53 protein-coding genes, 1 riboswitch and 2 other annotated features (2 of these 56 cut by a window edge) are annotated in these 57,671 nt (G+C 43.2%); of the genes, 45 read left to right on the top strand and 8 right to left on the bottom strand.

Annotation, left to right across the window (positions count from 1 at the left end):
- The 8 genes from AC58PQ_RS21590 to argS form a co-directional block, all read left to right on the top strand.
- Window positions 1-754 carry the 3' portion of an IS4 family transposase gene (locus tag AC58PQ_RS21590; RefSeq protein WP_497245153.1) on the top strand. Its footprint begins 569 nt before the window's first position, so 754 of the gene's 1,323 nt are visible here — the last part of the coding sequence; its start codon lies beyond the left edge, outside the window; it ends in the stop codon at window positions 752-754.
- 323 nt (window positions 755-1,077) lie between these two features.
- Window positions 1,078-1,392: a hypothetical protein gene (locus tag AC58PQ_RS21595; RefSeq protein ID WP_497245155.1), complete on the top strand. Its 315-nt coding sequence runs from the start codon at window positions 1,078-1,080 to the stop codon at window positions 1,390-1,392.
- 15 nt (window positions 1,393-1,407) lie between these two features.
- Window positions 1,408-1,728 carry a sugar phosphate isomerase/epimerase family protein gene (locus tag AC58PQ_RS21600; protein WP_497245269.1) on the top strand — a complete coding sequence of 107 codons (321 nt, stop codon included), beginning with the start codon at window positions 1,408-1,410 and terminating at the stop codon, window positions 1,726-1,728.
- A 113-nt stretch (window positions 1,729-1,841) separates the two neighbouring features.
- The gene (locus AC58PQ_RS21605) at window positions 1,842-2,783 is read left to right on the top strand and encodes a methylenetetrahydrofolate reductase (protein WP_497245157.1); all 942 of its coding nucleotides are present in this window, start codon (window positions 1,842-1,844) and stop codon (window positions 2,781-2,783) included.
- 79 nt (window positions 2,784-2,862) lie between these two features.
- On the top strand, window positions 2,863-6,261 hold the full coding sequence (locus AC58PQ_RS21610) for a DUF4132 domain-containing protein (protein ID WP_497245159.1): 3,399 nt from the start codon (window positions 2,863-2,865) through the stop codon (window positions 6,259-6,261).
- A 52-nt stretch (window positions 6,262-6,313) separates the two neighbouring features.
- The gene (locus AC58PQ_RS21615; protein ID WP_497245161.1) at window positions 6,314-6,865 is read left to right on the top strand and encodes a GNAT family N-acetyltransferase; all 552 of its coding nucleotides are present in this window, start codon (window positions 6,314-6,316) and stop codon (window positions 6,863-6,865) included.
- A 203-nt stretch (window positions 6,866-7,068) separates the two neighbouring features.
- Window positions 7,069-7,521 carry a VOC family protein gene (locus AC58PQ_RS21620; RefSeq protein WP_497245163.1) on the top strand — a complete coding sequence of 151 codons (453 nt, stop codon included), beginning with the start codon at window positions 7,069-7,071 and terminating at the stop codon, window positions 7,519-7,521.
- Window positions 7,522-7,755: 234 nt separating this feature from the next.
- Window positions 7,756-7,975: a binding site (T-box leader), on the top strand.
- 53 nt (window positions 7,976-8,028) lie between these two features.
- The gene (gene argS / locus AC58PQ_RS21625) at window positions 8,029-9,741 is read left to right on the top strand and encodes an arginine--tRNA ligase (protein ID WP_497245165.1); all 1,713 of its coding nucleotides are present in this window, start codon (window positions 8,029-8,031) and stop codon (window positions 9,739-9,741) included.
- Between the two features lie 71 nt (window positions 9,742-9,812).
- Here argS and AC58PQ_RS21630 read toward each other — a convergent pair whose 3' ends face one another.
- Window positions 9,813-10,115 carry a hypothetical protein gene (locus AC58PQ_RS21630; protein WP_497245167.1) on the bottom strand — a complete coding sequence of 101 codons (303 nt, stop codon included), beginning with the start codon at window positions 10,113-10,115 and terminating at the stop codon, window positions 9,813-9,815.
- A 96-nt stretch (window positions 10,116-10,211) separates the two neighbouring features.
- Window positions 10,212-10,388, bottom strand: coding sequence for a hypothetical protein (locus tag AC58PQ_RS21635; RefSeq protein ID WP_497245169.1), 177 nt, complete (start codon window positions 10,386-10,388; stop codon window positions 10,212-10,214).
- A 321-nt stretch (window positions 10,389-10,709) separates the two neighbouring features.
- On the opposite strand from AC58PQ_RS21635, the gene AC58PQ_RS21640 reads away from it, so the two are divergent.
- The 6 genes from AC58PQ_RS21640 to AC58PQ_RS21665 all read left to right on the top strand — a co-directional run bounded on the left by AC58PQ_RS21640 (window position 10,710) and on the right by AC58PQ_RS21665 (window position 16,188).
- Entirely contained in the window at window positions 10,710-11,759 is a 1,050-nt protein-coding gene (locus AC58PQ_RS21640) for a multicopper oxidase domain-containing protein (RefSeq protein ID WP_497245171.1), read from the top strand.
- 20 nt (window positions 11,760-11,779) lie between these two features.
- Complete coding sequence (locus tag AC58PQ_RS21645) at window positions 11,780-12,988, top strand: ZIP family metal transporter (RefSeq protein ID WP_497245173.1); 1,209 nt, start codon at window positions 11,780-11,782, stop codon at window positions 12,986-12,988.
- A 32-nt stretch (window positions 12,989-13,020) separates the two neighbouring features.
- A complete protein-coding gene (locus tag AC58PQ_RS21650; RefSeq protein WP_497245175.1) occupies window positions 13,021-13,206 on the top strand; it encodes a twin-arginine translocase TatA/TatE family subunit in 186 nt (61 codons plus the stop codon).
- 421 nt (window positions 13,207-13,627) lie between these two features.
- Window positions 13,628-14,230, top strand: a complete 603-nt coding sequence (locus tag AC58PQ_RS21655) for a class I SAM-dependent methyltransferase (RefSeq protein ID WP_497245177.1) — start codon at window positions 13,628-13,630, stop codon at window positions 14,228-14,230.
- A gap of 176 nt (window positions 14,231-14,406) precedes the next feature.
- Complete coding sequence (locus AC58PQ_RS21660; protein WP_497245179.1) at window positions 14,407-15,423, top strand: Gfo/Idh/MocA family protein; 1,017 nt, start codon at window positions 14,407-14,409, stop codon at window positions 15,421-15,423.
- 30 nt (window positions 15,424-15,453) lie between these two features.
- Window positions 15,454-16,188: an MBL fold metallo-hydrolase gene (locus tag AC58PQ_RS21665; protein WP_497245181.1), complete on the top strand. Its 735-nt coding sequence runs from the start codon at window positions 15,454-15,456 to the stop codon at window positions 16,186-16,188.
- A gap of 7 nt (window positions 16,189-16,195) precedes the next feature.
- Here AC58PQ_RS21665 and AC58PQ_RS21670 read toward each other — a convergent pair whose 3' ends face one another.
- Window positions 16,196-16,414, bottom strand: coding sequence for a hypothetical protein (locus tag AC58PQ_RS21670; protein ID WP_497245183.1), 219 nt, complete (start codon window positions 16,412-16,414; stop codon window positions 16,196-16,198).
- A 237-nt stretch (window positions 16,415-16,651) separates the two neighbouring features.
- On the opposite strand from AC58PQ_RS21670, the gene AC58PQ_RS21675 reads away from it, so the two are divergent.
- The 3 genes from AC58PQ_RS21675 (at window position 16,652) to AC58PQ_RS21685 (ending at window position 21,273) form a co-directional block, all read left to right on the top strand.
- Window positions 16,652-17,950 carry an NCS2 family permease gene (locus AC58PQ_RS21675; protein WP_497245185.1) on the top strand — a complete coding sequence of 433 codons (1,299 nt, stop codon included), beginning with the start codon at window positions 16,652-16,654 and terminating at the stop codon, window positions 17,948-17,950.
- 168 nt (window positions 17,951-18,118) lie between these two features.
- On the top strand, window positions 18,119-19,102 hold the full coding sequence (locus tag AC58PQ_RS21680; protein WP_497245187.1) for a YutH/CotS family kinase-like spore coat protein: 984 nt from the start codon (window positions 18,119-18,121) through the stop codon (window positions 19,100-19,102).
- A 278-nt stretch (window positions 19,103-19,380) separates the two neighbouring features.
- Window positions 19,381-21,273: a rhamnogalacturonan lyase gene (locus AC58PQ_RS21685; RefSeq protein WP_497245189.1), complete on the top strand. Its 1,893-nt coding sequence runs from the start codon at window positions 19,381-19,383 to the stop codon at window positions 21,271-21,273.
- 51 nt (window positions 21,274-21,324) lie between these two features.
- Here AC58PQ_RS21685 and AC58PQ_RS21690 read toward each other — a convergent pair whose 3' ends face one another.
- Entirely contained in the window at window positions 21,325-22,170 is an 846-nt protein-coding gene (locus AC58PQ_RS21690; protein ID WP_497245191.1) for a helix-turn-helix domain-containing protein, read from the bottom strand.
- Window positions 22,171-22,301: 131 nt separating this feature from the next.
- Between AC58PQ_RS21690 and AC58PQ_RS21695 the strand changes: the two genes are divergently transcribed.
- Window positions 22,302-23,798 carry a hypothetical protein gene (locus AC58PQ_RS21695; RefSeq protein ID WP_497245193.1) on the top strand — a complete coding sequence of 499 codons (1,497 nt, stop codon included), beginning with the start codon at window positions 22,302-22,304 and terminating at the stop codon, window positions 23,796-23,798.
- Between the two features lie 40 nt (window positions 23,799-23,838).
- Entirely contained in the window at window positions 23,839-24,720 is an 882-nt protein-coding gene (locus AC58PQ_RS21700; RefSeq protein ID WP_497245195.1) for a hypothetical protein, read from the top strand.
- Window positions 24,721-24,850: 130 nt separating this feature from the next.
- Here the strand turns inward: AC58PQ_RS21700 and AC58PQ_RS21705 are convergent, their stop codons facing one another.
- Window positions 24,851-25,312, bottom strand: a complete 462-nt coding sequence (locus AC58PQ_RS21705) for a GNAT family N-acetyltransferase (RefSeq protein ID WP_497245197.1) — start codon at window positions 25,310-25,312, stop codon at window positions 24,851-24,853.
- A gap of 620 nt (window positions 25,313-25,932) precedes the next feature.
- Between AC58PQ_RS21705 and nirB (AC58PQ_RS21710) the strand changes: the two genes are divergently transcribed.
- The 5 genes from nirB (AC58PQ_RS21710) (at window position 25,933) to nasC (ending at window position 34,495) form a co-directional block, all read left to right on the top strand.
- On the top strand, window positions 25,933-28,365 hold the full coding sequence (gene nirB / locus AC58PQ_RS21710; RefSeq protein WP_497245199.1) for a nitrite reductase large subunit NirB: 2,433 nt from the start codon (window positions 25,933-25,935) through the stop codon (window positions 28,363-28,365).
- A 14-nt stretch (window positions 28,366-28,379) separates the two neighbouring features.
- Window positions 28,380-28,712: a nitrite reductase small subunit NirD gene (gene nirD, locus AC58PQ_RS21715; RefSeq protein WP_497245201.1), complete on the top strand. Its 333-nt coding sequence runs from the start codon at window positions 28,380-28,382 to the stop codon at window positions 28,710-28,712.
- A gap of 19 nt (window positions 28,713-28,731) precedes the next feature.
- The gene (locus tag AC58PQ_RS21720; RefSeq protein WP_497245203.1) at window positions 28,732-29,907 is read left to right on the top strand and encodes an MFS transporter; all 1,176 of its coding nucleotides are present in this window, start codon (window positions 28,732-28,734) and stop codon (window positions 29,905-29,907) included.
- Window positions 29,908-29,973: 66 nt separating this feature from the next.
- Window positions 29,974-32,355 (top strand): nitrite reductase large subunit NirB, encoded by a 2,382-nt coding sequence (gene nirB, locus AC58PQ_RS21725; protein ID WP_497245205.1) that lies wholly within the window; start codon window positions 29,974-29,976, stop codon window positions 32,353-32,355.
- 4 nt (window positions 32,356-32,359) lie between these two features.
- The gene (nasC, locus tag AC58PQ_RS21730) at window positions 32,360-34,495 is read left to right on the top strand and encodes an assimilatory nitrate reductase catalytic subunit NasC (protein ID WP_497245207.1); all 2,136 of its coding nucleotides are present in this window, start codon (window positions 32,360-32,362) and stop codon (window positions 34,493-34,495) included.
- Window positions 34,496-34,545: 50 nt separating this feature from the next.
- Here nasC and AC58PQ_RS21735 read toward each other — a convergent pair whose 3' ends face one another.
- The gene (locus AC58PQ_RS21735) at window positions 34,546-35,580 is read right to left on the bottom strand and encodes a YheC/YheD family endospore coat-associated protein (RefSeq protein WP_497245209.1); all 1,035 of its coding nucleotides are present in this window, start codon (window positions 35,578-35,580) and stop codon (window positions 34,546-34,548) included.
- A 209-nt stretch (window positions 35,581-35,789) separates the two neighbouring features.
- On the opposite strand from AC58PQ_RS21735, the gene AC58PQ_RS21740 reads away from it, so the two are divergent.
- The 7 genes from AC58PQ_RS21740 (at window position 35,790) to AC58PQ_RS21770 (ending at window position 41,871) form a co-directional block, all read left to right on the top strand.
- Window positions 35,790-37,286: an exosporium protein gene (locus tag AC58PQ_RS21740; RefSeq protein WP_497245211.1), complete on the top strand. Its 1,497-nt coding sequence runs from the start codon at window positions 35,790-35,792 to the stop codon at window positions 37,284-37,286.
- A 225-nt stretch (window positions 37,287-37,511) separates the two neighbouring features.
- On the top strand, window positions 37,512-38,207 hold the full coding sequence (locus tag AC58PQ_RS21745) for a response regulator transcription factor (RefSeq protein ID WP_497245213.1): 696 nt from the start codon (window positions 37,512-37,514) through the stop codon (window positions 38,205-38,207).
- Entirely contained in the window at window positions 38,200-39,288 is a 1,089-nt protein-coding gene (locus tag AC58PQ_RS21750; RefSeq protein ID WP_497245215.1) for a sensor histidine kinase, read from the top strand. The genes AC58PQ_RS21745 and AC58PQ_RS21750 overlap by 8 nt, the downstream gene beginning before the upstream one ends.
- Before the next feature lie 94 nt (window positions 39,289-39,382).
- A complete protein-coding gene (locus tag AC58PQ_RS21755; protein WP_497245217.1) occupies window positions 39,383-40,249 on the top strand; it encodes a M15 family metallopeptidase in 867 nt (288 codons plus the stop codon).
- A 37-nt stretch (window positions 40,250-40,286) separates the two neighbouring features.
- Window positions 40,287-40,832, top strand: coding sequence for a VanZ family protein (locus tag AC58PQ_RS21760; protein WP_497245219.1), 546 nt, complete (start codon window positions 40,287-40,289; stop codon window positions 40,830-40,832).
- A 9-nt stretch (window positions 40,833-40,841) separates the two neighbouring features.
- Entirely contained in the window at window positions 40,842-41,195 is a 354-nt protein-coding gene (locus AC58PQ_RS21765) for a hypothetical protein (RefSeq protein ID WP_497245221.1), read from the top strand.
- A gap of 145 nt (window positions 41,196-41,340) precedes the next feature.
- Entirely contained in the window at window positions 41,341-41,871 is a 531-nt protein-coding gene (locus AC58PQ_RS21770) for a hypothetical protein (RefSeq protein WP_497245223.1), read from the top strand.
- 5 nt (window positions 41,872-41,876) lie between these two features.
- Here the strand turns inward: AC58PQ_RS21770 and AC58PQ_RS21775 are convergent, their stop codons facing one another.
- Complete coding sequence (locus AC58PQ_RS21775; protein WP_497245225.1) at window positions 41,877-43,040, bottom strand: stalk domain-containing protein; 1,164 nt, start codon at window positions 43,038-43,040, stop codon at window positions 41,877-41,879.
- Between the two features lie 121 nt (window positions 43,041-43,161).
- Here AC58PQ_RS21775 and AC58PQ_RS21780 point away from each other — a divergent pair, with 121 nt between their 5' ends.
- The 5 genes from AC58PQ_RS21780 (at window position 43,162) to asd (ending at window position 48,368) form a co-directional block, all read left to right on the top strand.
- Window positions 43,162-43,470: a hypothetical protein gene (locus tag AC58PQ_RS21780; RefSeq protein ID WP_497245227.1), complete on the top strand. Its 309-nt coding sequence runs from the start codon at window positions 43,162-43,164 to the stop codon at window positions 43,468-43,470.
- Between the two features lie 109 nt (window positions 43,471-43,579).
- Window positions 43,580-44,860, top strand: a complete 1,281-nt coding sequence (locus AC58PQ_RS21785) for an L-cysteine desulfidase family protein (RefSeq protein ID WP_497245229.1) — start codon at window positions 43,580-43,582, stop codon at window positions 44,858-44,860.
- A gap of 145 nt (window positions 44,861-45,005) precedes the next feature.
- The gene (locus AC58PQ_RS21790; protein ID WP_497245231.1) at window positions 45,006-46,100 is read left to right on the top strand and encodes a hypothetical protein; all 1,095 of its coding nucleotides are present in this window, start codon (window positions 45,006-45,008) and stop codon (window positions 46,098-46,100) included.
- A 27-nt stretch (window positions 46,101-46,127) separates the two neighbouring features.
- Window positions 46,128-46,790: a zinc dependent phospholipase C family protein gene (locus AC58PQ_RS21795; protein WP_497245233.1), complete on the top strand. Its 663-nt coding sequence runs from the start codon at window positions 46,128-46,130 to the stop codon at window positions 46,788-46,790.
- 74 nt (window positions 46,791-46,864) lie between these two features.
- Window positions 46,865-47,126 (top strand) — a binding site (T-box leader).
- A 156-nt stretch (window positions 47,127-47,282) separates the two neighbouring features.
- Window positions 47,283-48,368, top strand: coding sequence for an aspartate-semialdehyde dehydrogenase (asd, locus tag AC58PQ_RS21800; RefSeq protein ID WP_497245235.1), 1,086 nt, complete (start codon window positions 47,283-47,285; stop codon window positions 48,366-48,368).
- Window positions 48,369-48,408: 40 nt separating this feature from the next.
- Here asd and AC58PQ_RS21805 read toward each other — a convergent pair whose 3' ends face one another.
- Window positions 48,409-48,837, bottom strand: a complete 429-nt coding sequence (locus tag AC58PQ_RS21805) for a DUF1801 domain-containing protein (RefSeq protein WP_497245237.1) — start codon at window positions 48,835-48,837, stop codon at window positions 48,409-48,411.
- Between the two features lie 162 nt (window positions 48,838-48,999).
- Between AC58PQ_RS21805 and AC58PQ_RS21810 the strand changes: the two genes are divergently transcribed.
- The 9 genes from AC58PQ_RS21810 to AC58PQ_RS21850 form a co-directional block, all read left to right on the top strand.
- Window positions 49,000-49,908 (top strand): DUF3221 domain-containing protein, encoded by a 909-nt coding sequence (locus tag AC58PQ_RS21810; RefSeq protein WP_497245239.1) that lies wholly within the window; start codon window positions 49,000-49,002, stop codon window positions 49,906-49,908.
- Window positions 49,909-50,103: 195 nt separating this feature from the next.
- Window positions 50,104-50,182, top strand: a riboswitch (ZMP/ZTP riboswitch).
- A gap of 46 nt (window positions 50,183-50,228) precedes the next feature.
- A complete protein-coding gene (locus tag AC58PQ_RS21815) occupies window positions 50,229-50,951 on the top strand; it encodes a GNAT family N-acetyltransferase (protein WP_497245241.1) in 723 nt (240 codons plus the stop codon).
- Window positions 50,952-51,109: 158 nt separating this feature from the next.
- On the top strand, window positions 51,110-51,772 hold the full coding sequence (locus AC58PQ_RS21820) for a hypothetical protein (RefSeq protein WP_497245243.1): 663 nt from the start codon (window positions 51,110-51,112) through the stop codon (window positions 51,770-51,772).
- A gap of 15 nt (window positions 51,773-51,787) precedes the next feature.
- On the top strand, window positions 51,788-52,879 hold the full coding sequence (locus AC58PQ_RS21825) for a toxic anion resistance protein (protein ID WP_497245245.1): 1,092 nt from the start codon (window positions 51,788-51,790) through the stop codon (window positions 52,877-52,879).
- 137 nt (window positions 52,880-53,016) lie between these two features.
- Window positions 53,017-53,841 carry a DUF6492 family protein gene (locus AC58PQ_RS21830; RefSeq protein WP_497245247.1) on the top strand — a complete coding sequence of 275 codons (825 nt, stop codon included), beginning with the start codon at window positions 53,017-53,019 and terminating at the stop codon, window positions 53,839-53,841.
- Window positions 53,838-54,953: a glycosyltransferase family 4 protein gene (locus AC58PQ_RS21835; protein WP_497245249.1), complete on the top strand. Its 1,116-nt coding sequence runs from the start codon at window positions 53,838-53,840 to the stop codon at window positions 54,951-54,953. The genes AC58PQ_RS21830 and AC58PQ_RS21835 overlap by 4 nt, the downstream gene beginning before the upstream one ends.
- A 39-nt stretch (window positions 54,954-54,992) precedes the next feature.
- The gene (locus tag AC58PQ_RS21840) at window positions 54,993-56,336 is read left to right on the top strand and encodes a sugar phosphate nucleotidyltransferase (RefSeq protein ID WP_497245251.1); all 1,344 of its coding nucleotides are present in this window, start codon (window positions 54,993-54,995) and stop codon (window positions 56,334-56,336) included.
- A 156-nt stretch (window positions 56,337-56,492) separates the two neighbouring features.
- Complete coding sequence (locus tag AC58PQ_RS21845; RefSeq protein ID WP_497245253.1) at window positions 56,493-56,957, top strand: hypothetical protein; 465 nt, start codon at window positions 56,493-56,495, stop codon at window positions 56,955-56,957.
- A 369-nt stretch (window positions 56,958-57,326) separates the two neighbouring features.
- Window positions 57,327-57,671: the 5' end (the start) of an HD-GYP domain-containing protein gene (locus AC58PQ_RS21850; RefSeq protein ID WP_497245255.1), read on the top strand. Its footprint extends 759 nt past the window's final position; only the first 345 of its 1,104 coding nucleotides appear in the window; it begins with the start codon at window positions 57,327-57,329; its stop codon lies off the right edge, out of view.

Consider the following 57,671-nt stretch of genomic DNA (forward strand, 5'->3'; position numbering starts at 1 on the left):
TGCCGATCGAGGTTATGAAAGTTACAATAATTTCGCGCACATTGAACGCAAAGGATGGAACTATGTCATACGGGTAAAGGATTTGGATTCGAGTGGTATTCTTTCGGGCTTGTGTTTGCCCTCTGGCGGAGAATTTGATCGAAACATTCATCTGACACTCACCAAAAAACAAACAAAAGAGATCAAGGCTCATCCTGAGATTTACAAGTACGTCCCTTCCTCTTCTACCTTTGATTTTTTAGATTTGCATGAGAACTTTTTTCACCCGATTTCCTTTCGGGTTGTTCGTCTCACCCTGCCGAGTGGAGCTTATGAAACCGTTATTACGAATCTTTCTGCTGATGATTTCCCACCCGAGGAGCTCAAGTCCATTTATAACATGCGCTGGGGCATTGAAACCTCTTTCAGAGCGTTGAAATACACCGTCGGGTTAACGAGTTTTCACGCAAAGAAACAAGAGTCCATCACCCAAGAGATTTTCGCAAGATTGATCATGTACAATTTTGTTGAAATGATGACCTCTCACGTCGTCATTTCCCAAATGGATAAACGGCACCACTATCAAGTTAATTTCACGGTTGCCGTTCATGTTTGTAGACATCTCCTACGCTCAAGGGGCGATGAACCCCCACCCGATGTTGAAGCACTGATTCGCAAAAACATTTTGCCAATTCGACCCATCCGCCCAGGACAGCAGAATACGCGCAAAATCCGATATAAATCAGCTGTTAGCTTCGTCTACAGAGTAGCATAATTCGGCTCATTTGAACATTTTTTAAGCGGATATTCCATCCGCTTTGTTTGCTGTGCGCGTTTGTTCTTGCTTGCCAAAAAAAACAAACGGCACAGGGCTTATCCCATGCCGTTTCAGATTACAATTCTATTCTCATCCTAGTTTTTGAGTGTAAACTAAATGACATTGGCCTATTGGCAGCTCTTCTTTTCGTGGAAGTGGATAAATTCTCGATATAAATCGATGGGATATTTTGTTATAAAGAGGCTGAAAGACTTCAACGACTGGGCTTCGACTATATAGAATGCGCGCTTGTATCATTAAATTTAGAGGATGAGGCGGATTTGGGCGCCAAGCTTCCCTTGTACATGAACTGTCCGCTCCCCGTGCAGGCGTTCAGTATATTTTTTCCGGGAGACTTGAAAGTGGTTGGTACAGAAGCCGATGAGGAACGACACAGACGTTATGTCCACAAAGCTGCAAACGCTTTAAATAAGATCCGAGCCCGAGCGGCTGTTCTAGGCAGTGGGAAAGCACGCCATATTCCGGATGGTTGGAAACGAAATCGCGCAGAGCAGCAACTTCTCCAGCTACTAGCCCTGATCGGTGAAGAGTTTCAAGGTACTGGTGTTTCGTTGGCCATAGAGCCATTGAATTAAAAGGAATCCAACATCATTAACACCGTTTCGGAGGCTGTCCAGTTTGCCAAACAGGTCAATCATCCTACGATTCGTGTTTTGGCAGATTTCTATCATATGAAAGAAGAGCAGGAACAGCTATCTACATTTAGCGAAAATAAAGATTGGCTTCAACATATCCATCTTGCCGATACCGGATGGTTGTCGCCGGGGAGAGGACAGTATCCCTATGATCAATTTGTATCTGCATTGAAAGCGTCAGACTATAAAGGTATGATTTCTGCGGAGTGTACCGTTCATGATCCGGAGAAGCAGTTTGCGGTAAGTTTAACTTTTATGAGAAAAAAATTCCAATAGTAACGGTATCGATTTGAAAAGGAATTAGCTAATTGGGGTCGAAATATTAAATACCGAGTAGTTTACTGTGAATTATATTTTTCGGGAATTAGGAAGATAAGGTTGTGAAGCTGATGTTAAAAGACAAAATACTTAGAAGAGAACCAGGTATCATCACCTACGGTATGACACCGCCTAAGGAAACACAATCGCTTGACAAAATGATTGAGATTTCACAAAAACAATGTGAGCGGCTTCAGAAGCTTCAAATAGATGGCTTAATTCTCTATGATGTGCAGGAGGAAAGTGATCGCATAGATCAAGATCGGCCTTTTCCTTATTTGCAAACGGTTGATCCAACTACATACAGTGAGGAGTATTTAACCACGTTAAATATCCCGAAAATTATTTATCGCTGTGTTGGTAAATATACAGAGGAGCAATTGTCTGAATGGATTCAATCTGATCTTGATAAAGATCGCTTTTCCGTGTTTGTCGGTGCGTCGTCCAGTAAGCAAGAAGTAAGTATGGGGCTTCCAGAAGCTTATGAGTTAAGTAAAAAGCTAAATGATAATCTTACTTTAGGTGCAGTCGTCATCCCAGAAAGACACATGAAAAAAGATGATGAGCATCTTAGAATGATTAGCAAAATAGCGAGTGGAAGTCGTTTTTTCATTTCTCAAGCAACTTATAATGTTGAAGCGTCGAAGAATTTCTTATCGGATTATTATTATCATTGTAAAGAAAATAAATTAGACATGGTGCCGATATTAATGAATATTGCACCTTGTGGATCTACCAAGACCCTAGAATTTATGAAATGGCTAGGGATCAGCATACCGAAATGGTTGGAAAACGATTTGAAATTCTCGCATGATGTTTTAGACAAATCCGTAGCGGTATCGCAACAAATTTTCGAAGAAATTTTCGAATTCGGCCTAGAAAAAGGGATTCCTATCGGGTGCAGTGTGGAGAGTGTCTCCACGCGAAAAGTTGAAATCGAAGCTTCGATTCAATTGGTGCATGAGATTAAAGCCATGATGGAGAAGAAAATGCGGTCAACTTTTGTTTTTTAATTGTTGTCTATACGAAGGAGCAAATCTGCCTCAGCAGTTGCTCCTTCGCTTTATTTTAGCTGATAAAAGGGGAGTCACTTTGACTATATACATGTATCTAAACGAAACGACAGATGTTTGGCAAACCGCAGGATTCTCTGATAGCGAAATACAAAGCTGTTTAGCCTACTTAGAAGGGAACCTCTTAGAAGCTGATCTAAAGGAAAGATTACCCCTTGTAGACTTCAAATCGCTGCAGCGGGAGCAGCGCCGAAAATCATGGGCTTTGTTTGCCATGTTTAGGAAGAAGAATGTGGACCCGGTTATGATTGGGAGGTATCTATCGATTCTCATACACGCAGGAAGGGACAGCTTTCTGGAATCTAGTATCGATTTTAATATGGAGGATGCCTTATGGCGAAGGGGATGTTTACGGCTTGTAAGCAACTATGATGTACCCTACACATTGGTTTGGGTATGGATGTTAGCCAAGTGCAAATTTTTCGATTACCGTGGAAATCCGGAGTCGTACGCCTTGGAATTTGTAGAACTCTTGGCGCAACGAAAGCCAGATCTGCTGCACGAGATTTACCCAGACCTAGATAGTGCTTTACAGCCATATATCGCTGCTTTATTAATCAAGCATAATGGTGAAGATCGAGAGGCGCTTGAATGGTTTGAAGAGCAATTTCAGCATGTTGTTACAAATGAGAATATGGTCAAAGACAAAAGGGACGTGCAGAGAAACTGCGTCTATTTGGCTGTCACTGCAAAGAAGTTCAGCCGCGTAGCATCTGAATTTCTGACAAAGCTTATAAGTGAAGACCCGATGGACTTCGTTTTTAATTGCAGAATGGCTTTTTATCATGATCGTGAAAAAGAATTACGCAAGATCCCATCCCTATTGGAAGAGTATGGAGCACCGCGGGAGCACTATGTAATCAATCTGGCTGGGCCGGGACTTGGAAGCCGAGACGGGTCTTACGATGATGTATTAAGAGATGAATTCGCTATTCGACCAGAGAGCTTCAGGAAAGCAATTGCAATGTCACGGGGGTTGAAAACCCTGCATTTATGCCGCATTGTATGGGAGAAGGAAGAGGGGAAGCCATACTTGGCAGCGGTTCTTCAGGAATTCGCGAGCTATATGGAGAGCTTAATGCCTAACGATCCTCAATTGCATGCCTACTTCCGTGGAGAGATCCCATTTACAGACGTTAAACAATACTTGCTCCATCTAAATGAGACTTCAACAGGGTCAAATTATCGTAGATTGTTAGATATGAAGGATCTACGTACCCATTCAGAGATGTTTGACAGGGGACTATGTTTCTTGGCCTATGCCGACAAGGAAACCTTATGGATCATGGGCAGTTGGCTGTCCGACAAAGGATTCACGGTTAGTGAGCTTGCCGAACGAATCTCCAACGCAGGAGGTGATATTCGCGTATTGCTTTCGATGATTGTTACCAAATCATATGCGAAGTACCAGACGGATGATGAGGTTTTCAATCAGACTGGTTACCAGTTTTTGAAAACATATATGCAGACTCAAGGGGAAGAGTTGATAGCCCTCCTGCAGGCTTCTGAGGATAATAAATATACGAAGAAGTTTATTCTCGAAGAGCTTTTCCATACCAATCAGGAGCAGTACATGTCGCTTGTTTCCACTTATCTGAAGGATGATAACAAAGTGGTAAGGGATAGTTGTATCGCGTTGCTTCGAGGACATCCAGAAGCATTGCCCTATGTGAAGCCGTATCTTACCCATAAAAAGCCGGCTATGAGAGAGTCAACCGTGCAGCTCTTATGCTACTGGAATGATGAATCTTCTCACAAAGATCTAGGGCAATTGCTGGACTCAGAGAAAAATGAAAAAATCAAATTGCTTATTCTAAATACGTTAAAAGAAAAACCAGAGATCACGCATCAAGTACCGATAAGCAAAGATGATATCTCATCGTATTGTAAAGCCAAACTAATGAATGCCAAGCTTCAATCACTAGCTTGGATTTCATTCGGCGATTTACCGCTTCTAAGACTAAAGGCTAATCAACAAATCACGGAGCCTGCAATTAGCCAATATCTGTTGTACACTTATGCCATTCAGAATGAAATTGCTATGAATTGGGAAGCACAATCCGTTGCCGAGCATCTCGAAACAGAAGGTTTGGCTGATGTCGCTTGGTTTCTTATGCAGAATTGGTTAGATTCGGGTGCGGATGTTCAAAAGAAATGGATAATGGCCTTTGCCTCGATGTTCGGCGATGAGCGAATTACTAATCAACTTCACTCCTGTATCCAGAAGTGGCCTTTAGAATCAAGATTAGCTCTTGCTACGGATGCTGTAAGGGCATTGGTGCTTTCGAAGAAAAACGCTGGTTTGCTTGTTGTAGATCAATTGGCAAGAAAGAGCAAGTTTAAACAATTAAAGAAAACAGCCCAGGATGTATTGGCTAAAGCATCTAAGGACCTTGGTTTGTTCCCGGAGGAACTTGCCGATCGAATCATCTCTACTCTTGGCTTCAATTCATCCGGTCTCAGATTACTCCAATATGGAGAGCGAGAGCTGATACTCAAACTTACGAAAACATTGGACATCCGAATTGAGGACGCAGGAGGTAAATCTTACAAATCTTTGCCTACGCCAGGTAAACAGGAGGATATTGCACTAATCAAATCGGCAACCGATGAATTTAAACAGTTGAAAAAGGAACTGAAGCTAATCAAGGATTCCGTCGCGATACGTCTTGAACAAGCCTTGTCTACGCAGCGGTATTGGACCAAGCAAGCTTGGGAAGAGTTATTTATCCATAATTCGATCTTACATATCTTCGCTCGTGGTTTAATTTGGGGGACATTCACGCAAGAGAAAGAGCTGCTGGAAGTCTTCCGTTATCAAGAGGATGGAATTTATTCCCGTGCGGATGAGGGTGTATTTAGTTTAGAAGAAAACAGTTCTATTCGACTTATACACCCCCTTGAGTTGTCTCACGCTAACATTGAATTATGGCGAGAGCAGTTGAGGAATCAAGATATCGATCAACCCATCCAACAGCTGGATCGTAAGGTTTTTCTTCCAGAGACCAATGATATCACTCGTGTTGACCGCTTCGGTGGCATACAAGTAAATGGATTTTCTTTACTAGGGAAGTTAACAAAGGCTGGTTGGCAGCGCGGTTCCATCGTGGACGGGGGAGGGTACTATGAATTTTATAAAAAAAATGAGCAAGATGGGGTTGGGGTGAGCTTAATCTTTAGCGGAACATCGGTTGGTTTTGAGGATGAAACCGTCACGATCTATGACCTTACCTTCTACCAAGCTGGTAAAGTGAAGAGAGGCAGTTACATTTATAGTAACATCCAGGAAGAAGATCTCGTTGTGCCAACAGATTTACATAGTCACTATTTTAGCGAAATTCTGTATGAAGTGGATCAAGCGCTGTCGGCTCGAGTGGGGTTTGAGGAAGATTGGAAATTGCAGAAAAGTGCCTGGTAATCTACGCTTTTTGCTGAAAATGCGGTGAATTTTGCTCTCGGAGAGTATGATGATGATGGTTTATGAAATAACGACTTTGTGGGATGAAGCCCAGTGGCTTAAAGCAGAGCAAGTATACAACGAAGCTTTTCCTGAGCATGGAAGAAAAAATCGCGCACTCATCCGCAGCATGTTCGAAAGAGGCGTATGCATGCTGCACACATGGAGCCAAGGTGAAGATGTGGTTGCGATGGCTATTACTGCATTGAATAAGCAGGCACGAGTTCTTATCATCGACTATATTGCGGTTCGCCAAGCTCATCGTGGCCATGGTGTGGGATTGGCATGTATGTGTGACATCCGAATTTGGGCAGAAAACGAATTAGGATGCCAGGGCATCGTCATTGAGGTAGAGGCTGAACCTACCGCGGATAATGCGGAGCGAATTCGATTCTGGGAAAAAGCAGGATTTCTTTTGACCGATTACGTGCATACCTACATTTGGGTCCCCGAAACCTATCGGGCTATGTATTTTAGCATTGGTACGATCGAACAACAAGACGGGAAACGACTATTTGAATATATTACCAAGTATCATAAGAATGCGTACCGCGTTAAAGGGTGAAAAAAGGAATGTTACCAAATCCAAATACTGAGGGTGAGTCATAAATGATTGGCTATGTTAAACTTTGTAGTTGATATTTGAAATATAAGCATAAAGAGGGAATAGTAGGAGTTTAGAAAAGCGTTTGGAAGGAAGCGGTAATTCTTGATAGAATATTTGAAGATGATCCGGTAATAAATTTGTACACATAAGGAGATAAAACTATGGCAAAAAACAAATTACTAAGAATGGACAATGTTGGCATCGTTGTAGAATCCCTTGATGACGCAATCTCTTTCTTCGAGGAGATTGGCTTGAAGCTCGAAGGGCGAGCTACTGTCGAAGGTGAATGGGCTGGTCGTGTAACTGGGCTGGGTTCACAGTGTGTAGAGATTGCTATGATGGTTACCCCAGATGGCCACAGCCGACTTGAACTTTCGCGATTTCTCACCCCACCTACTATATCAGATCACCGAGCTGCTCCTGTAAATGCCCTCGGTTATCTACGCGTCATGTTCACCGTTGAAGACATTGACGAAATGGTATCCAGACTCACTAAGCATGGTGCTCAGCTCGTTGGCGAAGTGGTTCAGTACGGGGACTCCTATCGGCTCTGCTACATTCGTGGAAATGAAGGACTTCTAATCGGTTTGGCGGAACAACTCGGTAATAAATAAGTGACGTTTAAGATGATGCCCGAACAGATGAAGGCGTCAAACATTTCTATGTTAATGATCCATTATGTGGAGCTAAAAGAATTAGTGTTTTATGTTGAGAGTAAATTACACGATACCTGTTTACCGCTAATTGAGAAAGATGCATGGACGGTTTGGTTTGCTATCAAGAATGACTAAGAGGATAAACCTTGACATTCCCCTAAATCCCTTGTAAGATAATCAAAAATTCATATCAAAATATTGATGAATGGGACAGTAATTCCTAACAGACAGTCACAGCGAGCCGGGTCAGTGTAAGCCGGTACGGATGTTGCGAATGAAACGGACCCAGGAAATGGTTTGCCGAAATCGAGTAGGTAAATCCGGTCTGTCGACCGTTACGAAACAGAGGGGTTAAGCCATTGGTTTAACACTTAGAGTGGTACCGCGGGAATCTTCAGCTCTCGTCTCTTTCATAGAGACGGGGGCTTTTTATATTTTCTAGATAAAGGATTGGAGAGGAATACCATGTTAAATTATAAACTTTATTTTGCTGAAAAAATCTCATTGTTACTCACTGGTTTCGACGTACAGGAAATTGCTGCATGGATGGAATATCCTGTTGATCCGGAAAAAGGAGATCTATCTTTACCCTGTTTTCGTCTGAGCAAAGCACTTAGCAAACCGCCGCAAGTCATTGCGAATGAATTGAAAGCAGCGCTTCAAGATATCGAAATTGACGACATGCAAGCCGTATCTGGTTACCTGAACATTTTTATCAAGAAGGCTAAGTTAGCGGAATTCCTGATTACGCATATTAGTCAAGCTGGAGAACAATATGGATCCCGTAATCTGGGGCAGGGCAGGACGGTGGTTATCGACTTTTCTTCACCGAACATTGCGAAACCCTTTCATGTTGGCCATCTAAGATCCACGGTTATCGGGAATGCGTTATATCACATTCATTCTTTCCTAGGCTACAGCTGTGTGGGGATTAATCATTTAGGAGATTGGGGGACGCAATTCGGGAAACTGATTGTTGCCTTCCAACTATGGGGAAGTAAGGATGCTGTAACCAATGGGGCTATCGATGAGCTACTCCATCTCTATGTGAAATTCCATGAGGAAGCTGAGAAGGATCCTTCTTTAGAGGATCAAGCTCGTTCTTGGTTTACGAAAATGGAGCAGGGAGATCTAGAAGCACTTACCTTGTGGCAGTGGTTCGTTGAAATCAGTATCAGAGAATTTCAAAAGATTTATAAGCTGTTAGGCGTACAATTCGATGAGTATAAAGGTGAAAGCTTTTACAATGACAAGATGGCGCCCGTCATCCAGTCGTTGAAAGAAAAGCAGCTATTGGAAGCAGACGAAGGTGCCTGGTTAGTTCGTTTGGACACATTCGGCATGGCGCCAGCCTTAATGCTGAAGAAGGACGGCAGCTCCTTGTATCATACGCGTGATCTAACAGCAGCCATTTATAGAGCAAATAAGTTTGATTTCGATAAGTTGATTTATGTGACCGATTATGCTCAGAATCTGCATTTCCAGCAATGGTTTAAGGTTGTTGAATTAATGGGCTACGAATGGGCTTCTAAGCTTGAACATGTGGCATTTGGTCGCGTGAGCATTGAAGGAGGAAGTCTGTCGACGCGTAAAGGCAACGTGATTAAACTTGAAAATGTGCTGGAGCAAGCGATCCAGAAAATAAAGGATGTCATCGATGCAAGAAACCCAGGATTGGCAAATAAAGAACAAGTTGCTGAGCAAGTTGGGATTGGGGCTGTCATTTTTAACGATTTGAGTGCAAACCGAATCAAAGATATCCATTTTTCGTGGGAAGAAGCTCTTAATTTCGATGGTGAAACGGGGCCATACGTGCAGTACACTTATGCGAGAACATGCAGTGTGTTGAAAAAAGCTCAACTAACACACGGTAATCGTATTCAACCACCTGAGTTAGACGGTACACTTTTACAAGATAAAGAGGCTATAGCGGTTGTTAAAATGCTCTATTTATTTCCTGATCGCGTAGAACAGGCAATGGTGAAGCTGGAGCCTTCGATTGTATCACGCTTTCTAATTGATCTCGCTCAAGCGTTCAACCGTTTTTATCACGCATGCTACATCCTTGTGGAGGAGATACATTTACGTGAAGCACGTCTGGCTTTGGTAAGAAGTGTACAAATAACTTTGCAAAACGGCTTGAAGCTTATCGGATTACAAACTCCTTATGAAATTTAATGTGGTTAATTATTGAAACAAACACCGCACCTGCGAGACAGGGCGGTGTATGTTTATGGATTGGAATCCGATTACTCTTGCTTCGGCTCTTTGGCTAGATTCTGCTTCAACGATGCTTTCTTCATGGTTAATTCTTTAGCGTAATCCTTCTGCAAACGATCAATGGTCTTTATTTCTTCATTTAGCTTATTCACTCGTGACATTTTGCTGCTCAAATCACTGTGTGACTGGCTTAATTTCATATCTCGCCCAATCTGATTAATTTTCGCTTGTGCTCTTTCTTTCTTTTTCTTCTCGTTCACACTTTTGCTTTCAAGATCAGCAATTTCTTTCTTCAACTGACTAACAATTGATTTAGTAAAGCTAATGGCCATGCCTACACCCCGTATTCATTTCATGTAGCTGAGACATCATTCTACTATAAAATGCGGCGTTAAGCGAGAATAGCCCTTGTGATTTCTTAACTTACTTCACGATTTCCAGCCTTTAGCTGTCATGGTTTGCTTTTTGCGATTAAAAAGCTTTTTGAAGAAGCTCACTTGCTTTTTACGTCTGAGAGTCAGTCGAACACCTTCGATAAGCAGCAAAGACCTTAATGAATCGCGACGATTAAGCGTGTGTAATCTTTTAATAAACTGCTCGTCCATGTCGATCATCCTCCCAAGTGTTTGCACAAATGTATAAGAAACTCATCAACAACCTATCTTCATTATATATGTCCATGTCGAAAATATTTGTCAAAACGTAGTTACGAATCGCGCTAGTTTTGTCGAAAATACAAGGTATTTTACGTTGAGTAAGATTTTTTTAACAAATAGGTTTACTTTCGCCCACTTTCAGCATATAGTTAAAACACGGTGTTTCCTTTGGTAAACTTTTTGTCCCATCGGAAACTTAATTTTCAACCTAAAAGTTTCCCTAGGTAAAAATTATTGTAAACAAGCAATTTATTATAGGAGGTCAAAGCGATGTTTCAAAAATCAGATAAAAAGCTATCAAGACGTAATCTGTTGAAGTTAGGAACGACAGGGGCCTTTGCTGTTATTGGCAGTGCATTATTGAATCCTTCGACGTTATTCGGTAAATCTTCACTGGCGAGCTCACATGATAAGCATGACATTCATAATGCCATGAAAGAACAGTTACATGAAGGGATGAAGCATGGCTATGTCCCGAGCACGGAAGTGACGGAAGGGTTTAAAGCCGCGCAAAAAGCCCTAACCACATTTGATTATGGCAAGGTCAGCAAGCTTGCTGACGGTCGAACGCTAAGGGAATATGAGATTACTTCTTATGAAGCTAACGTGGAGATCGCAAAGGGAATTAAATTCCCCGGGTGGACGTTCAATGGTACGATTCCAGGTCCCACAATCCGTTGCACAGAAGGGGACGTCCTTCGCGTGAAATTTCACAATGCTTCAACCCATCCGCATTCCATTCATTTCCATGGTATGCATCCTACGAATATGGATGGTCTAGAATCCGTTCTTCCTGGCGGCACGTTCACGTATGAATTTGAAGCTAAACCGGCTGGCATGCATGTCTATCACTGCCATGTGGCCCCGCTTGCAAGGCATATCCATAAAGGTCTCTATGGCAATTTCATCATTGACCCGAAGAAGCCAAGAGCAGCAGCCAAAGAATTCAATATGGTTATGAATGGCTATGACTTGGACCTCGATGGGGAAAACGAAATTTACACGGTGAATGGCTATGCTTTTGCCTACCAGCAAGAACCCATTAAAGTGAAAGTCGGAGAGCTTGTGCGTATATATTTAAGCAATCTGACGGAATTTGATTTCATTAATTCGTTTCATCTGCATGCCAACTTCTTTAATTATTACGCAACGGGGGCGGACCCTGAAGCTCGTCCTGCGTATACCGATACGATTATGCAGTGTCAGGGCGAACGTGGCATTCTAGAAATTGTTTTTCCATCACCAGGGCGTTATATGTTTCATGCGCATCAAAGCGAATTCGCCGAACTGGGCTGGATGGGATTCTTCATTGCTGAATAAGAAAGGAGGCGACGTAAGTTATGAGTATCAATGATCAAACCAACAAGAAATCATCTTCATCCAAAATGAAAGCTATTCTTTGGGGCCTACTTCCATTAATTTTATTACTTGCCATCATTACGACGATAGCCAAAGTAGGTACAGGAATCGAGAATGAGCCCGCTGCTCCGATTGAAGTCCTGAATGTAGAGAAAATCACGTTAAATGACGAAGGCATTCATGTTAAAGTGTTAAACTCAGGGCCAGAGGATGTAACCATTGCACAAGTCGTAGTCGATGGCGCCTTTTGGAATGCTTCATTTACACCTAGTGATACGTTAAAAAGATTTGAACGAGGCATGGTAGATATCCCTTATCCATGGGTACAAGGTGACCCGCATGAAGTGAAATTCATCACTTCCAATGGGTTGATTTTCGTAGGTGAAGTGGCTGCCGCAGCAGCAACACCTGAACCTAATGGGAAGCTATTTTGGCAATATGCGTTAATTGGCTTCTATGTTGGGGTTATTCCTGTAGGGCTAGGCCTATTGTGGTATCCATTCCTTCGTAGATTCTCGGTTAGAGGCATGCATGCCATTCTTGCCTTGACCGTAGGGTTGTTGTTCTTCCTTGTCATTGATACCTTCGGAGAAGGTTTTGAAATGGGTGCTGAAGCGCCTGGCGTTTTTCAAGGAACGGGGTTAGTGTGGTTCGGTGCATTGCTTAGCTGTCTCTTCCTGATCGCTGTAGATCAGTCGAATGAGCGCAAACTCAGCGGTGAGTCATTTGTGGGGAAACGTGTAGCTAACAAAATCGCAACCGGTATTGGACTTCATAATTTTGGAGAAGGTCTTGCGATTGGGTCTGCATTTGCAGTTGGAGAGGCAGCGCTGGGTACCTTCCTTATCATTGGTTTCACCCTTCACAACATCACAGAAGGCGTAGGGATTGCAGCACCTTTACTGAAAGATCGCCCAACCTGGAAGACATTTGTTAAGTTAGCTTTGATCGCCGGTGGTCCTGCTATTATTGGTACGTGGGCGGGTGGATTCATATTTAACGATGCGTTAGCTGCGCTATTCTTCGGTATTGGCGCGGGTGCGATTCTACAGGTCATTTATGTGATTTCGAAAATGATCCTCAGAGAATCGGAGAAGAAAGGTCTATCTCCAGTATCTTGGTTAAACTTCGGTGGACTTACAGCAGGGATACTAATCATGTATCTGACTGCTCTCATGGTTAAATTTTAAGAATCCGATAAATGAAAGGGTAGGTGATTCACATGCTATCAGGTATTGGTTTACCAGGTCTTATTGTGATCGTAGGTGTTGCGTTACTGTTATTTGGGCCAACCAAACTGCCTCAACTAGGTCGTGCTTTCGGGACTACGATCAAGGAGTTTAGACAAGGAACGAAGGGATTGTTAGAAGAAGAGGATACGAAAGATAAACAGAAGGATAGTAATTGAACTAGAAAAAGTCATGTTGGTATGGTAAGGAGCTAAGTTGCGAGTTCGCACTTAGCTCCTTTGTTTTGCACATACATTCAGTTTTTGAACTAGATAGGGCTAATGGAAATGATCAAAGATGCTAAAGTGCACTCAATTACTGGGAAAACGACTACATACAGATGAATTAGTGCGAAAGTGCAACCTTTAGGCCCTAAAAGGTTCAAAATGAGCAGAGTCAGCAGAAATAGTTGCACTTTCTGCAAGCATTTCTGGTAGGGATGTTTATTCGATAAAAAAGGATGTACTTTTGCATTTTTCAAAGCAAAATTCAGGACGCAAACTTAAACTTTTCTAATTGTGCGTCAGAATAGTTGAACTTGAATAGTCGTTGATGATTGATTACTATCAGAAAAGAAAGAATAGTGAATGGAGCATCGACATGAAATCATTACAACAATATTGGAATGACATGTACCATAGACTTGACCTCACACCTAGATACGATAACTGGTTGGACAAATATTGGGATGAGTACTTATCGAAATATAGTGATGCCGATCTTATTGTTGATTTAGGCTGTGGTGTCGGTAATAATACACAGTATTTATTTGAACGTGGGATGTCCCCAATTGCTTGCGATATTTCCAAAGAGGCCATCAATACATTGCAGTCATTCCTGCCAGATGTTCAAACGCTCTGTTTGGATATGACAGATGGGCTTCCTTTTGCAAAGGACTCTGTACAAGCACTGATCGCTGATCTAAGTATTCATTATTTCGATGAAGTCACCACCTGTAATATCATCAGTGATCTCCATAGCGTGCTTAAGCAAGATGGCATACTACTGTGTAGATTGAATTCTACAAATGAGATGGGCAATATACTGGAAACCGACGGGCTTTACAGAAGGTTTTTTGATCGAGAAGAGATCGAGCGATTTTTTGATAAAGAAAAGTGGACTTACCTGTATGTCGAGGAATACGAAATGGATCGATATACGAATAAGAAGATGTTGTGGGAAATTGCGCTGAAACCACGATGAAAGCGGAGAGCTTGGATCTAAATTGATGAAGATCTGAATTAGTCATGATAAAGCAACAAGTAGTCAATTTCCGCATGCCAAAACTTAAAGGATTTGGTGCTGTATGAGCGAACCTCTATTATAAAGATTGAACCATCAAGCAGTACGATCATATCTAATTAGAAAAGGGGTTTCCTATGAAACAGATTGGCATTGCACTAATTGGTTGTGGAGCGATTTCCAGTGTACATTTGAACGCCATTTCACAGATACAGACAGCGAAATTAGTGGCTGTTGTCGATACGAACGCCGAATTGGCAGCTAAAACAGCCGAAACGTATTCATGCAGTTATTACACCGATTATCTCGAGATGTTGAAGAATCCTGACATTGACGTCGTACATATATGTACTGCGCATTATCAGCATGCGCCAATGGCCATTGATGCTCTCCAAGCAAGAAAGCATGTTTTGACGGAGAAGCCGATGGCTGAAACGAAAGAAGCCGGTCAAACGATGTTACGTGCTGCGGAAGCCAATCCGAATGTACAGCTTGGTGTCATTTTCCAAAATAGATATAACCCTGCATCCCAGCTCATGAAAAAAGCCGTCCAGTCAGGCGAACTCGGAAACTTACTTTGTTTAAAAGGGATCGTCACTTGGAGCAGAACTGCTGCCTATTACGAAACGGAATGGAAAGGGAAATGGGCGACGGAAGGTGGGGGTGTCCTCATTAACCAGGCCATTCATACCCTAGATTTGCTTCAATGGATAGGCGGAGAAGTAACAAGCATTAAAGGCACGATGTCGAATGATTCACTTGAGGGTGTTATTGAAGTTGAAGACACTGTTCATGCTCACCTCACGTATCGAAGCGGGGCAACAGCTATCTTCTATGCTACGAATGCTTATGGCGTAAATTCACCACCTGAAATCGAGCTTGTTTTCGAAAAAGGGAAGCTAGTACTCACGGGAGATACGTTGTATCAAGTGATTGATGGCGAACAAAGGCTGCTAACTTCACCGGAAGTTAATAATTTGGGTACAAAATCTTATTGGGGAATCAGTCATGGGACCCAAATTGCTGATTTCTATGACCATATTCTAAACGACCGTAAATACGCTCTGAACGGCCCTGAAGGCTTTAAGGCCTTCAATCTAGTCATGGACATTTATGAATCTTCAAGATCAGGCAAAAGAATCGGATATAATTAACCATTTTGGGTATTCAAATGGAGGTTCAACATGAAAATAAGAGTACTCGGAAGATGGGGTGCTTATCCTAAAGCAGGAGAAGCGACTGCAGGTTACCTCCTAGAAGTAGGTAAGCACAAGATTTTACTCGATTGCGGAAGCGGTGTTTTGTCTGTTTTACAGAATTATTTGGAAATTAGTGAATTAACAACCGTTTTTCTCTCGCACCCACATCACGATCATATGGCAGACTTAGGATGTCTGCAATATGCCTGTTTAATTGATACGGATTTGAAACGCAGAGATAAGCCACTTAGAATTTTATTATCTGAAGAAAATGAAAAGGATTGGTCAATGCCAGTAATGAAAGGCACATCTGGCATTGGACTCCATGATACTGTTAAAGTCTCGTTGGAGGACGACGTTCATCTATCCTTTTTCCGAACTAACCATGATGCTTATTGCTTGGGTGTTCGGATTGAAGCGGACAATAAAGTACTCGTATATACGGCAGATACACGCTATGATGAGTCACTCATTCCTCACTTACGAGATGCAGATTTACTTATAACGGAAGCATCCTTTTACGCTGAATTTAATGCGAGCCAATATGGACACATGACTTCTGTAGAAGCAGGAAGGCTTGCTGCAAGAGCAGGAGTCAAGACATTATTGCTCTCTCATTTACCTCACTTTGGAGATATTCAATTACTGAAAGATGAAGCAGAGACGATGTTTCGCGGAAAAGTAGTTTTAGCGGATGTTGGTATGCAGATTGAACTATAGAACAGCTCTACGTTTCAGCGCGAAACACCGTCCCATCATCACGGAAATAAAAAGCAATCTCATCGGTAATCGTGCTCATTCTTATCGATATTCGAGTGAATTCTTCAATGATTCCGCGATCGACTTCACAATAAACACCATTAGCGTCTGTTTGCCACACGGATACTGTCGTTTGAGATAGCGCGGCTGTAAATAGATCTCCATCAGAAGTCAATGTCATCAACATGATTATCGCCCTCTCCTTATAAATGGTTCAGTAGTTAATTGAGTATATTCGCAATTATGTATGTCATGCGAACTAAACGATACATGTTCTCACATTACTATGTAATTCTAGTCGTTACCTATTGGTAACGGCTTTTTCCTGTTCTTAACAAGAATTGGCGCATTTGTTCACCTCGGTTTATCTCCTTATTCAAATGGTCATAATGGGTAAGACTCACTTATTCTCAGGAGGACGACCATGGATCAACTGTTTAAAATAAAAGAGCGGGGAACATCCATTTCTACGGAACTCATGGCTGGTATGACGACATTTCTAACTATGGTCTATATTGTCATCGTGAATCCTGGGATTTTAAGTACGACAGGGATGGATTTCCACGGCGTTTTCATGGCTACAGTGCTTGCAAGTATTGTAGCCACGCTCATCATGGGGCTCTTTGCGAATTATCCAATCGTGATTGCGCCTGGCATGGGGTTAAACGCTTATTTTGCCTTTACTGTGGTGGGCGGGAACGGAGTGCCGTGGCAGGTTGCCTTAGGCGCTGTTTTTATAGCTGGTCTATTGTTCGTTGTGCTGTCGCTTACTTCTTTCCGTTATGTGTTACTTGATGCGATACCCGCCAGTCTCAAACATGCCATAACAGCCGGGATCGGCCTATTTATCACCTTCATTGGTTTGCAAAATGCGAAAATCATCGTCGGTTCGCCAGCAACCTTACTCACGTTAGGTAATTTGAGAGACCCTATGACAGCTCTTACCTTGATTGGACTCATTATTTCGCTTGTTCTACTGGCGTATCAAGTACGCGGATATTTGTTCTTCGGTATGTTGATCACAGCCGTTCTGGCATGGATATTCGGGCTTTTAGCTTTACCGGATACATACGTTGCAGCCCCAACTGGACTAGTAGCAACAGCATTTCAACTCGATATACAGGGTGTATTTTCGGGTGGCTTATATGCGGTTATCTTTACCTTCTTATTGATCACGTTATTCGATACAACGGGGACAATGCTGGGTGTAGCTGAGCAAGCTGGCCTACTCAAGGATAATAAATTCCCGCGCTCGCGTGGCGCTCTTCTGGCAGATGCGGTTGGCACAACGACCGGTGCACTCCTAGGTACGAGTCCAACCTCCGCTTATATTGAATCCAGTTCTGGCGTTGCAGTAGGCGGAAGAACGGGACTTACCGCTATTATGGTTTGCCTGCTATTGGCGCTGACCTTATTGTTTTCGCCTATCATAGAGGTTCTAGCGAGTATCCCGGCGATAACGGCTCCAACTTTAATTATTGTGGGCTTTCTGATGATGAATGTATTGCGGAAAATCGAATGGCATGACCTGGAAGAAGCCTTTCCGGCTTTCCTGATCGTTGTGTTGATGCCGCTGACATATAGTATCGCAACTGGTATTGGTATTGGTTTCATTGTGTATCCGATTCTAAAATTCGTTCGTGGAAAAAGGAAGGATGTCCATCCCATTTTCTATTTGTTTGCGGTCTTGTTTTTTGTGCAAATTGTCTTTTTCACACATTAATAATTAAGTTCTAGTCAAGCAGACGCCGCGGCGATCTGCTTTTTTCTCATTTCTACACTCTCTCAATCGGGCTAAGAGTAATCCGCTTACATCCAAACCATAGTGGACAAGTGGCATAAACTATCTAGAACTACTTTATTAGAGTACGACTACTAGGAAGTGGTACATATGGATATTGGACTTCTATCGACTGTTGAGAAACAATACGGTTTGACTATTCAACATATTGAAGTCATGCGTAACACATATCGATCTTTTGTTGTAAAAGTAACTGCAATACAAGGTATTTATATATTGAAAAATATGCATACCGATGAGCTTAGATTGCAATTTATTCTTGAAGCAGAAGACTTTCTTAGAAAACATGGAATTAAGATTCCATCCATTTACCTTACATGTGAGAATAAGCTATATTTTACTTTTAATTGTGAGTTTTATGTCTTACAGCAGTGGATCTGTGCCGTGCCATTTCCGCTGATAAGCTTAGAACAGACACTTAGGTTAGCCGGAATATTGGGCAATATCCATGCCATATCCAAAGGATATCAACCATCATATGTTCCTGTTTGTAATGGTAGTGTTCGGTGGGAGCGCGAGTACGAGGAAGCTATTCGTTATTTGGAAAGATGGAAGAATAGCAGTTCTTTCACGGATGAACCTTGGCGAACAGCTGTGTTAGCCTATATAGATTTTTATATAACGACTGGCAAATGTGTGTTGGAACATATGAGAGAAAACGCCTGTTTTCTTTCTTGGAAAGACAAACAACCTAATTTAGTACTAAGTCACAATGATTTTCATACACAAAATATTTTACTGAATGAGTCATTTGATATTTATATCATTGATTGGGAGTTTGTCAGATTGGACTTTCCTTCAAGAGACTTAAATCGGCTGCTGTACGCCATGTTAAAAAAGTCGAGAGCTTGGAATCATCAAGTTTTTATCAAGGTGATACGCGCATATCTCAAACAGAACAAGCTCTCAAATCATGAAATGAAATTGCTGTATCTCGATTTGGCTTTTCCGCACAATCTCTGCAGGAACCTGATTTGGGGTAAATACAATCGAATGACAAGGGATCAAATCAATGACCTGTTACAGAAAGAACAGGATAAGACAGTATATGTACTTGAGGCTTATACCAAGTAATACCTCTACAGAACAGCAATCCGCATTGTGAGCGGGCTGTTGTTATTTCATTTTTAGGGACGTCAAGCTTCGCGAAAAGTAGCAGTTTTGTGTAGGAAGTTAGCCATTGTCTGCATTAAATCTCAGATATGTTCACGTTATAATAAGGAACATGACGGGAATGAAAGCGCATTCTTATCGAAGGGTGATCCATTTGATAGGGAGGTGAAACAGGAGTTCGTTAACATCCCGAGTCTATGTATATTTGAACCTACTTTGACTACCTGGAGGTTGTAGAAATGTTAAAAAACACGAAGAATCTCATGAAAACAGCATGCATCATCACGTTGGGTTCGCTCTTCATTACTTCTTTCGGTATCCAAGCACCGTCTGCACATGCAGCGATAGCCCGGCAGATGGAGAAGTTAGATCGCGGACTAGTAGCTGTCAAGGTAAGCACCGGCGTCCTCGTCAGTTGGAGACTTCTAGGAACGGAAGCTGCAAGTACTTCTTTCAACATCTATCGGGATGGTGTTAAGCTCAATGCTTCACCGATTACGACGAGCACGAATTATCAAGATAACACGGGTACAACGAGCTCAAGCTATACGATTAAAGCTGTCGTTGGCGGCGTTGAGCAGACAGCGTCAGCTGCAGCTACGCCATGGGCTACTAACTATTTGGATGTTCCCTTACAAAAACCAACAGGTGGCACAACACCAGACGGTGTGAGCTATACATACAACGCTAATGACGCAAGTGTTGGTGATTTGGATGGCGATGGTCAATATGAAATTATTTTGAAATGGGATCCTACCAATTCCAAAGATAATTCGCAGGATGGCTATACGGGAGAAGTGTTTGTCGATGCCTATAAGCTGAATGGAACGCGATTATGGCGGATCAGTATGGGTAAAAATATTCGGGCTGGCGCTCACTATACGCAATTCATGGTCTACGATTTGGATGGGGATGGCAAAGCAGAAATTGCAATGAAAACAGCCGATGGAACCAAGGACGGCACTGGCGTAGTCATCGGCAGCTCAACGGCGGATTATCGTAACAGTGTTGGCAGAGTTCTGACTGGGCCTGAATTTTTAACGATATTTGAAGGAGCGACAGGAAAAGCATTGACCTCTACAAGCTATGATCCTCCTCGTGGAACAGTCGGCGATTGGGGCGATACCTATGGCAATCGGGTAGATCGTTTCTTAGCGACAGTCGCTTATCTGGATGGTCAAAAGCCTAGTATTGTTATGGCGCGCGGCTATTACACAAGAACAGTTCTAGTTGCATACAATTGGCGGGGGGGTGCACTATCCAAATTATGGACATTTGACAGCAACACCTCTGGTAACTCCGCTTATGCAGGTCAAGGGAACCACAACTTAACTGCCGCCGACGTCGACGGTGATGGCAAGGATGAAATCGTATATGGAGCGATGACGATCGATGATAACGGAGCCAAGAAATACAACACGGCATTAGGACATGGTGACGCGCTTCATGTTGGCGATTTGGATCCGAACAATGCAGGGCTCGAAGTATTCAAAGTCATGGAGAGCACGAGTGCCACTTATGGCGCAGCCATGTGGAATGCTGGAACAGGAGCCATCAAGTGGGGTGTGAATACAGGCGCTGACACGGGAAGAGGCATGGCTGCTGATATTGACCCCAGATATGCCGGCGAAGAAGTGTGGGCAAGTAACGGTGTTGGATTATACCAAATCAATGGTACCAAAATCAGCTCTACAATTCCTTCATCCATCAACTTCGGCATCTGGTGGGACGGTGATGTTTCCCGTGAGCTCCTTGATCATAATTGGGATGGCACCAACGGCGTTGGCCGGATTGATAAATGGAACTATACTTCGCTCAATACAACGGCCTTATTGACGGCAACAGGCACCAATTCCATCAACGGCACGAAAGGGAATCCAAGCTTGCAAGCCGATCTATTAGGCGACTGGCGAGAAGAGGTCATTTGGCGGAAGTCGGACAGTACGGCTTTACGCATCTATGCAACTCCATATGTCACAAGTACGCGCCTTTGGACCTTAATGCATGATCCGCTCTACCGCTTAGACATCGCGTGGCAGAATGTAGCATACAACCAACCGCCGCACACGAGCTACTATCTTGGAACAGGTATGGCAACACCTACACAACCGAATATTTATACCACGCCATAACAGCGGATAGGGTACAGAGAAACGTTCGAATCACTTGGGCGTTTCTTTTTCTCATTCTATCCTCATTTGTTGAATGCGCTTTCTAAATACGGCAGGAGATGTCCCATAAAAAGCGGCAAACTGACGTGAGAAATAGAAGGGATGATTAAATCCTACTTCCTCAGCGATTTCGGCAATGTTTAAAGAGGTTGTTTCTATGAGCTTTTTCGCTTGACGAAGTCGTATTTTATTTAATAATTCCATGACAGATTCACCGGTCTGGCTTTTAAAGAGATGGGCGAACCTAGAAGCGGATAGATTAACCATTGCTGCCAATTCAGCAACCGTATAAGGCTGGCTAAAATGCTGTGAGATCAGTTCAATCGTACGCTCTACGCGCGAATCTAGCGGATATTGCTTTTCCATAGTACTTTTGGAAATGAGAAGGAGAATTTCTTCCAATGTGTTGATGGCCAACCTTTCAGAAAAGTGATCCGCTTCTCCGTTATATTGAATTAAATTAGCAAAAGCGTTAATTACACGGAACAACTCTTTTTCTGAATCAAAACGAGCTAATCTTATACCTTTAATCGCCTCTGGCAGCTGTAAAAGCGGTAACCATTCTTCCTTAGGTACAAAATGACACCAATAAAATTCCCATAAGGTATTCTCTGGAGTCCCATAATAATGGGGTGTTCCTGGTGTGATTAAGGTAACCTCACTCTGCTGGCATTCATAGGTTTCTTTGCCGTTGTTGTATAGTCCAGATCCTTTTAAAGTCAAGGTGAGATAATAATCTTTCGTACCGTTGGAGCGTTTAACTTGGTAGCCAAATGACTGTCGGTAATGGCCTGATATCAGCTTTCCAGGGATGGTCATCAGATTTTCTTTGGCAGAAAAGGACATGAAATTAGTCATAATTTGGACGCCTCCAATTCCCGGATATCTACAATTAATTATTTTCCAAAATCGTTTCGTTGTACACAACAATTTCGAACTGCCATGCGTCTAATTTAAATGGAATACTTTGGATGTAGAGGTGGTTTTGCATGATGATGAACAAGCGCATGATTTGCGCAATTTTGACCGTTATGTTCCTAATTGGTTGTGAAAGGGAAGTGAAGGTTTTACCGGAAAAGATAGCTGAAGAGAGCACAGCACCGGTCGAGTTGGTTACGGCGTCTCCAACATCCAAGCCGAGTGAAGTTCCAGTATATGTGGAAGCACAGTCGCAAGCTTTCAGTATTAAATTAGAGCCAAGAGGATTCTTAAAGGCGCCGATCAAGACAATTGTCGCTGACACGCCGCAGACATTCACAATTGCGTTTCGAGAAGGAATGAATCGCAAATCTGTTGAGGACACATTACGTCAATCAATTAAGATTGAAGGAGAAACACCTCCTCAAGTAGACCTAGGCTTCAATTGGCAAAATGAAAAGGAGTTACACCTAATCATCTCAATAAAAGGCATTGAAAAAAATGTTTATCCAATTAATGGGTATACCATTGATGTGAATGGAGCTTTAACGAGCAATGGTCAAGTGCTTAGTGAGACACCTACATTTCAAACAGTAATTCAAAAGCCTAGCCAATTATGGCGTATCTCCGTAGCAGATGGAAGTTCGGAAAAAGTAAGTAAGTTTCAGGAACCTTTTTACTTGCAACCACTAAATAATACCGATTACATGTTGGCAACGCAATTTCTAGACTACTGTGAATGCGATAAGACAGTGCCACTATCATCCTCCATTTACAACATCGGACTTGATCAATTGACAACCTACCCTGTACCTCTTATGAAACAATATAAGGGACATGGCGATTTTGTCGCTGATAAACGGGGGTTTTTCTATGAGCAACCGAGGAGCGGGGAAGTGATTCCTCCAAGGGATACGGCGGAAAGTGTTCACATTTCTGGATACGTACACGGTGCGTCATTTAGTCATGACCGTAAAAATCTACTTCTCGCTGTCGGCCAAGAAAAGCAGGAACTTGATTTGGATTTTGTTATTTATAATTTAGAAACGAAGAGAACAGTGAACATGCCAAATAAACTTATTGGTCGAGTTCCTGATACGCAGGTAAGCTCAGCTAAAATTCCGGTGCAGTTCAAAGATGATGGAACGTACGTCTACACGTATATGATCAATGAGGAAAGCTTAGATTTACAACAATACCGCTACTCATGGAGCAGTGGGAAGTTTGAGGAGTGGAAATCACCCGAAGGAGAAAATGCTTGGAGTGGTTTCTTAGTAACAGATGATGGCGAATATCGGTATTATTATAATGGAGCTGTGTTTCGTGGAAGTGAACGGATCGCCACGCCAAATAATTTGTATCCAAACTTTTGGCTGAGGGGAACGCATAGCTTTGTATTTCTCAAGGCAATTGACAAGAGCTCCAACTCACCACTTACTTTAAATAGTTATAACGTCGATGAACATCACGAGCAAACGATAGCCAAACTGCCTCAAGGCGAATATAACTTGGTTGGCAGTAGTAGCGATGGGCGTTGGGTTTATGTATCTACGCGAAATGATTTATGAGAAAAGAAACGGACAGGGTTCTGTCCAGGGGTGAAATGAGATGAATAGAGTTATTTTGTTCGTGTTAGCAGTGATACTTCTCGTTTACTTTTCACAAAACTCATCAAAGAGTGTGATACCAGTTGTTCAAGAAACCCCTGATGCAATAAGTGAAAATGAACAACGCCAACTCACTGAAAAAATGGATGAGTTAACCAGAACTATTGCCGAACTAAAACATGACGCTGGCCATCTGGATGAATTAGTAAAGAATCAGCCTTGGTTAAATCTGTTTAAACAACCAGGAAGGCCGATTAAAAGCCTGAAAGTCACACTAGCAGGCAATGAGGAAACTTCTGTTACCGTGACGGATCGTGGACTCTTGCAAGCTTTTTCCGGTGAATTGGTCATTCGGCGTGAGCTATTCGGGCTTAATTCAGGCGGCAGCTACAACTCCGACATTCTTCCTTGCAGTTACCAAGTGAAATTTGAAGATGATGAAACGTATGGGGTTAACGTACCTGCGCGCGGTATCCTCACATTCGATCAGTTGACTAATCATGCTTTCGAAACTAATCCGTATCTTCATCAACTATGTTATGCGTTAGTGAAGAAGCCGAATTACCTACCTGATCAAACTCTATTCGCTAAAATGGCCGATAGCGGCATGTTACTTACAGATTCAAATGGGGGAATTTACTTCTCTGAAAATCGGATTCAGGGAGTCATCTATGCCTTGTTAAGAGCTCAGATCGTTGTGGTTCCGCGTCCTTTGAATGCGGGTGATTCTGTCGAGAGCCTATATTTCTATTCTTATGGCGATAAAATAACGATGAAACTGTTTAATGAGTATGTCCAGATTTTAGCTGGTGAAGAGGAAGCTTGGTACAAGGTGGATCGTGATGTGCCGTTGCAGCTCCGGAGTGTACTTAGTGCAGGTTAGCAAGAGGGACGCATTAAAAGCACGATATCCGAGCCTAACGCTCGTCGCGCGCTGAATGTAATTAAAAAGAGGTTGGATCCACTAGTCTTAATATGACTTTGGACCAACCTCTTTATCATGTCTAAATGACTTAAATAAGTGCCTTTTCATATAGAAATACGTTGAAACCGTCAATGGTTGCTGGGCCTTTTTGCTGATAACCGTTTTTCGCAAACAGCTTTTGTGCGCCTAATTGATTGGAAAGGGTGTCGAGAATGAGATGTTGGACGCCAAGTTCTTTGGCTTTTTGTTCTAAAAGGGTTAGGATTTGTTGACCATATCCCTTCTTCTGGTGACTAGGGTGAACGCGAAGACGTTTAATTTCGGCTTTGCCTTCCTTGAGAAGCTTTAATCCTCCCATAGCCAATACATTGCCATCTGGCCCTGTACCCACGAGAAACTCCCCGCCATCGTTCAAATATTGTTCAGGTATATGCAAAATATCATGATAATGCTGATGAGTAGGTTCTACTTTTGCTTCAGAGATGACTAATAAATGAATTCTCCATAAGTCATCCGTATCCACCGTGGAGTAACGTCGTGTTTTAATCATGAGTATCTCCTCCTCTTTCCAAAATTTCTTATTTATCAACCATATATGTAATATAAACTAACGTGAAACTGATAACAAATAATATTTTCTTATAAGTTATTATAAAATATCAAATAATACTAACTGAATTCAAATTATAACTAACATGAAAGATTAGCAAGGTGTATTTTTAAACGCCAAAAATCATCTGAGTCACACTTTGATTTCTAGTTTAGTAGTTAGAGTTAACACTCGGAATGGAAAATGATGCATGTTTTTCATCAAAAGAGTGAAGTTGATGCCTATTGTTTGTAACTATATATGACATAGATTTGTTTTACAGTTTGAAATACGTTCCGAAAATTGATTGGCATTGAGTTGTGAAAGCAAAACCACATTCAAAAAGACGAATATTTATCATTATTTATCGATAGATAATTCGTGTTTATATAAATTAACATACTTTCAAATAATTAATTGGTAAATTTTTGTTGAAAAACACGATGTTCCAGAGTATATTAGTAACAAGAAACAAATGTTAGATTTATTTACATTAAAATTTTAAATTTGTCATCATCACATATTTTAGATGTAATATAACATTAAATGTTACTTAAATTTAAATGGGAGCGTGAAATAGGATGAAGAAAAAAATAGTTTTAGTTGGAAATGGCATGGCTGGTGTTAATTGTATCGAGCAATTGCTAAAACTTGCACCAAACTCATACGAAATCACGATCTTTGGGAAAGAACCTCATCCTAACTATAACCGTATTCTGCTGTCATCGGTTTTGGCCGGGGATGCTGATATGAAGGACATTGTCATTAATGATTGGTCCTGGTACACGGAAAATAACATTACCTTGCATACGGGTCATACCGTTAACAAGATTGATACAGATCGCAAGCTTGTCAGTACAGATGGTGGAATCACGGTAGCTTATGATGAACTGATTCTGGCAACCGGATCGCTGCCGTTTATGCTTCCACTGCCTGGGTCAGACAAAGAAGGTGTGATCGCATTCCGTGATATTGGGGATTGCGAGACGATGATGGAAACAGCCAAGAATTACAAAAAAGCGGTTGTTATCGGCGGGGGACTACTAGGGCTTGAAGCAGCACGCGGATTGCTGAACCTCAATATGGAAGTTTCCGTCGTGCATATTAATGAATACTTAATGAATCTCCAACTCGACAGAACAGCTTCCTTGCTGTTGCAGCAAGAGCTGGAACAGCAAGGGATGAAGTTCCTGCTCAAGAAAAATAGTGAAACGATTTTAGGTAAAAAGCGAGTAACAGGACTTCGGTTTACGGATGGTTCGGAAGTTGAAGCTGATCTCGTTGTTATGGCTGTAGGAATAAGACCTAATATTGCGCTTGCCAAAAATAGTGGAATTGAAATCAATCGAGGAATTGTGGTCAATGATTTCCTAGAAACGAGTGTCCCTCATATCTACTCCATAGGTGAATGCACGGAGCATCGTGGAGTTGCATACGGTCTGGTGGCTCCGTTATATGAACAAGGTGCTGTTCTTGCTAAGAGACTAGCGGGTGTTGGTACGGAAGGATATCAGGGTTCCGTCGTTTCAACGAAACTCAAAGTATCAGGTGTAGACGTGTTCTCAGCAGGTGAATATGCAGATAAACCAGGTACTCGCGCTGTTCGTGTACAAGACGATTTCGAAGGCATTTATAAGAAGGTTGTTATTCGAGAAGGGAAAGTGATCGGAGCTGTCTTGTTCGGTGACATCAGCGATGGTTCCAGACTGTTCGCAATGATCCGTAACGGCGAAGATGTAACAGGCAAAGAAAAGACTGTTCTCCTTGGTGAAGGTGGAGGCAAGACGAAGTCTGGTGTTGATTTAGTTGCTGGCATGAGCGCTGATGAAATCGTATGTGGCTGTAATGGTGTTTCCAAAGGTGCCATCGTCCAGGCGATACAAGAGAAGGGCTGCTCCAGCGTTAATGATATCAAAGCATGTACCAAAGCATCCGCTTCTTGCGGAGGGTGTAAACCGCTTGTAGCCGATGTGCTCACATATGTCCTTGGTGCAGACGGCGTGAAAACCGTGAAGGAAGGTATTTGCGGTTGTACGACGCTCGGACGTGATGAAGTTGTTGAAGCGATTCGCACGATGCAACTTACGACAACGAAAGAAGTTATGAATGTTCTCGAATGGTCCAATGTAGAAGGGTGCTCCAAGTGCCGTCCAGCCTTAAATTACTATCTAGGTATGGTGTGGCCAGAAGAGCATGAGGACGAAAGAGAGTCTCGATTCGTGAACGAGCGCAATCATGCGAACATCCAGAAGGATGGCACGTACTCTGTCGTTCCTAGAATGTATGGTGGCGTAACAACACCGAAGGACTTGAAGAAAATTGCAGAGATCGCTGAAAAATATGAAGTGCCTCTAGTGAAAGTGACAGGCGGACAGCGTATCGATTTGCTCGGAGTGAAGAAGGAAGATCTGCCTGGCATGTGGGCTGATCTAGATATGCCCTCAGGTTATGCTTACGGCAAGTCCCTTCGCACCGTGAAAACATGCGTGGGCTCTACGTTCTGCCGCTTCGGAACGCAAGATGCCATTGGGATGGGCATTCAGCTTGAGAAGAAGTTCGAGCGCCTATATACACCGGCTAAAGTTAAAATGGCGGTCTCAGGTTGCCCGCGTAACTGTGCGGAAGCGACCATCAAAGATTTTGGCGTTGTCGCCATTGATGGCGGTTGGGAGCTCCATGTTGGTGGTAACGGAGGAACGAAGCTGCGTGGAACGGATCTTTTATGCAAAGTGAAGACGGAAGAGGAAGTACTCGAATGGTCTGGCGCTTACCTGCAGTACTATCGGGAAACCGGGAAGTACAATGAACGCACATCGGAGTGGCTGGAGCGTGTAGGTCTAGAGACAATTAAAGAGACATTGGCGTCAAGCGAAGATCGCGCTGCTTTTAATGACCGCATTAATAAAGCCTTATCCCTGATGAAAGATCCATGGAAAGAGATCATTGAACAAAAGGCATTGCGCCAAACATTTTCACCCATTGAAGAACAATCGGCAGCCTCGATTTTGAAATAGAAGGGATGATGCATATGAAACGGTTACACATTGGCCATATTTCTGAAATTGCACTAAAAAGATCGCGTGTTGTACGCATCGGCGACTTAGAAATTGCTGTGTTCAAACTCTCAGACGGAGTCATCAAAGCTATTGAAAATCGCTGCCCGCACAAAGCGGGTAAGCTTTCTGAAGGTATTGTATGTGATCATCATGTATTTTGTCCCTTGCATGATTGGAAAATAGATCTGCACAACGGACTTGTTCAGGCGCCGGATGTTGGCTGTGTGACCAAATTCGAAGTTGAAATTGAGGACGACGGAGAAATGTATTTGCATATTTCAGAAGAAAATATCCTAGCATCCTAGCAAGGGGGAGTACCGAATCATGCGACAGAATGGATCAGCACTTGCTTTAGGATTATCCACGTTAGCCATGATGGCATCCTTCGTGATCTGGAGCGTTTTTGCACCGATTGCTGGACAAATCCAGGAATTGTTTCATTTAAGCACCATCCAGAAAAGCCTGCTAATCGCAACTCCAGTTCTGCTCGGCTCGATTCTGCGAATCCCGATGGGTATTTATACAGATCGATTCGGCGGTAAACGCGTGTTTGCAATTACGATGCTTTTTCTAACGATTCCGCTGCTGATCGCTGGATACGTGCATTCGTACTGGATGCTGCTGCTTTGCGCGCTATTTATTGGGATGGCAGGGACGACCTTCGCCATTTCCCTTACTTATGTATCGAGATGGTTTCCCCCTGAGAGACAGGGTCTTGTACTTGGATTAGCTGGACTTGGTAATCTAGGCGGTGCTGCAGCAAGTTTTTCATTGCCTTTCGTATTTAACCATTACGGTTTCCAATGGGTGTTCTGGAGCTTAGCCATCATGATCGCGATCGTTACGGCTATCTTTTGGATCGGAACCAAGGATTTACCTTTTCCAGCTCAAAAAAAGACATTCAAGCAATCGATGATTGTGCTTAAGGATCAATCAACGTGGTATTTATCGTTTTTTTATTTTTTAACTTTCGGTGGCTTCGTTGCCTTTGGCGTATACTTGCCGACATTTCTCAAGGACTTATTTCATTTGTCTGCAACAGATGCAGGTTTGAAAACAGCAGGATTTGTTGTCATAGCTACGCTCATTCGTCCGTTAGGCGGCTATTTGGCCGATCGCATAGGTTCACGGCGTGTACTTGTGGTAGTATTTACAGGCATGATTATCACTTCGATCGCCTTGTCAGCGTCGTTACACCAATTCACATCCTTTAGCGTGTGTTGTCTGGTGGCTGCTGCCCTGTTAGGCGTAGGAAACGGAGCCGTATTCAAAATGGTTCCAGAAGTTTCCTCCGGGAATACGGGGGCAGTCACAGGAATTGTAGGTGCAGCAGGCGGTTTAGGCGGTTTTTTTCCGCCTATTCTATTAGGCATTGTGAAAGATTTGTCAGGAGCTTATACGTTGGGCTTCGTCTTGCTTATGGTATTCGCCTGCGCTTGTCTGTGGATGAATCTAGCAACGAGACGTATGGTGATTAACAAACAAAGCACAATGGCATAACTCAGCGAGGCATGTAATGAGTACGAACATGGAACTTCAGCATGGGAATGTGGAGGTCAATCAGTTATGGGGAAACAAAAACTCGTCTTAATCGGTAATGGAATGGCTGGCGTTCGCTGCGTGGAAGAAATTCTTGCACTTGCGCCAGATCGTTTCGAAATCACAATATTCGGCAGTGAGCCGCATCCCAATTATAATCGCATTATGTTATCGAAGGTGCTTCAGGGAAGTACAACAGTGAATGATATTACCATTAATGATTGGCAGTGGTATCAAGATAAAGGAATTACGCTTTATTCGGGGGACTCCGTGATTAGCATTGATACGGCTAAACGCAAAGTCGTGAGCGAAAAAGGGCGTACAGTTGACTACGATCAATTGATCCTTGCCACGGGTTCATTGCCATTCATGCTTCCTTTGCCAGGAGCAGATAAATCAGGTGTGACGGCTTTTCGCGACATTAACGATTGCAATAAAATGTTGGAGGCTTCCAAATCCTATAAGAAAGCTGTTGTCATTGGCGGCGGTCTACTCGGTTTAGAAGCGGCTCGCGGCTTGCTTAATCTAGGGATGGACGTCCATGTCGTACATATTTTCCACTATTTGATGGAGCGCCAACTCACTCCGACTTCAGCAGGGATGCTGCGTAAAGAGTTGGAGAATCAAGGGATGAAATTTCTACTCGAGAAGCAGACTGAGAAAATTTATGGTAAAAAACGAGTAGAAGGACTTCTATTTAAAGATGGAAGCAAAGTAGAGGCAGATCTGATCGTCATTTCAGTCGGTGTACGCCCAAACATTAAGCTAGCGGCAGATAGTGGTATCGAAACCAATCGGGCCATCATGGTCAATGATTATATGGAAACGAACGTGCCAGGTGTCTATGCAGTCGGAGAGTGTGCCGAGCATTGCAATATGGTTTATGGTCTCGTCGCCCCTCTCTATGAGCAAGGTAAAGTGCTGGCTAAGAAGATTTGCGGCGTAGAAACCGAAGGCTATCAGGGATCTATTCTGTATTCCCAATTAAAAGTATCCGGAGTAGAAGTATTCTCGGCGGGAGAAATTCGTGATTCCGAAATTAATACTTCACTGAAAGTAATAGATGGAATCAAAAAAACGTACAAGAAGATCGCGATCCGTGATAACAAAATCGTAGGAGCCGTCCTCTTTGGAGACAGCAGCGAGGGGAATAAGCTGCTCGGCTATATTAAGCAACAAGCGGATGTGTCCGTGTTGGAGGAAGCATCGGCAGTAGGAGGCGGTGCCGATGAAGCGTACGCGGCTTCACTGGCTCTTACGGCAACCGTGTGCTCTTGCAACGGCGTAACGAAGGGCGGCATCCTGGATGCGGTCCGTGATAACGGTTGCTCATCCGTCGAGGATGTTCGCGCCTGCACGCGGGCATCGAGCACCTGCGGTGGCTGCAAGCCGCTCGTCGCAGCGATGCTGCAATTAGCGCTGCAGAGCAAGGATGCGCCGGCAGCGCCGAAAGAAACCGTGTGCGGCTGCACGTCGCACAGCCATGAGGAGCTGCGCGAAACGGTGCGCAGCGCAAACTTTGAGACCGCGCATGAAGCCATGAATGCGCTTGGGTGGAGCAAGGCGGACGGATGCGGTATATGCCGCCCAGCCGTTCAATATTATGTCGGCCAGACGCGTAGTGCTGCAGCCGACAAAGTTGGTGCTGAATCAGCTTCGGCAGATTCAGGAGCGAGCTTGCTCGCCGATGGCACATACGGCATCACACCGCGTATGTACGGCGGTGTCACGAGCGCCGAGCAATTAAGGCTCCTTGCCGATGTGATCGATAAGTATCACATTCCACTAGTGAAGCTATCTGGCGGTGCGCAACTGGATCTGCTCGGCATTGCAGCAGATGAAGTTAGCACCCTCGGTGCTGAAATCGGACAGCTAACATCACCAGCTCCTAGATATGGTAGAATGATCTCATCTGTGGCTACGTGTACAGGGATTCATTACGATCGAAGTGCGCTGCAAGATTCGATAGGCTTGGGTGTCAATCTCGAGCGTCGACTAGAAGGACTTCAAGTGCCCGCACAAGTAAGTGTTGCCGTTTCAGCAAGTCCGTTGCACCGTGCAGGCACGCTTACTAAGGATCTAGGTCTTGTAGGTGTTCCAGGTGGTTGGGAAATCTATGTTGGCGGCAGCGGAGGAACGAAGCTACGACAAGCGGAATTATTGTGCATGGAGCCAATAGAGGAAGCAGCTCTAGAGCTATCTACCGCATTCCTGCAATGGTACCGTGAAGAAGCGAATTTCGCCGAAACAACGGGGCAGTGGGTTGAACGCAAAGGGATTACACAACTTCGTGAAGGACTTTTTGATCTCGTGTTCCGCACAGAGCTAAACGCGAGATTGAATATAGAAATGATATTTAGGGAACAGCAGCAAGTAAATACGCAGCGAACAGCTGCATTGGCAAGGTGAGCCTATGAGTCCATTCTCCCATCAAGAACAAACCGTAACGGGTACTTTACAAGTGATAGACACACAATGCCCTTTTTGCAGTGTGCAGTGTAAAATGCAAGTGATCGAAGATCGAAACACTGCTGACGGAAGGCCTGTATATTCCGTTGTTCCCAAGCCGAATATGGCATCGGAAGGGCGCCTCTGTATCAAGGGGATGAACGCCTACCAGCATGTACTTACGGGCGAACGTCTACTTCATCCGATGGTGAAGAAGAATGGTCAGTTCGAACGTATTTCATGGGAAGATGCCTATGAACTTATCACAAGTAAGTTCACTACGCTCCGCGAGGCATATAGCAATCACACTGTGGGTCTGTATGGCGGCGGCTCATTAACGAATGAATCTGCCTATTTACTAGGTAAATTCGCTCGTGTAGCGCTGCAAACGAAGTTTATTGATTATAACGGGAGATTCTGTATGTCGGCGGCCGCATCAGCAGGTGTTAAAGTATTTGGAATCGACCGTGGGTTGACGAACCAATTATCAGACATTGAATTAGCTGAGTGTATCCTACTGGCAGGAACGAATATAGCGGAGTGCCAACCGACGCTCATGCCTTATTTTACAAGAGCGAAAGAAAAGGGTGCCGTTATCATTGTCATCGACCCGCGGGAAACCGGTACGACGCGTATCGCGGATATTCATTTGCGCGTGAAGCCTGGGATGGATGCGACTTTGGCCAATGGGATGCTCAAGGTTTTGCTTGAGGATGGATGTATCGATGAAGCTTTCGTCGCTGAACGGACAACGGGATTTGCTGAATTAAAGGCACATCTAGATTCGCTAGAGATGGATGAAATTGCTCAATTAACAGGGGTGCCAGCCCAGTTGATTCGTAATGCGGCGCTGAGTTATGGCAAAGCGAATACGGGGATGGTATTCACCGCAAGAGGCGTGGAGCAGCAAACGGATGGCCATATGGCCGTTCGTAACTTCCTGAATCTTGTACTTCTCACTGGTAAAATCGGTAAACCTGGCTGTGGCTATGGCGCTGTCACAGGTCAAGGGAACGGGCAGGGCGGAAGGGAGCATGGTCAGAAAGCGGATCAGCTTCCAGGCTACCGACTGATTGAGAACCCCGAGGATCGCGCATATGTGGCGAATGTTTGGAAAATCGATCCCAGTGAGCTCCCAGGTAAGGGTGTCTCTGCCTATGAAATGATGGAGAAGGTCCACGAGCAGGAAATACGCGCCTTATTCGTCATGGGCTCGAATCCGCTCGTTTCGAACCCAAACGCGAACTTCGTGGAAGAAGGGTTGAAGAAACTCGATTTCCTCGTGGTTGCTGACTTTCTCATCTCCGAAACAGCACAGCTAGCTGATTTACTTTTACCGGTAACGGCCTATTTAGAGAATGCCGGGACGTTAACTAACCTAGAAGGACGAGTCCTTCTGAGAGAAGCTGGTCGCCCTGCTCCTGGTGAAGCAAAGCACGATTGGCGGGTTCTTTGTGAGCTAGCTGAGAAGCTCGGGAGAGGTCAATTCTTTCCGTTTGGCGATGTCGAAGAGGTCTTTAATGAGCTTCGCCTTGCAAGTCGCGGCGGGACGGCGGATTACTACGGCATTACCTATGATCGATTGCGGAAGGAAGAAGGCGTCTATTGGCCTTGTCCGGAAGAGGCGCATCCAGGTGCAAAGCGCTTATTCGAATCCTCATTTCCACTTCCTGCGGGAAGAGCGCTTCTCACCACCGTGGAGAATCATCTTCCAAAGGAGCAGGTCAGCGAGGATTTCCCTCTGTATTTGACCACTGGCCGGGTTCTCGTACATTATCTAACAGGTGTGCAAACCCGCAAAAGTCCATCATTAGCCGCGCGGGATGTGGAATCCTTCATGGAGATTCATCCAAGTACTGCGAAGAAATACCACATCGAAGATGCCACACTTGTGAAACTGTCTTCCAAACGCGGCGACATTTATGTGCGTAGTCGCTTCAGCGACGCGATTCGCGAAGACACGGTATTCGTGCCCATGCATTGGGGTGATACGCAAAACGTCAACAAATTGACGAATGACGCGCTCGATCCAACCTGCAAAATGCCTGGTTTTAAGGTGTGTGCGGTACAGGTAAGTCAATTAGTATCGGAATATGTATAAAATGGTTAAACCGAACTCATCGATCTCTTGCAGCGATGAGTTCGGTTTTTTCATGATTGAGTAAGATGATAAGCATATTCCATTGGTCTACGATACAGATCCTTATGTTTAAAACCCTTAAGATCCTCGTATAAATTTTTCTGGGGCATTCCGTTAAGCTCAATAATCCATAGCTTACTTTGTTTGTCCAATACAAAATCCACACTCAGTTCTCCCAATGATCCCATAAGCGATTCTGCTTCTTGAGCGGCCTTAACACTTACTTCATTCAGAGAATGTAGGATTTCATTTGTTTTTTCAGGCGAAAATAGTCGCGGGAGAATTTCTGCTACATCATATACGCGTTCACACATACTAGTGTTAAAGTAACGCTCGTATGCCACTCTACAAGTGATGTTGGAAATTAACCATTGACCAATATTCCCCTTTTGAACAAGGACCCGGATGTCAAAATATTGTCGATCGAGTTGACTCATTTGAATCCCTTGTTGGACCAAATATTTCTTTCGTCCGAGAAGTTCATCTAATTTTTCTTGAATGCAATCATTTTTCCTGCATATAACTCTTGGAGCTAAGCTGTGTAATGAAATATGAATATCTTCATTGCTCAGACGTTCAATTCGATAGACAGATGCGCCTTTAGATCCATATATCGGCTTTATGAAGAGAAGATTATTTATATCTAATTGTTCTGATATTTTCACTTCATTATATTGAAATGTGTTGGGTACATATTGCGAAAGACTCGATTGTTGCAGCTGGTTATAGAGGTCCCATTTATTGAAATGATTGATCGTATTGAAACACTTATTGTTACCTATTATTTTCTCTAGTTGTTGAATTGTTATGGATTCTTTGTTGTAACAACGGTTATAGACGACAAGTGGAAAGGGGTACAAACTTTGTGTCCATTGGCCATTTTTCAGACTAAGTCCAATAATACGGCGCTTTTTCCAACGTATATCTGCTGGAGTGAAAGCGTAGAGTCTCAGGTTTAGATTCTTAAAATGTTGACAAAGATACAAAATTCTTTTTCTACTATTTCTTGTAGTTACCATAATTCCTATTAATGGGCGCTTGTCCATTCTAATCACTCCCTAGCTATCGAACCCTCTTTAGTAACTAATGCTAGCGCGGTCATTTTGGTATGGGACAAACACATAAATATGCTGATTATTATTGAATAAATAGCCTTATTTACCACTTTTTTCAATTTAGTAGGCATTTACTGTGTCTATCTATTTAGGCTTTTAATATGATGAAATACGTTTGAAAATAGGGAGTTGAGATTAGTATGGGGAAATGTAATTGCCCTCCAGGACCTCCAGGTCCAGAAGGACCAAGAGGGCCCGAAGGAGCTGCGGGGACACCAGGGGCAACAGGTTCTACTGGAGCAACAGGACCTGCAGGAGCAGCAGGAGCAGCAGGAGCAACGGGAGCTACAGGGCCAGAAGGTCCGCGAGGTCACAAAGGGCCAGAGGGACCAGCAGGACCACGAGGTCACCAAGGACCAGAAGGACCAGCTGGATTAGCAGGGGCGACGGGACCAATGGGACCTGCGGGACCAACGGGAACAGCGGGAACAACGGGATCAATGGGACCTATGGGACCAATGGGACCTGCGGGACCAACGGGAACAGCGGGAACAGCGGGAACAACGGGATCAATGGGACCTATGGGACCAATGGGACCTGCGGGGCCAACGGGAACAGCGGGAACAGTGGGTGCAACGGGATCAATGGGACCTATGGGACCAATGGGACCTGCGGGGCCAACGGGAACAGTGGGTGCAACAGGAGCTACAGGTGCAGGAGCTACGGGAGCTACAGGGGCGACAGGACCAGCGGGTGGTCCACCGGGACCAGCAGGAGCAACAGGAGCACCGGGAGCAACAGGAGCACCGGGAGCAGCAGGAGCACCGGGAGCAACAGGAGCACCGGGAGCAACAGGTGCACCGGGAGCAGCAGGAGCAACAGGAGCACCGGGAGCAGCAGGAGCAACAGGAGCACCGGGAGCAGGAGGAGCAACAGGAGCACCGGGAGCAACAGGAGCACCGGGAGCACCGGGAGCAGCAGGAGCACCGGGAGCAACAGGAGCACCGGGAGCAACAGGAGCACCGGGAGCAACAGGAGCACCAGGAGCACCGGGAGCAGCAGGAGCAACAGGAGCACCGGGAGCAACAGGAGCACCAGGAGCAACAGGAGCACCGGGAGCAACAGGAGCAACTGGAGCACCGGGTTCAGAAGGATTAATTCCATTTTCAACAGGTATCATCATCAGTGGTGCTACAGTCGTATCTGCTGCTCCAATTTTAATGGGATTTGGTAGTCACACGGTTGAAGTTATTGATCTTTCTGGAGAATCAACTAGCCCACCAGAAGCAGGTGGTTTTGCTTTCCCAATTCCCTTTAATGGAACCGTTCAAAACTTACAAATAAGCGCAGATTTATTGGTTGCTTCAGTGACTTCAATAAATGTGACACCTCTTGTATATGATTTTACAGTTTTCAAAGCACCTTCATTTCCTAATAATGGGATTAGTCATCCTTCTTCATCTTACGTGACAGCTATACCACTACTAACTAGCTCGCTTACTTTTGGAGGTCCTGGTAATACGGTTATTGCCGGTACTTTCTATACAGCAACCAATTTAAATGTCTTACCATTAAATGTCACAGCGGGTGATCGTATTGGTATTCGTATAAGGACGCGTGTAGCGTCTGATCCCTCAGCAGCTAATATTACCCAACTCTCGTTTAGCGCCAGTCTATCGTATACTCCTTCTCCTTAAGAACTTACTTCGTACAATTTTGCTTGTGCAGTAAGCTTTATGAAATTGCTAAACTATGTAAAATGCTCACGCAGATCGCAGAAACTAACACTTCTATTGTGTTTCTATGCAACAAACAAAAACAGCTTTGCCATTGGCAGAGCTGTTTTTGTCTGAATCGGTTATAATAGGAATGCATTGTAAACAAGCTCGGAACTAGTTATTTTCATACAGGAGCGGGATAAGATGAAGCGAACTACGATTTTAATCGCAGATGATGAGGCGGAGATCGCTGATCTGGTTGCGTTGCATTTAGAAAAAGAAGGCTACCATCTTATTAAAGTATCGGATGGGAAAGAGGCCATTCATGCGATTGAATCTCATGCTATTGATTTGGCGATTTTGGACATTATGATGCCAAAGCTAGATGGGTATGAAGTGACCCGACAAATTCGAGAGCGGTATTCATTTCCGATCATTTTTTTGAGTGCGAAATCCTCCGACTTGGATAAGATAACGGGATTGGTCATGGGTGCTGTGGATTATATGACCAAGCCTTTCAACCCTATGGAATTGGTTGCTCGGGTGAATGCGCAGCTGCGGCGGTCCATGCAATTGAACCAACCTAGAGCAGTAAACAGCCCTGTGTTGGAAGCTGGAGGCGTGACCATTGATGCTGATCAAAGGTCAGTTCTTTTATATGGTGAGAAAGTTGAGCTTACTCCGAAAGAATTTGATATTCTATATCTTTTGGCGAGTCACCCGAAGAAAGTGTTTAGTGCGGAGCATATTTTTGGACACGTGTGGGGGGAAGCTTATTATGAAAGTGGTAACACGGTCATGGTACATATTCGGACGCTGCGCAAAAAAATTGGTGAAGATACCAACAAACATAAATTAATCAAAACCGTATGGGGTGTGGGATATACATTCAATGGCTAATCTATTACGCAGCTTTCGATCCAAAATGATCGGTTTATTAGGACTCAGCATGCTGATGTCCGGTACGTTTACCTTTATTCTGTATAAAGTGCTGAAGATTTATTACGCAGGCGTTCGTAGGGAAGATCCTGTAGCCAGATTACGACATTTTATTAATACAATTGGGGACTTAAACTTCTTCTTGTTAGTGTTTATCCCGCTTTCCATTTTGTGTTTCTTTTTTCTAACTAAGCGCTACGCCACTTATTTTAATGAGATATCGAATGGGATTCATCGACTAGCTGGCGGTGACTTTCATAGTCGCATTCACATTGCATCGGATGATGAGTTCAAGGATATTGCTGATGATATCAATATGGCAAGCGAGAAACTGCAGCAAGCGGTAGAACGTGGGGATTTTGCAGAAAACAGTAAGGATCAGCTCGTTTTAAACTTAGCACACGACTTACGTACGCCACTCACCTCAGTCATTGGTTATTTGGACTATATACTTCAGGATGATCAGCTATCGCGGGAGAAAATGATCCATTATACGACCATTGCTTTTAACAAATCGCAACGCTTAGAGAAGCTCATTGATGAGCTATTTGAAATTACGCGAATGAAATATGGCATGTTGACCATTGAAAAGAAGCAAATTGATCTAAGCGAACTGCTTACTCAACTGAATGAGGAGTTGTACCCCGTTTTTGAAAAAAGTAACTTGATAACTAGATTGCAGGTTGCTCCGCAATTGGAAATTTCGGCTGACGGGGAGCTGTTAGCACGTGTATTTGAAAATCTATTGACGAATGCCAATCGATATGGGAAAGATGGTCAATTTGTCGATATCACCGGCCATCGAGATGGGGAAGAAGCGGTTGTTCAAGTCATCAACTATGGCAATTGTATACCCCAAGGTGAGCTTCCTCATCTCTTTGAGATGTTTTATACAGGTGACCAAGCTCGAACCCATCAGGACGGGAGTACGGGGCTCGGCTTATTCATCGCGAAGAATATTCTGGAGCAGCATAAGGGGACCATTACGGTCCAAAGTAATGTGATTCGCACGCTTTTTGAAGTCAGATTACCCCTGTATTGAGGAAGTTTAAGAAAAATTTTATATTTGTCCCACTTCTAATTTAAACAGTTTTCTTTATTCTAAATGCAAGCAAGGTTTAGGAGGGAAACTGAAGATGAAGAAGTGGGTTTTTTGGTTTGTTATTGTGGTGCTGCTAAGTTATGAGGCAATACAGCAACATTCAGCAGCAGGTAAAAGAGTTGAACCATCGCGTAAAGATGATAGCGCTTATGTAGTGACTTCCTCTGGGAAGGATCTTGCGATAAAAGTGACCAAAGATCAGATTTACCAAGGTAATCTTGTCTTAATTAATCTGGAGTATCCGGTTCATCAAGCGGGAATGCAGACGGATGTGCTCAATCTTTTCCAACATAAAGAACTAGTCAAAGGGTTCGGATTATTAGATAACACCATTCGGCTGTCACAAAGTGTGGTTCAATCATTTACGACCATGGTCAGCGCAGCTGAAAAAGATGGGGTACGCCATTTTATGATCAACAGTGGCTATCGAGACAATAAAGAACAGAGTCAATTGTATAAAGAAATGGGTGCTAACTATGCTTTGCCAGCAGGACATAGTGAACATAACCTAGGATTAGCTCTTGATATTGGATCTAAACAAAGTGACATGAATCAAGCACCTGAGGGGGATTGGTTGGTCAAAAATGCCGCAGAATTCGGGTTTATTTTACGTTATCCCAAGGACAAAACGGCCATCACGGGCATCCAGTACGAACCCTGGCATTTTCGCTATGTCGGTTTACCTCACAGTTTGATTATGCAGCAGAAGAATTTATCGTTGGAACAATATTTGGAATACTTGAAAGAACAGAAGAACATCTCAATTCAGGTTAAAGGGAAGATTTATGAGATTTCGTATTATCAAATTAGCCAGAATACGACCATTCATGTGCCTAGCAATCGTTACTATCACCTATCAGGCAACAATATGGATGGTGTGATTGTAACCGTGCTTCCATGAGGTGCAACCAAGAATTTGAGGAGAGTGAGCTTGCTGTATGAAACAAATGAAAGTATGGAATGAGATGATGCTGTCGGCTTTATTCACCTTTTATATATACGTTGTGTTCAAAATCATTCTATTTAAGTTCGGTTCTATTGACCTACCTTTTCTTTGCTATCAGCTTCAGCGGAATGTAGAGAATCCTGTTCATATCACAAATCGGTTGGAATATGCCAACTTCAAGCCTTTCGTTTCGATATCTGATAATATTCAGAGATTATCCCATCATGATCTCGTCAATTTGTTTGGGAATATCGCGGTATTCATGCCGTATGGCATTTTCTTAGTACTGATGTCGAGACAGAAACGAATTACAGTATTCGGTGTGCTCACATGCTCGTTGGGTTTAAGCTTTAGTTTGGAAGGTTTACAGGTAGTTCTTACCATGGGTAGCTTTGATGTGGATGATCTCATTTTAAATGGATTTGGGGGCATACTTGGGTATTGTGTTTTCAAGTTGTACAACAAGTTCATAAGTAGTGTCTCAAGTATTTTCCAATCTCCATACATGAAGATTTCAAACGAAGGTAAAATAATCTAGGGTGATGAAATGCGAGGCATAGGGATTTGGAGGTTTCTGCTGTCCGTTGGCATACTGTTTGCATCCAGTCAGGTAGCAAGCGCACAACCGATGGAAGAAACGAAGTCGATGGATGAGATCGAATGGATTGCCTTTTGGGATTTTCCTCAAACGCGAGAAGGGCAATTGGAGCGCGTGCTTACGACTGAATTGCAAAGAAGAATCTTGCTTGCTCTTCAGGAACAAAAGTTTTTAAATCCAGGTAAGGAATACTTATATAACATGGAGCCCAATGAGATGGAGAAAAAGGCGGATTCCTTTCAAGTAACCTTCCGTCACCATTATGATAAAGGATTCTATGTGACGTCATGTAAGAAGATATAGAAGTGGCTGTCCTTTCGTAGAACTATCTGCGCGGGGGCAGCCTTTTCGTTTTCAATTGGACTTGAATGGCTGTCCCTATCTTAAATATGGTACTATGATTTGAGAATTCATAAAATTTGCAATGAAATGTCGGGGCGGTTCATGTATGGAGTCAGAGCAACAAAGAGCTAAGGAATTATTCACCTATTATCGAGGCAGCACTTTTCAAATGTATCGAGCAGGTGCACACGATGAATATAAATCTTTTGCGGTTTCCAAAGAAACTGAAATGCTATGGGTACAAGAAATGATTGATCACTACTCGGCTGAACTGTCAATACGAGACGCAGAAGTTCTGAACAGCTTGGAATCGATTGCTCGAGATTTTAAGGAAGTACGTGTGTTAAAGAATGTCGTTAGCTTCGCTTCCAGGCATATTAAGAGTGCTGATAGTATCATCAAACTCCTCTATGCGGAATCGATCATCCGTATTCTTACTTCTGTGAAGGATGTCGTTATGAAAGAGTCATTGTACGAAACCCTGACAGTGACGAAGCTTATCATCGATGATATTATGTTAAATCAGTTGATTCTAGATCCTGGACATGAATTGAAATCCTTCAATTTGAAAGACAAAAAATCACTGAATCTCAGAGCCAATATTAGCATCGAGACATTGAAAAGCTTCCTGACATAGTTCCATTATTTTTCAATTGGACCGGTATCCACGACTTCGAAATCGCTGCCTTTGAGCTTACCGAGTTTATGCAAGTCATCATCGTCCCATTTCGGATTAGGTGCTCCGCTCACATACAGATCACTGCCGTTGTCGGCGACGATCATCCCGTATTTCTTCATCGCTCGAAGGATCGCTTGATTCGTAGCAGAGTAGCTAGTGATGTCAAAGTCGTCACGCAGCCTAAGCCGAAGTCCCATAGGAGGAAGATTCGGATCGGTACTGTTCGAGGCAAAATGAGTAGCAGGAGCGACGAATCCACGTTGTGTCTTTCGTACTGTGAAACGAAGGGCATGGTTGATTTCTCCTGTACTTGCCTCCTCATACCGAACGAGCCCAGGGAAGATAGGTAGGCCGGCCGCGTCAGCGGATGTCCAGTATTTAGGGCGAAGTAGATTTGATTTCAAATCCCACTTAGCGCCATTTGATGCTTGCCATCCATCTGGCGTAGTGTGTGCATTGTACAATTCGTACAGCATGTCATTGTCTTGATCTACAACGATAACATGACGGTCGCCTTCGCTATTCGGACCGCCTTCTATGGGTGCATTGGCTGGAATCGGATAGGGTCCAGGGTCACTCTCATCGCCGTAGTCCGTAAATGTTACGTTTACTTTCGGTTGATCGCCGCTTACGATTGTGTACGGAATCCCTATGGGTGCCCCTTGCCATTCGGTTCCGAAATCAGCATGCACACTGGTATTTAAGCCAATGGAGTCTATAAACTGTTTCGATTTCTGATGAACTGGAAAGGTAGAAATGTCCGTATTCCAAGGATTATCCTCCGGAAATACTTGCAATGCTGCTGATTCCGTTGACGAATTTTCGTTCTTTTCGGAGGGCACTGGAAGTTGGGGCTTGTCCCCTACAAAAATAGAGTTTGTCGTATCATCCCAACTCACGGGTTTCCCTAATGATTCCGTCAGAAATCGAAGGGGTACATAGGTTGTATTTTTATAAATGAATCCTTGAAGATCTGAAGGTGGTTGCTTAATCTCTCCATCGAAATAGTACTGTAACTTACGAAAATATACATCTATACCGACTGATTCGGTCGCCGCGTAGGAAAGACCTGAGAAAAACAAGGCGCCGCACACGAATCCAATTGTTCCTGATTTCCATTTACCCACTTTTATACACGCTCCATCTTCTCTGGTTGGCAATATGCTTCATATGTCCTATCATAAGAATATTCGTAAGTTAACCAACGATTGAGTCCGCATCAACCATATCCAAAACGGAGGCCTAACAATGAGTCAACGCTACCGCATTACGAGAGTATTTCAACAAATTGAACAAGCCGCACAACCCATATCATTGGAAGCGTGTAAACAGTATTTTTCTACACAACCTGATTTCACCTACTCATCTGTATTTACAGTGACTGGTGCGACAACCATGTCCATCGAAGGGGATTTTTTCATGTGGTGCTATGGCGATAGTAAGATTCCATTCCGGCATTATCAAGGGGATATTTATGTATCGGGAACGAATGAAGCCGTCATTCCCAAGATGTTGGAGGTTGCAAGTGAATTGGGAGCGGACGTGACAGAAGGGTAAATTCGGAAGGTTTACACATATTTTCAACAAACTCTCCACATATATTTCCGCTATAGTAGTAGTAGTAGTAGTAGTAGTTGTTGTAGAACTGAGCTAAGGGGTGACTTTTTTGCATACGAATACATTCATTCACATCTTGAAAAACGAACTCGTCGTCGCGCTCGGTTGCACAGAGCCTGTTGCCATAGCCTTGGCTGCTGCGAAGGCACGAAGCTATGTGGATGGTCCTATTGAGCAAGTAACCGTTCATGCTAGCGCTGGTATCATCAAGAACGCACTTGCCGTCGGGATTCCAGGTACGAATCTGACAGGAATTGACTTTGTAGCTGCGTTAGGTGCTATTGCGGGGAATGCGGAGAAACAGTTAGAAGTGCTTGCAGATATTCAACCTCACGATGTTACTGAGGCACAGGATATGGTTGAGCGTGGTATTTCTGTGGTCCATCTAGCTGATACGCCAAGGAAGTTATATATTGAGGTCATCGTTTCAACAGAGCAAAGTTATGCAAAGGTTGTCATTACAGATAATCACACGAATATCACGCTAGTTGAGGTTGATGGGAAGGTCATGGAATCGGGAGGCTGCGCGAATGCGAGCTTCAAGAGTTCCAAAGAGGAACGAGAAGAGCTTACGATCGATGGTATCGTGGAATTCGTAAACACCGTTGATCTTGACGAGCTCCAATTGGTCAAACAAAGCATTGAATTGAACCGCAAAGCAGGACTAGACGGATTAACGAATGGGTATGGTCTCGAAGTAGGGAAGACGATTAAAGAGAATGTACAAAAAGGTATTTTGTCAGATGATCTAATCTCACATGCCATGGCGCTTGCCGCAGCTGGATCGGATGCACGGATGGCTGGTTCCAGCATGCCCGTTATGGCCAATTCGGGTAGTGGAAACCAAGGCATAGCCGCGACAAATCCTGTTATTGCAGCAGCAGAGAAGCTTGGCGCTTCGGAGGAACAACTCATTCGGGCCGTGACTTTAAGTCACTTAGTCACGATTCATATCAAGTCCAAATTTGGACGATTGTCTGCCTTATGTGGCGTCACGGTTTCTGGCACTGGTGCAAGCTGCGGCATCACCTATCTACTAGGTGGAGGGAACACGGAGATTAAAGCCGCAATCCAAAACATGCTCGGCAATGTAACGGGGATGATGTGTGATGGCGCAAAGGGTGGCTGTGCCATGAAAGTAGCAACGTGTACGAGTGCAGCGGTACAATCAGCGCTTCTTGCATCGAAAGGGATGACCATATCCTCGACCAACGGTTTTATCGAAAATGACGCGGAGAAAACGATTGACAACTTCTGTCGGATCGGGAATGAAGCTACATCTGATATGGACAAGCTTGTCCTCGAGATGATGTTGAATAAGGATTTGTAAGAATGAAGGTCTGCCGCGAGGCTGCCGCGAGGCAGTCCTTTTTCGTTACCACATTAGAAGTTTTTCTCATTTTCAGATGAAATGGAAACTATTAGTGGGTTGCTTCGTCTAATTGATGATGAATTAACGACTGGAGTGATGATCTTTGAAAAATGTTGGTTTTGGACTATTGATCAAGAAAGTTACAATCCTGATGGTGTTCATGGTGTTAACGATTCCATTACTATCTTACGCGGCAACTAGTCATTGGGTTGATCCTGAACTAAAGCCTTATAAACAGCGGATTGCTCCGTTTAAGGACGGCAGTTCAATGCAAGGACCGATCACGAGGGAAGAGTGGAACTCATTCTACTTCTATGTGCTTAACCCAGAGCGGTACGATGAACCAATCGATATTGGAAACTGGGTAACGATGATCAAGATGGGCGTTCAGCTGCCAAAAGGCAAGGAAGACGAGATGATCAAAGGGTATGTGTACAACCTTGTTCCGATGTATGCCCAACACTTGAACCGCGAGACAGCCGTCGGCGGATTAATCAAGTTGCTGACAACAAGCCTTGTGTCAGGTAGCTGGAGCAACACGCAAGCGGATGCGAGTAAAGTATTCACTGACTTTAAGGACATTAGTGAGATGCAGCAAGGACTCATTCAAATTGGTTATCGGGATGGCCTCTTGGACAGCGCGATGCAAACTAAATTTCGGCCGAAAGACAACCTGACGAACGCGGAAGCTATTTCGATCATGGAAAAAGTCATGAACAAATACGAGCAGGAGGCAGCAAAGCTCAATCCACCTTCTCAACCGGGTATTCCATCCGTTGTTACCCTTTTTGACAATACAGCGATATACAGCTCCATAGATGAATCTCTGGGCCCGATCGGCATGATTTCACCGCAAGATGTTCGGATCGTTTCCGCTCAAAAGGATTGGCTCAAATATGATAAAGTAACAGATAGAAAGTGGTTCCAGATTGAAACCTGGTTAGGTAATCAATGGATTCAACTGGAGCTGCAGCAGGTCGGAAACCTCTTAAAGACTGACACCTATTTGCTACTACAACAACCAACTAGACTGCAGGATAAACCTCACCCTGATTGGTCGCTAACCACTTCACTTTCGCCTCAGAAAGTACATGTTATTGGACATTTGCTCAGTAAATTCACGGAAAGTTATCTGATTGAGACATGGTTAGGACCTAAATGGATCACGAATCCAAAGGGTGCAATCATGGAGAAATAGTTATCAATTCAAGGGGGTATTCTTTTAGTGCCTTGGCCAATGGTTCATTTTGCAATTGCTGAAAAAATATTTTCAACAACATATTTATCTCCTAATTTCCTAATTGGTAGTATAGCTCCAGATGCCATACATGTGAGAGATAATATGACTAGGAGAGATAAGGGATATACTCATTTAGTTAGAGAAGAACAGCTTCCTAGCATAGAAGTAATTATAAGAAAATGCTTAGAATATTTAGACTTGAATGCTGAAAGCAATTGGAAAGAATATATACTTGGATACTTTACCCATATCTATGCTGACTTGAGATGGACAGAGACGGTTTATGCTGAATTTGAGCTAAATTATCAAGGGAATTTGCAAGATAAAAGGAATGTATACAACAAAGAAGTGAGTCAAATCGAGTTTATTTTGTTGAAAACAGAGAACTGGGCACAGAGTGTTATTCTTCAATTAAGCACAGCAAACGCAAGTACAGTAGCACCCTTTGTTACTGATATTGAAGTAAATCAATATAGAGATGAAAAGATTGACTGGCTTAGAAATGAGAAGAATGAACCTGAAATTATACCCATTTATTTTAAAGAAGATCGTGTAAGAGATTTTATTGTAAATACATCAAATGAATTAACTGAATTATATAAAGATTGGGGTATTAAATGCAGCGTTACGAACAAGAAACCACAGTAAATTTGTAGGTTTTTATGATTTTCCAAAATTTATTGTTTACGTACCTCTCGTTATTTGATAAAATAACTGCAATAATAAATGCGTTGAAGAGAAGAGTAAATAAATGAAATCTTTCACAGAGAGCTCCGTTAGCTGAAAAGGAGTAAAGAGAACTTTATTGAACAAAGCCTCAGAGCAGCACATCGGAACCAATGCATTGGGGATGGTGTGACAGGAGCTCCTGTTACAGAGCTAAAGTATACGCATGCCATTGGCTTGTCGTACTTGAAGAGGCTGATATGGCGACATATTGGCGAAACTGGGTGGTACCACGAGGATATTAATCTCGTCCCTGAGACTGACATTAGTCTTGGGGGTGGGATTTTTTTGTTATTGCGTAAGTGTAACACTGCGCACGTGCTGCAACATGGGCACACCTAATCAGGCAGTTTGAATTAACTATTGAGATGCTTATCTTCAGTATCATTTAATTTGAAAGGATTTGAATATATAATGTCGGGTAAATTAAAAGTTGGTATTGTCGGAGGAACTGGCATGGTTGGCCAGAGATTTGTGGAGTTGTTGGATCAGCATCCTTGGTTTGAAGTAACGGCGATTGCAGCAAGCAGCAGCTCAGCAGGTAAAACATATGAAGAATCAGTGCAAAGCAGATGGAAATTGGCTACTCCGATTCCTGAAAATGTGAAACAAATCATCGTTCAAGATGCATCGAAAGTGGAGGAGGTTGCCACTGGGGTTGATTTTATTTTTTGTGCCGTTGATATGAAAAAAGACGAAATTAAAGCGTTGGAAGAAGCCTACGCCAAAACGGGTACTCCTGTTATTTCGAATAATTCAGCTCACCGCTGGACGCCTGACATTCCGATGGTTATCCCAGAAGTTAATCCCGGGCATATTGATATCATTGCTGCGCAAAGAAAACGTCTTGGAACATCGACTGGATTTATTGCAGTGAAACCAAATTGTTCGATCCAAAGCTATGTGCCAGCCCTTCATGCCTTATTAGATTTTAAGCCAACTAACGTGGTTGCTTCGACATATCAAGCGATCTCTGGAGCTGGTAAAAACTTCACGGATTGGCCGGACATGTTAGATAATGTTATCCCTTACATCGGTGGGGAAGAAGAGAAAAGTGAGCAGGAGCCGCTTCGCATTTGGGGTAGTATCGTAAATAATGAAATCATTAAAGCGAGTTCTCCTCTGATTACAACGCAATGTATCCGCGTTCCAGTAACGGATGGACATTTGGCTACTGTGTTTGCCTCTTTCGAGAATAAGCCTTCGAAGGAAGAAATTCTTTCCCGCTGGTTGAATTACAAAGGACGTCCGCAGGAACTGAATCTGCCAAGTGCGCCAAAACAGTTCATCACTTATTTTGAAGAAGAGAATAGACCACAAACGAAGCTTGATCGCGAGATTGAGCACGGTATGGGTGTTTCGGTTGGGCGTTTGCGCGAGGATGCCATGTTTGATTATAAATTTGTTGGATTATCGCATAACACATTACGCGGCGCAGCGGGTGGTGCTGTTCTGATCGCCGAATTGCTTAAAGCTGAAGGTTATATTCAAGCGAAATAAATAAAAACAGCAAGCATCTAGTATGCTTGCTGTTTTTATTTCACTCATGACTCGGGTAGAGTTCTTTCATAAATGAGACGGATTGGCTTATTAATGCCTTTAAAACCTCTACATCGATATCTGCTACTTTGTTGATGTAGACGCAGCCTTTAGTAGCCTCATGTTTGCCAAAGCTCTTCAATAATTCCTCACGACGCGTATCACCTGGCGCAACATATAAGCTGATTTTGGCTTTCCGCGGGGAAAAACCAGCTAGTGGTGCATCGCCTTCATGTCCTGACTCATATTTGTAATGATAAGTGCCAAATCCTATAATGCTAGGACCCCACATTTTCGCTTCATAACCTGTCACTTCTGTAAAAATATCTAATAATTTATAGGCATCTTCACGTTTCTTCACGCTCTCGACATTTTCAATAAACTCAAGGACGCTGCTATCCGTTTCTTTCATTTTGGCTTCGTATGCCATAGAAAACACTCCTTATCGATTTTCCAGCGTGATGGCTTCTCCTTTTCATTTTATCAAAGAAGTGTTGGAATTAGAAACTTTAATAAGGGAATGATCGTCTAATACATACAACTGGGATTGAAAATGAAAAATGAATGCGTGGAAGAAAGTAGGGATTATTTCATGTGGAATAAGGCATATTGGTTTCAAACACTACAATGTACGATTCTTGTTGGTGTACTGGTAGCAGGTTGCGGTGAACGAAATGTAGGGGATCCTAACGGAGGAGCTATTCTGCAGCATGAGACACCTTCAAAGCTGAAGTATGTTTCAAAAGAAGACCTACAAAAATATGCAAATCAGCTAGCCACTTTGCATGCAGTCTTTGAAAAACATCAAGTCAAACCTCAGTCCTCCTATAGTACTGACCAAGAAGCCTTTCTGGAGGTGCGCCGCGTAGGCGAACATGACAAATCACTGTCGGACGCAGAGAAAGCCAAACTAAAACAAGCCATCTATGAGGCGATTGGCGCCAAGTTTCCGCTTAACATTACGGTCTATACGATTGATGTGCAATCTGGCATGAGTGGGAGAATTACTGCTGTTGACGAAAAGGGAAGGTTTTTAGTCGTATCATCCGATAAATTCATAGGCCAAGACAAGAAAATGCCTGATGCTGCGTGGTATAGCATGTCAGACGATGCAAATATTGAGTTTGAAGGTAAGAAGCTGCAACCGAATGAGGTTCAGATCGGATCAACTGTCAAGGTGTGGGCAGAAGGTTTAATGCTAACGAGTTACCCTGGTCAAACGACGGGGCTTCGCCTTGAAATTATCGCACTGGACCAAGGCATTGGTGATGCTAGCGGCAAGGTCACAGGATTAGTTACAACTGGCGAAGGCGTGAACACGGAACGCATCCTTGAAGTCGATGGGGTGAATCTTAGACTTCTTCCGTTTACTCAAGTATGGAGGGGAAGCGAACATGCGCAATTCTCCGACATCACTGTCGGAAAACAGATAAAAGTTTGGTTTGCTGGGTATGAGTTCGGTACGGAGAAATTCGTGACGAAGGTCGACATTGAGGGTTAAATGATGGTGTAATACAGATTGAACTAGTTATTTTGGGGATATCCGTCAATATCGTTACGCTGCCTTTGGAGCAAACCTGCCGCAACGGATTCTGATGAAAAAGCACTATCGCCTAAGAAACAGATATCGGAAGAAGCTTTACTGATGAATTTCTATTGATTTTCATTGAACCTTCCGAATATAATTAAGGTAATATTTGGTATGTGTAACTGGCGAAACGTAGATCACTACGGGGGAGCACATATTCCATAAGCCGTTCGCCTGGGCAAAGTATTTGATCAATGGATCAAATGCTTTTTTATTTCAAGGAGGGGTATGCGATGGAACGAGCTAGGAATGTGGCAGTCCTTATTTATGAAAAGGTAGATCTGTTAGATATGGCAGGTCCGTACGATGTGTTCGCCGTATCGAGTAACTGGGGACAGGATTTCAATGTTTATACCGTTGGCGAAGTGCGGGCAATCGCTACTGCTTCAAAGATAGAGTATCAATGGCAAAAAGAAGCGTTGCAAGAGCCAAACCAGCGCAACATTGAAAAGAAAAACGAGTTGTTGGTCATAAGAAAAGCACATCTAGACGATTTGGAAGACATGCAGAAATTATATATAGAAGCAGCCCAATGGATTCAATCCGCCAAGGGGTTCACACAGTGGCGTGAAGATCGGTACACGAGGGCGTATTTTGAGTCAATTATTCAAGAAAAAGAAGTGTTTGTTGCCAGTCTGAACGGTGAGCTTGTAGGTTGTTTTTCCATCCATTGGGCGTACGAAGAGGTTTGGGGAGACATGTTTCATGACGATGCTGGTTATGTACACCGTTTAGTTGTTTCGCGAAAATATAAGGGGCAAGGTTATGGCAGTAGGTTATTGTCTTGGGCAGAAGCCTACATTAAGGACAAAGGAAAAGCTTGGCTGCGATTAGATTGCATGGCAAATAACGTAACACTGAATGACTATTACCGCAGTCTTGGTTTAATATTTCGAGGGAGATTCGAAGGGAACGGTTGGAGCGCGAACTTATATGAACGGAAAATTATGAATTAGTTCGGTTGTATATGATTGATTAATCATTATAGGATTCGTTGACACCTTCCGACGAATCTTTTTCTAGCTAGTTATTTTACTGTTATAAATTGACATCAATCGCTAGTGCATATATGATTTTATTGGGTAACATGATGGAACAGGGGTGTGAAGGTATCATGCAAAAGCAATTCAAAGTCGCTGCAGGCATCTCGATTGCAGGATATGTCGTCAGTCTCATTACGTCTGGGTTTTTACCAGAGTCCATTAATTTATTAGTGCCAACTACGTTGTCGCTAGGAAGTATTTACGTACTTACGCGATCTTCCAGTGCCCTACAAGGGACAACGATGCCAGTTCCTATAAGTGAGCCTAACTCGAATAAGCCTCAAGCTTCTAGTTCCAATCCGGCTCCAAGGGAAATTGAACACAAAGCGGAAAATGATCCTTTTTGGGGACCCATTTCCGAGTATATCCATGTGATCGAAGAAACGATCATCTCAGAGGGGCAGAAGAATACCTTAGATGATGAAATCGTCGAAAAGACACTTAGCTTACTTGCCAGGGTAGGTCGATTGATTCCGCAGTTAAAAGAACTAAACGATGCAAATATGAATCATAACATACAACGATTGATCTTCAAGGACCTCAATAGTGCGATTAATCCCTTTCTGAAGTTGGGTGGGGAAGCGAAAAGATTAAATCGTCGACTTCTGCTTACCGGTATCAAAGATATCAACTCCAAACTCTCGGATTATGTAGAAACCATTGAACAAAAAGATTTAATTGAATTGCAAACACGCATGGATTTGATCCAACAACGCTATCGTTCAACAGACTAAAGGAGGTATGGAACCTTGACAACCCAATTGGTGCAATTAAAGTCGACAGATTTGCAGAAAGTTGAACAAGAAGCGAAACAATTGCTCGAGAAAGTCTCTTCAACGGATACAATGGAATTAGAAACCTTAATGGATTCCATCGGACGTATGGGCTCCAAAACCATGGAGCAGGCTGGACAATCCTTAGCTATGCTAGAACGTCCTGTAAATGAATTGATGTCAGGCAAACGCTCAGAGGTCCAAAACAATATTTTGAAGCTGCGCGGCGAAATTGATTCGTTGAGTAAGAGCAAACAGCTTGGTTTTTTTGAGAAAATGATGAAAAAGACGCCTCTGAAGAACTATATTTACAAGTATCAATCCGTGAAAACAAACGTCAATGCCATCGTGCAATCCCTTCGAAATGGGAAGGAAACGCTTGAAGAGAATATGGCTTATATGAAAACGTTGAAGAAAAATTCAATTGAGTCCGTATACAATTTGCAAATGCGGATTGCCATGGGTGAGAACTTAAAGCAGCTTTTCGAAGTCGAAATTGCCAAGCCCGAGAATGAACATCGTAAAACACATTTGGAGAGAGGACTTCGTAAGGTTGTGACGCGCATCCAGTCCTTTCAAGAGATGGTCATCTTGTATCAACAAGCGATTGCAGGAACAGACATTATCAATGACAATAACGATAAACTCATTGATGCCGTTGATGCGACCATCGATAAAACACAGAATCTGCTTACGGTCTCAGCCATGATCTCTATGGCGATTGAGGATCAAGTACAAACCATTGAAGCTGTCAATTCCGCGAATTCAACGCTCAATAAAATGTTCGAGGATAACTCGCGATTGTTGAAAGAAACAACGCAAAGAACGAACGAGTTACTTGGGAAACCAGGGTTACAAATGGACTCGATCGAAAGAGGAATGACCGATCTTTTCGCTGCATTGGATTTATTTGAACAGTCGAATCGGACAATCATTCAATCAGCAACAGAGCATACTAAGAGGCTTGGGAACATTAGCCAGCAAATGACACAACGTCTTGGTTTATCGCCTGGGAATAAAACGAATGCCGAAATAAAAGCTTCGGAGTTAAGCGGGCTTTTGGAATAAATTGTATAAGATGTAATGGCTGTCAAGGATCTTATCCTTGGCGGCTTTTTTTATGGCGTCATTCTGCCTCTTAACCCATGCCATTTCTTTCTACCGACATATGATAATCCATACGTTTGAATAATGGAGATGAGCGAATGTTCATGCAGATTAAAGATAAGCTTGGTCATGCACCTCAAATTGATGTGCTAATCCCAGCTATTGAGAAGGATCTGGGGACACTCCCCCTAGTGATTGATGCAGTAAGAAAATATGTTAAGCATCCGATTGGTGAAATCATTATTATAGCTCCATGGAAACAACGAATTATTGATCTATGTGCGAGAAAAGGATGTCGTTTCGTTCATGAAGATACGGTTCTTCCAATCACGAAAAAGGATATCCATTATCAATCCAAAACATGGGATCGGACTGGATGGTTTTATCAGCAGTTACTTAAGCTGAATGGCGATACCTTGTGCTCGTCCAAATACTATATGGTCATTGATGCTGATACCGTACTCATTCGTCCGCATGTCTTCAAAGTGGGCAATAAGACCGTATTTTACTGCCGGAACTGGAGTCAAGGCGAATATTTCAATACGTATCGAAAATTGATGGGAAGAAATCGTTCAGCCAGATTGTCCTTCGTTACCCATTACATGTTGTTCGAGAAATCGAAAGTCAAGCAATTGAAACAAACCATTGAGTCCAAACATAACACCAGCTGGTATTCGGCGATTATGAAAAGTATGAATAGATCCAAACAGTTTGCTTTTTCAGAATTCGAAACCTATGGCAATTTCCTGTATTCGTCCGTGGCTAACAAGATGATTTTGAAGCCTGCGTTGAATAAGAGCTTACATTTGGGTAACTCCCAAATTACCGCTTCAAGGATGGCTTCACTGGCCAAAAGATATCGGTCCATATCGCTTCATAAACGCAAAGGGTATGTTAAAACCCTCAAGTTGGTGTCTGTATGAAGCCATATGTGGTGGTTTGGAAGGGACCTGTTCACAAAGCGAGCGGTCTTGGTTATGCAAGTAGAACCTATGCTGCTTCCCTCAAACGGAGAGGTGTTGACGTCAGGGTTGGCCATTTGAGACATGGTAAAAAACTAGCCTTAGGTAAACGAGTGCTTATCTATCATGATGTTCCGAGCTATATGCAGTGGGGGAGTGCGCGAAGTATATACGATGCCATTATTTTAAATACCGTTTGGGAAACAAGTAAGACACCCAATGAATGGCTTTCGCATATGAACAAATTCGATGCGGTATGTGTACCCACGCAACATAATAAGCGGGCACTTCAGAATAGCGGTGTAACCGTTCCAATTTACATCGTTCCTCATGGCGTAAACACCAAAGTATTTCATCCGAACAATAAGAAGTTTGTTTTGCCGCGCGCGGCAGGCAAGTTTACTTTCGTATCCGTATTCGGCTTCCAGCACCGTAAAAATCCAGAAGGCTTATTACGCGCGTATTGGGAAGAGTTTTCCTCGAAAGATAACGTTATTCTTGTGATCAAAACAAACGGATATGAGCCCTATGAGAATGAGAAATGGATCCAGCGCCAAATAGGGCAATACAAAAAAAGATTGGGTATATACAAAGATACAGCTCCCGTTGTCATTATAGGTCGACGACTTAGCGAGAGCCAGCTAAAAGGTTTATATACACTTGGGGATGCTTTCGTTCTTCCGACGCGAGGCGAGGGTGTTGGGCTGCCTTTTCTTGAAGCGTTGGCTAGCGGTACCCCTGTCATCACGACGGCTTGGGGCGGGCAAATGGATTTCCTAACACATAATAACTCGTTCCTCGTACCTTTTCAGCTGAAGAACCCCTCCATTAGCATGAACAGTAAGCACGCGATCTCACGATCATTCAGCTATCTATTTGCAGAAAAGGGTCAACTATGGGCGGAACCAGATCATCATAGCTTGAGAATGATTATGAGGAATGCATACGAGAATCCTGAGCTATGCAAGCGAAAAGGAAGACATGGAAGACGTGATGTGCTTCATCTATCCTGGAAACGTGCGGGGATGTTGATGAAGCATGTGGTTGAGAAAGTCATTCAATCGAAGAAATAAGGATGAAGCGTGATGTTCCGCAGGAAAGGAGTATTTGGCTTGCGTATTGTACTATTATGCGGGGGATCAGGAAAAAGGCTCTGGCCTTTATCCAACGAGATCCGTTCCAAGGTGTTTCTTAAGCTTTTGAAATCCGAAGATGGCGTTAGAGAATCCATGATTGAGCGAATATGCAAACAATTGGATGAGGCGGGCTTGCTGCAATCCACTTGCATCGTCACACATCAGAGTCAAGTAGAGATAACGCGAAATTATGTCGGCGAGCACATTCCTATCATAAGTGAACCCTATAAAAGAGGAACTTATGCAGCCATCGCTTTAGCTGCCACGTATCTGCATGTGTGCATGCAAGTTGATGCGGATGAAACGATATGTATTCTACCCGTAGACACTTATGTGGATTCCGCCTTTTTCCGTCTACTTCATCGCTTTCCCGAAGTCATTTCACGCTCTAAGGCTAATCTAGCTCTTCTAGGTACGAAACCTATGATGCCCTCTGATCAATTCGGTTATATTGTACCAGTGCTCCCCATGGACAGCGATGGATTTGCTTTTGTCGATCATTTCGAAGAAAAGCCGAATGAGGAAGCTGCTGCTCAGTTAATCCAACAGCATGCTTTGTGGAACTGCGGTGTATTTGCATTTCCCTTAAGGTTCATGCTTTCCTATTTGAAGGACAAGGGGCATCCAGCCCAAGTGGAGGAATGGCTGGCCATTTATGAACACCTTACAAATACAAGCTTCGATCGTGAAGTTGTTGAACGCAATCAACATGCTGTTGTCATGGGGTATGATGGTTCATGGCAAGATGTGGGCAGCTGGAAAGCGCTAACCCCTCTTTTGAAAGATAGCATTATAGGCATGGGTAGAATATCTAATGATTCCGTCAATACGCATCTCATTAATGAACTACCCTATCCCATTGAAGTCATTGGCGTCTCGGATCTCATTGTCGCGGCAAATTCAGACGGTATTCTGATTGCGAACAAGGAGAAAGCCCATCTGATCAAGGAAAGACTCACACAAGTGTCACCGATGCCGATGTATGGGGAGAAAAGCTGGGGAACTTATCAGACATTGAAATATTGGAGGGATGAACCTCAAGGAAAAGAAAGCATGATTAAAATTGTGAAACTCACCCAAGGGAAGCATACGAGTTATCACTTGCATGGTAATCGACAGGAAAGCCTAACGATTCTGTCAGGCAGCGCAGAGATTCTTATGGAGGACAAACTGTATAGACTTCAGGAAGGCGATGTTTTGCAAATTCCAGCTGGTACCAAGCATGGGATCAAGGCAGTTACTGAACTTGCGTTCATGGAAGTTTTGTTGGGGAATGAACTGTCACAAGAAGATATCACTCGAATTTCAATAATATGGTAAAATTGTTGTTTTCGTCAGCGGTCAGAAGGAGAATAGAGTGGGAGAAGAGGAATGACATTCTCTTCCACTCTATTGTAGTAAAAGAAAGGGGATTACATATTTTTGAGGAATTAACAGGAAATTGGGCATATTAGCTGCGAATGGAGGTTGACTAAAGTGTTGAAAAGGTTGAAGCGCGTGTTATTTCTTGTAGTTGTATGCAGTCTCTTGTTTGCTCAAGCTGTAGAAGCATCAGATGGTGCCGAAGTTTTCGATATTCATAAAGGCGAAATCATCCTGACGATACCCAACTCCAACTCGTTGCAGGACCAGATTAAGGAATGGCTGAATGCTGTAAATGGTACCGTAGTATCATTTGCAATCGAACCAAGTGAAGGGATCGCCATTAAGATTCCGCTTACACCTCCGTACAAGATTAATACTGAATGGATTACTGGAACTGTTACAGAAGTGGTGATATTTATAAGTTCATCCAAAACCTATTTCCCAACGCTACTCATTTTTACGAAAGAACATGAGGTTATTGCTGTTCATTTTAAAAGCAGCAGTTTGAAAACTTTCCTAAAGCAAAATAAACTATACAATCCGAAATTAAACCTTGCCGAACCTTCTCAACGCTAATGAGAACCTCTAGCTTAGTTTATGAATATTTAATATTTGCTTTAGAAGCTTGTGGGGGGAGAAGGTGCGAATCAAGGGGCATATGTGGTTAACACGATATCGTTATTCATAGGCATAGGCATAGGACTTCAGATCATCTCATTAATTGCTATGTATTTGCTTTCTGTGTTTAAGCCTTGGGGAAAGCGGAAAATGAAAAACTAACATTCAAACATCGTCAAACAGGTGTAGAAATATAGTTTTAAAAATTAAGCGAGTGTTAGAATATTTTTTTCATAGCTTTCAGTGTTCGACAGTATTTTTTTGTTCGGCTCCGTATACTTAAAAAGAATACAGATAAAAATGTATCTTTTGGCGGAGGTAGTGTTCATGATTATAGTTCCTACGGCCCTATGCCAACCGGGCATGCGGATTGGAAGAGCCGTTTTGTCCGAACATGGACGAGTTATGCTTGGACATCGAGTAGAACTTACACAATTTATGATTAAAAAGTTAGTTCAAATGGGGCTTGACTTCTTGTATATTGAAGATCGAGAAACCGAAGACATCCCAATAGAAGAGTCGATCCAACAAGATACCCGCGCTTTGCTGCGAATGGCGTTGTCCAAGGTTTTCACTAAATTCAGCGCAACCTCAACATTGGGGGGATCGGCTAACACGACAGAAATATCGCGATTGCTATTCGAGGGAATATCTAAAGTGATTGAAGATATG

It is taken from the genome of Paenibacillus sp. J22P143 (assembly GCF_059692035.1).

Coding starts and splice junctions, on each gene's coding strand:
- AC58PQ_RS21605 (WP_497245157.1), top strand. CDS start 1,842: ATGTTAAAAGACAAAATACTTAGAAGAGAACCAGGTATCATCACCTAC.
- AC58PQ_RS21615 (WP_497245161.1), top strand. CDS start 6,314: ATGATGGTTTATGAAATAACGACTTTGTGGGATGAAGCCCAGTGGCTT.
- AC58PQ_RS21620 (WP_497245163.1), top strand. CDS start 7,069: ATGGCAAAAAACAAATTACTAAGAATGGACAATGTTGGCATCGTTGTA.
- argS (WP_497245165.1), top strand. CDS start 8,029: ATGTTAAATTATAAACTTTATTTTGCTGAAAAAATCTCATTGTTACTC.
- AC58PQ_RS21630 (WP_497245167.1), bottom strand. CDS start 10,115: ATGGCCATTAGCTTTACTAAATCAATTGTTAGTCAGTTGAAGAAAGAA.
- AC58PQ_RS21635 (WP_497245169.1), bottom strand. CDS start 10,388: ATGGACGAGCAGTTTATTAAAAGATTACACACGCTTAATCGTCGCGAT.
- AC58PQ_RS21640 (WP_497245171.1), top strand. CDS start 10,710: ATGTTTCAAAAATCAGATAAAAAGCTATCAAGACGTAATCTGTTGAAG.
- AC58PQ_RS21645 (WP_497245173.1), top strand. CDS start 11,780: ATGAGTATCAATGATCAAACCAACAAGAAATCATCTTCATCCAAAATG.
- AC58PQ_RS21650 (WP_497245175.1), top strand. CDS start 13,021: ATGCTATCAGGTATTGGTTTACCAGGTCTTATTGTGATCGTAGGTGTT.
- AC58PQ_RS21655 (WP_497245177.1), top strand. CDS start 13,628: ATGAAATCATTACAACAATATTGGAATGACATGTACCATAGACTTGAC.
- AC58PQ_RS21660 (WP_497245179.1), top strand. CDS start 14,407: ATGAAACAGATTGGCATTGCACTAATTGGTTGTGGAGCGATTTCCAGT.
- AC58PQ_RS21665 (WP_497245181.1), top strand. CDS start 15,454: ATGAAAATAAGAGTACTCGGAAGATGGGGTGCTTATCCTAAAGCAGGA.
- AC58PQ_RS21670 (WP_497245183.1), bottom strand. CDS start 16,414: ATGTTGATGACATTGACTTCTGATGGAGATCTATTTACAGCCGCGCTA.
- AC58PQ_RS21675 (WP_497245185.1), top strand. CDS start 16,652: ATGGATCAACTGTTTAAAATAAAAGAGCGGGGAACATCCATTTCTACG.
- AC58PQ_RS21680 (WP_497245187.1), top strand. CDS start 18,119: ATGGATATTGGACTTCTATCGACTGTTGAGAAACAATACGGTTTGACT.
- AC58PQ_RS21685 (WP_497245189.1), top strand. CDS start 19,381: ATGTTAAAAAACACGAAGAATCTCATGAAAACAGCATGCATCATCACG.
- AC58PQ_RS21690 (WP_497245191.1), bottom strand. CDS start 22,170: ATGACTAATTTCATGTCCTTTTCTGCCAAAGAAAATCTGATGACCATC.
- AC58PQ_RS21695 (WP_497245193.1), top strand. CDS start 22,302: ATGATGATGAACAAGCGCATGATTTGCGCAATTTTGACCGTTATGTTC.
- AC58PQ_RS21700 (WP_497245195.1), top strand. CDS start 23,839: ATGAATAGAGTTATTTTGTTCGTGTTAGCAGTGATACTTCTCGTTTAC.
- AC58PQ_RS21705 (WP_497245197.1), bottom strand. CDS start 25,312: ATGATTAAAACACGACGTTACTCCACGGTGGATACGGATGACTTATGG.
- nirB (WP_497245199.1), top strand. CDS start 25,933: ATGAAGAAAAAAATAGTTTTAGTTGGAAATGGCATGGCTGGTGTTAAT.
- nirD (WP_497245201.1), top strand. CDS start 28,380: ATGAAACGGTTACACATTGGCCATATTTCTGAAATTGCACTAAAAAGA.
- AC58PQ_RS21720 (WP_497245203.1), top strand. CDS start 28,732: ATGCGACAGAATGGATCAGCACTTGCTTTAGGATTATCCACGTTAGCC.
- nirB (WP_497245205.1), top strand. CDS start 29,974: ATGGGGAAACAAAAACTCGTCTTAATCGGTAATGGAATGGCTGGCGTT.
- nasC (WP_497245207.1), top strand. CDS start 32,360: ATGAGTCCATTCTCCCATCAAGAACAAACCGTAACGGGTACTTTACAA.
- AC58PQ_RS21735 (WP_497245209.1), bottom strand. CDS start 35,580: ATGGACAAGCGCCCATTAATAGGAATTATGGTAACTACAAGAAATAGT.
- AC58PQ_RS21740 (WP_497245211.1), top strand. CDS start 35,790: ATGGGGAAATGTAATTGCCCTCCAGGACCTCCAGGTCCAGAAGGACCA.
- AC58PQ_RS21745 (WP_497245213.1), top strand. CDS start 37,512: ATGAAGCGAACTACGATTTTAATCGCAGATGATGAGGCGGAGATCGCT.
- AC58PQ_RS21750 (WP_497245215.1), top strand. CDS start 38,200: ATGGCTAATCTATTACGCAGCTTTCGATCCAAAATGATCGGTTTATTA.
- AC58PQ_RS21755 (WP_497245217.1), top strand. CDS start 39,383: ATGAAGAAGTGGGTTTTTTGGTTTGTTATTGTGGTGCTGCTAAGTTAT.
- AC58PQ_RS21760 (WP_497245219.1), top strand. CDS start 40,287: ATGAAACAAATGAAAGTATGGAATGAGATGATGCTGTCGGCTTTATTC.
- AC58PQ_RS21765 (WP_497245221.1), top strand. CDS start 40,842: ATGCGAGGCATAGGGATTTGGAGGTTTCTGCTGTCCGTTGGCATACTG.
- AC58PQ_RS21770 (WP_497245223.1), top strand. CDS start 41,341: ATGGAGTCAGAGCAACAAAGAGCTAAGGAATTATTCACCTATTATCGA.
- AC58PQ_RS21780 (WP_497245227.1), top strand. CDS start 43,162: ATGAGTCAACGCTACCGCATTACGAGAGTATTTCAACAAATTGAACAA.
- asd (WP_497245235.1), top strand. CDS start 47,283: ATGTCGGGTAAATTAAAAGTTGGTATTGTCGGAGGAACTGGCATGGTT.
- AC58PQ_RS21805 (WP_497245237.1), bottom strand. CDS start 48,837: ATGGCATACGAAGCCAAAATGAAAGAAACGGATAGCAGCGTCCTTGAG.
- AC58PQ_RS21810 (WP_497245239.1), top strand. CDS start 49,000: ATGTGGAATAAGGCATATTGGTTTCAAACACTACAATGTACGATTCTT.
- AC58PQ_RS21815 (WP_497245241.1), top strand. CDS start 50,229: ATGGAACGAGCTAGGAATGTGGCAGTCCTTATTTATGAAAAGGTAGAT.
- AC58PQ_RS21820 (WP_497245243.1), top strand. CDS start 51,110: ATGCAAAAGCAATTCAAAGTCGCTGCAGGCATCTCGATTGCAGGATAT.
- AC58PQ_RS21830 (WP_497245247.1), top strand. CDS start 53,017: ATGTTCATGCAGATTAAAGATAAGCTTGGTCATGCACCTCAAATTGAT.
- AC58PQ_RS21835 (WP_497245249.1), top strand. CDS start 53,838: ATGAAGCCATATGTGGTGGTTTGGAAGGGACCTGTTCACAAAGCGAGC.